General features: G+C 74.2%; 55 protein-coding genes and 1 pseudogene (2 of these 56 running past the window's edge). 30 read left to right on the top strand and 26 right to left on the bottom strand.

Annotated elements, in window-relative coordinates:
- The 5 genes from H505_RS0107600 to H505_RS0107580 all read right to left on the bottom strand — a co-directional run.
- On the bottom strand, positions 1-481 hold the 5' portion of the coding sequence (locus H505_RS0107600) for a transketolase (protein ID WP_026401515.1). The gene continues 374 nt to the left of window position 1, outside the view; the window shows 481 of its 855 coding nt (coding positions 1-481); it begins with the start codon at positions 479-481; the stop codon falls past the left edge of the window.
- Positions 481-1,320, bottom strand: a complete 840-nt coding sequence (locus tag H505_RS0107595) for a family 3 encapsulin nanocompartment shell protein (protein ID WP_026401514.1) — start codon at positions 1,318-1,320, stop codon at positions 481-483. Before H505_RS0107595 ends, H505_RS0107600 begins: the two co-directional genes overlap by 1 nt.
- 3 nt (positions 1,321-1,323) lie before the next feature.
- Positions 1,324-2,097 (bottom strand): SDR family oxidoreductase, encoded by a 774-nt coding sequence (locus H505_RS0107590; RefSeq protein ID WP_026401513.1) that lies wholly within the window; start codon positions 2,095-2,097, stop codon positions 1,324-1,326.
- A complete protein-coding gene (locus H505_RS40365) occupies positions 2,082-2,789 on the bottom strand; it encodes a hypothetical protein (RefSeq protein ID WP_211238416.1) in 708 nt (235 codons plus the stop codon). The genes H505_RS0107590 and H505_RS40365 overlap by 16 nt, the downstream gene beginning before the upstream one ends.
- 348 nt (positions 2,790-3,137) lie before the next feature.
- The gene (locus H505_RS0107580) at positions 3,138-4,178 is read right to left on the bottom strand and encodes a ketoacyl-ACP synthase III family protein (protein ID WP_026401512.1); all 1,041 of its coding nucleotides are present in this window, start codon (positions 4,176-4,178) and stop codon (positions 3,138-3,140) included.
- A 309-nt stretch (positions 4,179-4,487) separates the two neighbouring features.
- Between H505_RS0107580 and H505_RS40360 the strand changes: the two genes are divergently transcribed.
- Positions 4,488-6,122 carry an AMP-binding protein gene (locus H505_RS40360; RefSeq protein ID WP_034517022.1) on the top strand — a complete coding sequence of 545 codons (1,635 nt, stop codon included), beginning with the start codon at positions 4,488-4,490 and terminating at the stop codon, positions 6,120-6,122.
- Positions 6,123-6,166: 44 nt separating this feature from the next.
- Here H505_RS40360 and asnB read toward each other — a convergent pair whose 3' ends face one another.
- From asnB to H505_RS0107555, 4 genes are read right to left on the bottom strand one after another with little or no spacing between them, the layout of a single operon-like run.
- Positions 6,167-8,005 carry an asparagine synthase (glutamine-hydrolyzing) gene (gene asnB / locus H505_RS0107570; protein ID WP_026401511.1) on the bottom strand — a complete coding sequence of 613 codons (1,839 nt, stop codon included), beginning with the start codon at positions 8,003-8,005 and terminating at the stop codon, positions 6,167-6,169.
- Between the two features lie 39 nt (positions 8,006-8,044).
- A complete protein-coding gene (locus tag H505_RS0107565; RefSeq protein WP_026401510.1) occupies positions 8,045-8,842 on the bottom strand; it encodes an alpha/beta hydrolase in 798 nt (265 codons plus the stop codon).
- Entirely contained in the window at positions 8,839-10,401 is a 1,563-nt protein-coding gene (locus H505_RS0107560) for an amino acid adenylation domain-containing protein (RefSeq protein WP_026401509.1), read from the bottom strand. The genes H505_RS0107565 and H505_RS0107560 overlap by 4 nt, the downstream gene beginning before the upstream one ends.
- Positions 10,398-11,576, bottom strand: coding sequence for an acyl-CoA dehydrogenase family protein (locus tag H505_RS0107555; protein WP_026401508.1), 1,179 nt, complete (start codon positions 11,574-11,576; stop codon positions 10,398-10,400). Before H505_RS0107555 ends, H505_RS0107560 begins: the two co-directional genes overlap by 4 nt.
- A gap of 378 nt (positions 11,577-11,954) precedes the next feature.
- On the opposite strand from H505_RS0107555, the gene H505_RS40355 reads away from it, so the two are divergent.
- Together H505_RS40355 and H505_RS0107545 are read left to right on the top strand one after the other, a co-directional pair.
- Entirely contained in the window at positions 11,955-12,245 is a 291-nt protein-coding gene (locus H505_RS40355; protein ID WP_051300390.1) for an acyl carrier protein, read from the top strand.
- Position 12,246: 1 nt separating this feature from the next.
- Positions 12,247-13,596, top strand: coding sequence for a TrpB-like pyridoxal phosphate-dependent enzyme (locus H505_RS0107545; protein WP_026401507.1), 1,350 nt, complete (start codon positions 12,247-12,249; stop codon positions 13,594-13,596).
- Positions 13,597-13,632: 36 nt separating this feature from the next.
- Here H505_RS0107545 and H505_RS40350 read toward each other — a convergent pair whose 3' ends face one another.
- From H505_RS40350 to H505_RS0107530, 3 genes are all read right to left on the bottom strand, one after another.
- Positions 13,633-15,087 (bottom strand): MFS transporter, encoded by a 1,455-nt coding sequence (locus tag H505_RS40350; protein WP_051300389.1) that lies wholly within the window; start codon positions 15,085-15,087, stop codon positions 13,633-13,635.
- Positions 15,088-15,362: 275 nt separating this feature from the next.
- Complete coding sequence (locus tag H505_RS0107535) at positions 15,363-16,205, bottom strand: NAD(P)H-binding protein (RefSeq protein WP_026401506.1); 843 nt, start codon at positions 16,203-16,205, stop codon at positions 15,363-15,365.
- 69 nt (positions 16,206-16,274) lie between these two features.
- Entirely contained in the window at positions 16,275-17,459 is a 1,185-nt protein-coding gene (locus H505_RS0107530) for an epoxide hydrolase family protein (protein WP_026401505.1), read from the bottom strand.
- Positions 17,460-17,521: 62 nt separating this feature from the next.
- Here H505_RS0107530 and H505_RS0107525 point away from each other — a divergent pair, with 62 nt between their 5' ends.
- On the top strand, positions 17,522-18,496 hold the full coding sequence (locus H505_RS0107525; protein ID WP_026401504.1) for a helix-turn-helix transcriptional regulator: 975 nt from the start codon (positions 17,522-17,524) through the stop codon (positions 18,494-18,496).
- Here the strand turns inward: H505_RS0107525 and H505_RS0107520 are convergent.
- The 5 genes from H505_RS0107520 to H505_RS0107500 form a co-directional block, all read right to left on the bottom strand.
- Positions 18,493-19,101 (bottom strand): carboxymuconolactone decarboxylase family protein, encoded by a 609-nt coding sequence (locus H505_RS0107520; protein WP_026401503.1) that lies wholly within the window; start codon positions 19,099-19,101, stop codon positions 18,493-18,495. The two genes, H505_RS0107525 and H505_RS0107520, sit on opposite strands and share 4 nt — an antisense overlap.
- Complete coding sequence (locus H505_RS0107515) at positions 19,094-19,948, bottom strand: SDR family oxidoreductase (protein WP_026401502.1); 855 nt, start codon at positions 19,946-19,948, stop codon at positions 19,094-19,096. The genes H505_RS0107520 and H505_RS0107515 overlap by 8 nt, the downstream gene beginning before the upstream one ends.
- A gap of 33 nt (positions 19,949-19,981) precedes the next feature.
- Positions 19,982-20,623 carry a TetR/AcrR family transcriptional regulator gene (locus tag H505_RS0107510; RefSeq protein WP_026401501.1) on the bottom strand — a complete coding sequence of 214 codons (642 nt, stop codon included), beginning with the start codon at positions 20,621-20,623 and terminating at the stop codon, positions 19,982-19,984.
- Between the two features lie 96 nt (positions 20,624-20,719).
- Positions 20,720-21,976, bottom strand: a complete 1,257-nt coding sequence (locus H505_RS0107505) for a hypothetical protein (RefSeq protein ID WP_026401500.1) — start codon at positions 21,974-21,976, stop codon at positions 20,720-20,722.
- A 19-nt stretch (positions 21,977-21,995) separates the two neighbouring features.
- Positions 21,996-22,847, bottom strand: a complete 852-nt coding sequence (locus tag H505_RS0107500; protein WP_026401499.1) for an LLM class F420-dependent oxidoreductase — start codon at positions 22,845-22,847, stop codon at positions 21,996-21,998.
- An 80-nt stretch (positions 22,848-22,927) separates the two neighbouring features.
- Between H505_RS0107500 and fadD1 the strand changes: the two genes are divergently transcribed.
- From fadD1 to H505_RS0107430, 14 genes are all read left to right on the top strand, one after another.
- The gene (gene fadD1 / locus H505_RS0107495) at positions 22,928-24,505 is read left to right on the top strand and encodes a fatty-acid--CoA ligase FadD1 (RefSeq protein ID WP_034517020.1); all 1,578 of its coding nucleotides are present in this window, start codon (positions 22,928-22,930) and stop codon (positions 24,503-24,505) included.
- A gap of 76 nt (positions 24,506-24,581) precedes the next feature.
- On the top strand, positions 24,582-25,181 hold the full coding sequence (locus tag H505_RS0107490; RefSeq protein WP_026401497.1) for a TetR/AcrR family transcriptional regulator: 600 nt from the start codon (positions 24,582-24,584) through the stop codon (positions 25,179-25,181).
- The gene (locus H505_RS0107485) at positions 25,178-26,434 is read left to right on the top strand and encodes a cytochrome P450 (protein WP_026401496.1); all 1,257 of its coding nucleotides are present in this window, start codon (positions 25,178-25,180) and stop codon (positions 26,432-26,434) included. The genes H505_RS0107490 and H505_RS0107485 overlap by 4 nt, the downstream gene beginning before the upstream one ends.
- A 16-nt stretch (positions 26,435-26,450) precedes the next feature.
- Complete coding sequence (locus H505_RS0107480; protein WP_026401495.1) at positions 26,451-27,233, top strand: SDR family oxidoreductase; 783 nt, start codon at positions 26,451-26,453, stop codon at positions 27,231-27,233.
- The gene (locus H505_RS0107475; RefSeq protein WP_125611836.1) at positions 27,230-28,615 is read left to right on the top strand and encodes a cytochrome P450; all 1,386 of its coding nucleotides are present in this window, start codon (positions 27,230-27,232) and stop codon (positions 28,613-28,615) included. Before H505_RS0107480 ends, H505_RS0107475 begins: the two co-directional genes overlap by 4 nt.
- Before the next feature lie 5 nt (positions 28,616-28,620).
- Complete coding sequence (locus tag H505_RS0107470; RefSeq protein ID WP_026401493.1) at positions 28,621-28,818, top strand: ferredoxin; 198 nt, start codon at positions 28,621-28,623, stop codon at positions 28,816-28,818.
- Positions 28,819-28,827: 9 nt separating this feature from the next.
- Positions 28,828-29,487: a hypothetical protein gene (locus H505_RS40345; protein ID WP_051300386.1), complete on the top strand. Its 660-nt coding sequence runs from the start codon at positions 28,828-28,830 to the stop codon at positions 29,485-29,487.
- A complete protein-coding gene (locus H505_RS0107460; RefSeq protein ID WP_026401492.1) occupies positions 29,484-30,989 on the top strand; it encodes an aldehyde dehydrogenase in 1,506 nt (501 codons plus the stop codon). The genes H505_RS40345 and H505_RS0107460 overlap by 4 nt, the downstream gene beginning before the upstream one ends.
- Positions 30,986-31,735 (top strand): SDR family oxidoreductase, encoded by a 750-nt coding sequence (locus H505_RS0107455; protein WP_026401491.1) that lies wholly within the window; start codon positions 30,986-30,988, stop codon positions 31,733-31,735. Before H505_RS0107460 ends, H505_RS0107455 begins: the two co-directional genes overlap by 4 nt.
- Before the next feature lie 23 nt (positions 31,736-31,758).
- Positions 31,759-32,631, top strand: a complete 873-nt coding sequence (locus H505_RS0107450; protein ID WP_211238415.1) for an NAD(P)-dependent oxidoreductase — start codon at positions 31,759-31,761, stop codon at positions 32,629-32,631.
- Entirely contained in the window at positions 32,628-33,089 is a 462-nt protein-coding gene (locus H505_RS40340; protein WP_051300385.1) for a carboxymuconolactone decarboxylase family protein, read from the top strand. The genes H505_RS0107450 and H505_RS40340 overlap by 4 nt, the downstream gene beginning before the upstream one ends.
- 12 nt (positions 33,090-33,101) lie before the next feature.
- On the top strand, positions 33,102-33,611 hold the full coding sequence (locus tag H505_RS40335; protein WP_157432937.1) for a hypothetical protein: 510 nt from the start codon (positions 33,102-33,104) through the stop codon (positions 33,609-33,611).
- 37 nt (positions 33,612-33,648) lie between these two features.
- Positions 33,649-33,888: an SDR family NAD(P)-dependent oxidoreductase gene (locus H505_RS0107435; protein ID WP_026401488.1), complete on the top strand. Its 240-nt coding sequence runs from the start codon at positions 33,649-33,651 to the stop codon at positions 33,886-33,888.
- A 29-nt stretch (positions 33,889-33,917) separates the two neighbouring features.
- The gene (locus H505_RS0107430) at positions 33,918-35,417 is read left to right on the top strand and encodes an FAD-binding protein (protein WP_084549958.1); all 1,500 of its coding nucleotides are present in this window, start codon (positions 33,918-33,920) and stop codon (positions 35,415-35,417) included.
- A gap of 37 nt (positions 35,418-35,454) precedes the next feature.
- Here the strand turns inward: H505_RS0107430 and H505_RS0107425 are convergent, their stop codons facing one another.
- A complete protein-coding gene (locus tag H505_RS0107425; RefSeq protein WP_026401486.1) occupies positions 35,455-36,279 on the bottom strand; it encodes an MOSC domain-containing protein in 825 nt (274 codons plus the stop codon).
- A gap of 7 nt (positions 36,280-36,286) precedes the next feature.
- Positions 36,287-36,964: a peptide deformylase gene (gene def, locus H505_RS0107420; protein WP_026401485.1), complete on the bottom strand. Its 678-nt coding sequence runs from the start codon at positions 36,962-36,964 to the stop codon at positions 36,287-36,289.
- Between the two features lie 95 nt (positions 36,965-37,059).
- Between def and H505_RS0107415 the strand changes: the two genes are divergently transcribed.
- The 4 genes from H505_RS0107415 to H505_RS40330 all read left to right on the top strand — a co-directional run bounded on the left by H505_RS0107415 (position 37,060) and on the right by H505_RS40330 (position 41,341).
- Positions 37,060-37,635 carry a helix-turn-helix domain-containing protein gene (locus H505_RS0107415; protein WP_026401484.1) on the top strand — a complete coding sequence of 192 codons (576 nt, stop codon included), beginning with the start codon at positions 37,060-37,062 and terminating at the stop codon, positions 37,633-37,635.
- A 135-nt stretch (positions 37,636-37,770) separates the two neighbouring features.
- Positions 37,771-39,402, top strand: coding sequence for a phytoene desaturase family protein (locus tag H505_RS0107410; RefSeq protein WP_084549956.1), 1,632 nt, complete (start codon positions 37,771-37,773; stop codon positions 39,400-39,402).
- The gene (locus tag H505_RS0107405; protein ID WP_034517017.1) at positions 39,399-40,367 is read left to right on the top strand and encodes a phytoene/squalene synthase family protein; all 969 of its coding nucleotides are present in this window, start codon (positions 39,399-39,401) and stop codon (positions 40,365-40,367) included. The genes H505_RS0107410 and H505_RS0107405 overlap by 4 nt, the downstream gene beginning before the upstream one ends.
- Positions 40,364-41,341: a phosphate acyltransferase gene (locus tag H505_RS40330; RefSeq protein WP_064743523.1), complete on the top strand. Its 978-nt coding sequence runs from the start codon at positions 40,364-40,366 to the stop codon at positions 41,339-41,341. The genes H505_RS0107405 and H505_RS40330 overlap by 4 nt, the downstream gene beginning before the upstream one ends.
- A gap of 35 nt (positions 41,342-41,376) precedes the next feature.
- Here H505_RS40330 and H505_RS0107395 read toward each other — a convergent pair whose 3' ends face one another.
- Complete coding sequence (locus H505_RS0107395; protein ID WP_245592460.1) at positions 41,377-42,096, bottom strand: spheroidene monooxygenase; 720 nt, start codon at positions 42,094-42,096, stop codon at positions 41,377-41,379.
- Here H505_RS0107395 and H505_RS51475 point away from each other — a divergent pair.
- Positions 42,077-42,616, top strand: a pseudogene (locus H505_RS51475) (glycerol-3-phosphate acyltransferase); the annotation flags it as partial. The gene H505_RS0107395 and the pseudogene H505_RS51475 sit on opposite strands and share 20 nt — an antisense overlap.
- Positions 42,617-42,653: 37 nt before the next feature.
- On the opposite strand, the gene H505_RS40320 reads toward H505_RS51475, so the two are convergent.
- The 3 genes from H505_RS40320 to H505_RS40310 are packed head-to-tail and all read right to left on the bottom strand — an operon-like array spanning position 42,654 to position 46,011.
- Positions 42,654-43,823, bottom strand: a complete 1,170-nt coding sequence (locus H505_RS40320) for a glycosyltransferase family 2 protein (RefSeq protein ID WP_051300384.1) — start codon at positions 43,821-43,823, stop codon at positions 42,654-42,656.
- Complete coding sequence (locus tag H505_RS40315; RefSeq protein WP_034517016.1) at positions 43,820-45,280, bottom strand: phytoene desaturase family protein; 1,461 nt, start codon at positions 45,278-45,280, stop codon at positions 43,820-43,822. Before H505_RS40315 ends, H505_RS40320 begins: the two co-directional genes overlap by 4 nt.
- Positions 45,268-46,011: a carotenoid biosynthesis protein gene (locus H505_RS40310; RefSeq protein WP_064743521.1), complete on the bottom strand. Its 744-nt coding sequence runs from the start codon at positions 46,009-46,011 to the stop codon at positions 45,268-45,270. Before H505_RS40310 ends, H505_RS40315 begins: the two co-directional genes overlap by 13 nt.
- A 619-nt stretch (positions 46,012-46,630) precedes the next feature.
- On the opposite strand from H505_RS40310, the gene H505_RS0107370 reads away from it, so the two are divergent.
- The 3 genes from H505_RS0107370 (at position 46,631) to H505_RS0107355 (ending at position 48,097) form a co-directional block, all read left to right on the top strand.
- Positions 46,631-46,993: an RNHCP domain-containing protein gene (locus tag H505_RS0107370; protein WP_026401480.1), complete on the top strand. Its 363-nt coding sequence runs from the start codon at positions 46,631-46,633 to the stop codon at positions 46,991-46,993.
- Between the two features lie 22 nt (positions 46,994-47,015).
- Entirely contained in the window at positions 47,016-47,456 is a 441-nt protein-coding gene (locus H505_RS0107365) for an RNHCP domain-containing protein (RefSeq protein ID WP_026401479.1), read from the top strand.
- Between the two features lie 215 nt (positions 47,457-47,671).
- Positions 47,672-48,097, top strand: coding sequence for a hypothetical protein (locus H505_RS0107355; protein ID WP_157432936.1), 426 nt, complete (start codon positions 47,672-47,674; stop codon positions 48,095-48,097).
- 43 nt (positions 48,098-48,140) lie between these two features.
- Here the strand turns inward: H505_RS0107355 and H505_RS0107350 are convergent, their stop codons facing one another.
- The 3 genes from H505_RS0107350 to H505_RS0107340 all read right to left on the bottom strand — a co-directional run bounded on the left by H505_RS0107350 (position 48,141) and on the right by H505_RS0107340 (position 52,466).
- A complete protein-coding gene (locus tag H505_RS0107350) occupies positions 48,141-48,875 on the bottom strand; it encodes a VOC family protein (RefSeq protein ID WP_034517114.1) in 735 nt (244 codons plus the stop codon).
- A gap of 231 nt (positions 48,876-49,106) precedes the next feature.
- Positions 49,107-51,131 (bottom strand): CocE/NonD family hydrolase, encoded by a 2,025-nt coding sequence (locus tag H505_RS0107345; protein WP_026401475.1) that lies wholly within the window; start codon positions 51,129-51,131, stop codon positions 49,107-49,109.
- Positions 51,132-51,173: 42 nt separating this feature from the next.
- Positions 51,174-52,466 carry an ATP-grasp domain-containing protein gene (locus H505_RS0107340; RefSeq protein ID WP_034517015.1) on the bottom strand — a complete coding sequence of 431 codons (1,293 nt, stop codon included), beginning with the start codon at positions 52,464-52,466 and terminating at the stop codon, positions 51,174-51,176.
- Between the two features lie 194 nt (positions 52,467-52,660).
- Between H505_RS0107340 and H505_RS0107335 the strand changes: the two genes are divergently transcribed.
- The 4 genes from H505_RS0107335 to H505_RS49725 all read left to right on the top strand — a co-directional run.
- Complete coding sequence (locus H505_RS0107335; protein ID WP_034517014.1) at positions 52,661-53,104, top strand: hypothetical protein; 444 nt, start codon at positions 52,661-52,663, stop codon at positions 53,102-53,104.
- 77 nt (positions 53,105-53,181) lie between these two features.
- The gene (locus tag H505_RS0107330; protein ID WP_026401472.1) at positions 53,182-53,976 is read left to right on the top strand and encodes an SDR family NAD(P)-dependent oxidoreductase; all 795 of its coding nucleotides are present in this window, start codon (positions 53,182-53,184) and stop codon (positions 53,974-53,976) included.
- Between the two features lie 45 nt (positions 53,977-54,021).
- Complete coding sequence (locus H505_RS40305) at positions 54,022-54,495, top strand: hypothetical protein (RefSeq protein WP_026401471.1); 474 nt, start codon at positions 54,022-54,024, stop codon at positions 54,493-54,495.
- 34 nt (positions 54,496-54,529) lie between these two features.
- Positions 54,530-55,104, top strand: the 5' portion of a protein-coding gene (locus H505_RS49725; RefSeq protein ID WP_157432935.1) for a hypothetical protein. The gene runs 25 nt beyond the window's last position; 575 of the gene's 600 nt are visible here — the first part of the coding sequence; its start codon is at positions 54,530-54,532; its stop codon lies beyond the right edge, outside the window.

Here is a 55,104-nt window from a genome sequence, read left to right as displayed (position 1 = left end):
CGGCGGAGGCCATGGCCGCCTCCCACACCGAGCCCTCCTGCAGCTCGCCGTCGCCGAGGACGGCGAAGCAGCGGCGGTCCCGGTCGGCGAGCGCGAATCCGTTGGCGAGCGCGAGCCCGTGGCCGAGGGAGCCGGTGGGCATCTCCACCCCCGGGACGGCGCGGACCGGATGGCCCATGAGCCTGCTGCCCGGCCGGGCGTACTCCGCCAGCTCCCCGACCGGGAAGAAGCCGCGCTCGGCCAGCACGCCGTACAGGCAGATGGCGCCGTGCCCCTTGCCGAGGACGAGGATGTCGCGGTCCGCGGCGGCGGGGCGGCGCGGGTCGATCCGCATGACGTCGAAGTAGAGGACGGTGAGGATCTCCACCAGCGACATCGACCCGCCGAGGTGGCCGCCCTCCGGCCCGCCGCACATGCCCACGATGTGCTCGCGGACCCGGTGGGCCGTCGCCGCGAGGTCCGCCCGCGCCGGCGCGCCCATCAGGCCCGGCCCGGCAGCGCGGCCAGCACGAAGTGCCCCGGCAGGTGCACGGCGAGTCCCTCGCGGATCTCGGCGACCAGCGCGCCGCCGTCCAGCCGGATCACCGACGAGCGGCGGTCCAGCAGCGTCGCGGCGGCGGTGAAGTCGCCGACGAGCGCCGTCCCCGGGGGCACCATGCGGGTGCGGCTGACCTTGACGCCCTGGGCGGCCAGCCGTTCGAGGAACGCGCCGTCCTCGACCAGCGGCCACCAGTCGTCCGGGTGCAGGACGATCCCGTCGGCGGACCCGCCGTACCACTCGCACAGCGCCGCCGTCGCCAGCAGCGCGCGGGCGGCCGACCCGCGGTCCTCCGGCGCGGACGGGCGGTGCCGCAGCCCCGGCGTCCGCAGCAGGCCGCGGATCGGGCCGGTCCCGTTGAGCAGCACGTCGTTCTCCGCCGTGCCGAGCCGCACGAGCAGGCGGTAGTCGACGAACGCGGCCAGCGCCGCCGGGTCGGCGAGGATCTCCGCCGGCACCGGGACGGACGCGCTGACCGTCTGCGTCCGCACCGTCGCCGCGCCCACCTCGAACTCCCACTCGGGGGCGGCGTCGTCCGGCTTGGTGTTCTCGGCCCGCTCGGTGAAGACGACGGTCTCGTCGGCGTCCACGACGGCCTTGCGGAGCAGGTGCCGGACGGTGAAGCGGGGCCGGCGCTTCGCGGGCGGGAACAGGTCGCTGATGGACGCGCGCAGCTCGACCCGCGCGCCGGGCCCGTGCCGGGCGTGGGCGAGGGCGAACTCCTCCCCCGGGCTGCGCCGCGTCAGTGCGGGATCGTCCAGCAGCATGTGCACGTCCGACATGGATCACATCCCCAGGGAGCGGCCGCCGTCGACGACCTGGACGGTTCCGGTGACGAAGCTCGCGCGGGCGCTCAGCAGGAACGTTCCCACGGCCGCGACCTCCTCGGGCCGGGCCACCCGGCCGAGCGGGATGCCCGCCTCCGCGGCGACGCGGGCGGTCTCCGCCTCGGCGTCGCCGGTCAGGTCGGCGAGCAGGGCGTCCGTCGCGGTGTAGCCGGGGGCGAGCACGTTCACGGTGACGTCCCCGGGGCCCAGCTCGTGGACCAGCGTCTTGGCGTAGCCGATCAGTCCCGGCCGGACGATGCCCGACAGCGCGAACTTCGGGATGATCTCGCGGACCGTCTCGCTGGTGATCATCAGGATCCGCCCCCAGCCGGCCCGGCGCAGGTGCGGCAGCGCGGCCTGGACGAACGCGATGTGCCCGACCATGCCCAGTTCGAGCGCCGAGCGGTAGTCGTCGGGGCCGAACGCGCCCGTCGGCCCGGCGGGCGGCCCGCCGGCGTTGGCGACCGCGATGTGCACCGCGCCGTGCTCGGCGGCGGTGTCGTCGATCCAGGCGCGCGTCGCGTCGGTGTCGCGCACGTCCAGCGCGCGGGTGCCGACCTCGGCGCCCAGCTCGGCGCGGATCTCGTCGCGGGCCTTGGCCAGCCGGCCCGGGTCGCGGCCCGCGATCGACACCGCGGCGCCTTCGCGGACCAGGTCGCGGGCGAGCGCGAGGCCGATGCCCGCGGACCCGCCGGCGACCAGGGCCACCTTTCCGTTCAGTCCCAGGTCCACGTCGTCCCCTTCGGGTAGCCGTACCGGTGGAGCAGCGGAAGCGCGAGGAGGGTGGTGGCGGCGCGCCGCGGGCCGGGCATCGCGGTCCGCCACCGGCGGTCCTCCTCGATGGCGGTCCGGCCCCGCCCGAAGCGGTTCGGGTTGCCGGTGACCGTGTGGTTGCCGCCGAGTTCGACGGTCCCGTCGGCGCCGACGGGGTTGGGGCCGCCGTGCCCGAGCAGGTCCAGGACGGCGTCCACCGCGGCGCGCGGGCTCCCGGCCACGGCCTCGTACAGCATGTGCAGCGAGTCCTCCCGGTGCGCCCGGCCGACGGCCTCGGCGGCGAGGTTGAATCCGGTCCAGTGCAGCGTGCTGTCCAGCAGGGAGCGCTGCCCGGTGTAGTCCTTGTTCCGCGCCCATGACCAGGCGGCGGCGCGCGGATCGCGGATGAGGTGGACGTAGCGGCCCTCGATGCCCGGCATCCGGGACAGCAGCGCGGCGTCGGAGGCGTATTTTGATCCGTCGACGATCACTTCCGCGCCGGAGACGCGCGCGATGGCGCGGTAGGTCGCGGCGAGCGTCTCGGGCCAGCCGTTGCGGGGCGGGGCCCGCAGCACGCGCCAGGTGTGCCGGGTGCGGCACTGCTCCTGCCAGGCGACCACTTCGGCCGCGTGCCTTTCGAGGGAGAGTCCGGCCGGCCTGACTTCTTCCAAAACCTCGGACCAGAAGGGGCACTTGCGGTGATTCTCGCCGCAGCCGCACCGCGCGTTACTACCGGTACCGAGCACTCCATTACGCCAGAGGAATCGCAACTCGCCCACATGGACGATACCTGGAACCTCGGCCAGAACATTACCCAGCATGGTGCTGCCGTTACGGCACCAACCGGTGATGTAAAGCACTTTCACTGACGATCACAACCCTCCGAGCGGGACGGGTCCGCGTCGACCTCGAACATGGAAACATGATCTTGCACGAAGGGGAATTATCAAGATAGGAGCATGATTGGCTCCGTTTGTTGTGATGTTGTGCCATAAAGGGGCGGGCGGGCGGCCGCGGTGTCAGGCGCTCCAGGAGGGGCGGGCGACGATCTCGACGGCGGCGCACGACCAGGCGAATCCGGCGCCGATGCCGACCAGAAGGACCCGGTCCCCCGGCGCCGCGCGCCCGGTCTCCACCAGGTGCGTCAGGCCGGTGAGCTGGTCCGCGGCCCCGACGTGCCCGGTGCGGCGGCCCCAGTCCCACGCGGTGCGGTCGAGGTCCAGCCCGAGCGGTTCCGCGTACTTCGTCCGGAGGACGTGCTCGCCGACGTTGGGGAAGACGTACCGGTCGATGTCGCCGGGCTTCAGACCGGCCTCGTCCAGCGTTCCGCCGACGGCGTCGGCGAGGCCGGACGCGATCCGCTCCCCCACCGAGCCGCCGGGACGGTCCGCGGCGCCCCCGGCGAACGCCGCCCGGCGGTCCCGCACGTCCACCGGGCGGCCCGGCGCCGCGGCGAACGGCTCGGCGCCCCGGTACATGCCCTCCAGCCCGGTGTCCACCACGGTCGAGACGGCCAGCAGCCGCGCGAACCCGGTCCGGCCGATGACCGCCGCGGCCGCGCCGTCGCCGTACACGATGCCGCGCACGTCGCCGCGCCAGCGGTCGAAGCCGGGGTCGGCGTAGCGGTCGGCGGTCGTGACCAGGGCGGCGCCGCGGGAGGCGTCGGCGGCGAGGTAGGAGGCGGCCAGTTCCACCGCGCCCAGCGCGCCCGCGCACATCTGCTGGACGTCCAGCGCGGGCGCCCGGCGGCCCGCGTCGCCCAGGACCTCGCGGTGCACGTACGCGGCGGCGGGCCAGTAGTCGATCCCCTGGAACCACGCCGAGGCGTGCAGGAGGAGGGACACGCCGGACGCCGGCGTCCCGGACCGGGCGAGCGCCAGCCGCCCCGCTGCGGCGGCCATCTCGGGCGGGGCCTCCCCGTCGGCGACCGTGACGGAGGCGTACCCGTCCGCCCGCCGGTCCTCCGGGTCGTACCGGCCCTCGCCGACCGCCGTGTCGACGTCCACGGCGGGCGGCAGCCGGTACGCGAGCCCGGAAAGGAACAGATCACCGCAACGCATTCGAACCTCCGAGGGTGGTGACGGTAGAAGATTTAGACGTTATGTTGATCTCCGGCGCCGCATTAACCGTTTCCCGCATCGGCAGGAGGCCGCGGTGGGCGACAGCACTCTCCCGAGTTATCGTGACCCGATCCGCAACGGCCGGTCCGGGAGACGCGCCCCTCCGGCGGATCCAATTCCATGCGGCCCGGACCGCAGTTATCGAAGCGCACGAAACCGATCGCGAAACGTTTCCGGAAGGACGAACGGGCGGCGGCCGTTTCCGGCTTCGGCCGCACGCGCCCGCCGGAGCAGAACGGGAGTGCAGACATGACCACGACCTCCGCGAGCCACCGCGAGCGCGGCTGGTGGCGGGACGAGACGTTCCTCGACGACCTCCGGCGGCACGCGCGCGACACCCCCCGCAAGACGGCGGTGATCGCCCGGCGGCAGTCCGACGGGCGGACGCACCGGCTCGACTACGAGCGGCTCGCCGCGATGGCCGACCGGTGCGCGAGCGCGCTGGTGGAGCTCGGGCTGCGGCCCGGGGACGTGTTCGCCGCCCAGCTCACCGACAGGTGGGAGCTCGCCGCGCTCACGCTCGGGTGCATCCGGGCCGGGGTCGTGTACTGCCCGCTGATGAAGACGTACCGGCGCCGCGAGCTCGACGTCATGCTGCGCGTCACCGAGGCGCGGGTCCTCGTCACCATGGCCGAGGACAACGGCGACCGGCTGGGCGAGCTGGGCGCCGAGTTCGCCGCGGAGCTGCCGTCCCTGGAGCGCGTGTTCGTCGCGGACGGCCCCGGACCGGAGGGCACCGGCGAGTTCGAGTCGTTCTTCTTCGGCACCGCCTGGGAGGAGCGGCACGGCCACCTGCTCGACGAGCGGGAGCTCGGCCCCGACGACCCGTACCTCGTCCTGTTCACCTCCGGCACGACCAGCGACCCCAAGGGCGTCCTGCACAGCCAGAACACCCTGTACGCCGCCGTCCGCGGCGAGGCGGAGACGTTCGGGCTCGACGAGACGCTCGTCATGTACACCACCGCGCTGTACACGCACTACACCGGCGTCGTGCAGGGCATGCTGATGCCGCTGGCGCTCGGCGGCACCATGGCGTTCCAGGACGCCAAGGACCCCGCCGACGCCCTCGACTTCATGGCCGCCCACGGGGTCGCGTTCTTCTACTGCGCGCCCTTCTACCTGCTGAGCCTGATCAAGGAGCAGCGGGCCGCGCCGCGCGCGCTGCCGGCGCTGACCTGGCTGGTGAGCGGGTCGGCGCCGATCCCGCCGTACTTCATCGACGAGACCAGGAGCGTCTTCGGGCTCCGGCTGTACTCGCTGTGGGGGATGACGGAGAACGGGCCCGTGACGATCACCCGCCCGGACGACCCGGAGGACTGGGCCGCGCACAGCGACGGCAGCCCCATCGCGGACATGCGGCTGCGCATCGACCCGGTGTCGGACCGGAGCGGGGGCGAGGGCGTGCTGTGGGTGAAGGGGCCGACGCAGTGCCTCGGCTACTACCGGCGGGACGAGCTGTACGCGGCCGACCTCGACGAGGACGGCTGGTTCGACACCGGCGACCTGGCGCGGCCCGACGGCCGCGGCGGCATCCGGATCACCGGCCGCGCGAAGGACATGATCCTGCGCAACGCGAACATCGCGCCGGTCACCGACCTGGAGTCGATCATCGGCCGGCATCCCGGCGTGCGGGACGTCGCGGTCATCGGCCTGCCCGACGAGCACGAGGACGAGACGATCTGCGCGGTGGTGGCGCCCGCGCCGGCGGCCCCGCCGGTGACGCTCGACGAGCTGCACCGCGCGCTGGACGGGGCCGGCATGACCAAGGCGTACTGGCCGCGCCGGCTGGAGCTCGTCGAGAGCTTCCCGACGACCGCGACGGGCAAGATCCGCAAGGAGGAGCTGCGGCGGCGCTACGGGCGGGCGGAGCACCGCCCCGGCTGACGGGCGCCGGGGCCCGCGCCCCGCCCGGCGGCGGCCGGGCCCCGTCACGCCACGACCCGGACCCGGGAGAGCCACCGGTCGAGTTCGAGCAGGTACGACAGCCCGATGGCGGACGTCCGCGCGGTGATCGGGCCGGGCAGCGCGTCCAGCCCGGAGGTGACCGCCGCGCGGACCTTCTCCCGGTCCAACACGTCGAACAGGGGCGCGTTCGGGTCGCCGGCCCGCTCCAGGACGAGGCCCTTCAGCGTCTCGACGTACCCGGGGTCCCGGCTGGCCGGGTAGGCGCTCTTGGGGCGGTCGACGATCTCTTCCGGCAGGAGGTCCGCGCACGCCCGGCGCAGCAGCGCCTTCTCCATCCCCCCGCCCTGCGCGCCCCGGCCGGTCCTGAGGTCCGCGGGGACGTTGAACAGGTACTCGGCGAGCCGGTGGTCGGCGAACGGCACCCGCACCTCGAGCCCGACGGCCATGCTCATCCGGTCCTTGCGGTCGAGCAGCGCGCCCAGCCACCGGGTGAGGCCGAGGTGGAAGACCTCCCGCCGCCGACGCGCGCCGGGGTCCTCGCCCGCGAGGCGCGGCACCTCCGCCAGCGCGTCCCGGTAGCGGTCGGCCTCGTACTCCTCCGGCCGGATCGCGCGCCGCACCTCCTCGCGGAGGAGCACCTCCGGCTGGCGGCGCCCGTACATCCAGGGGAACGACGTGTGCCCGACGTACCGCTCGTCCGTCTGCCAGGTGTAGCCCCCGAACATCTCGTCGGCGGACTCCCCCGACAGCGCCACCGTGCAGTCCTCCCGGACCCCGCGGAACAGGTGGTGCATGGAGATGTCGAGGTCCCCCCAGCCGGGGAGGTCGCGGGCGCGCAGGCCGAGTTCGATGTCCTCGACGAGGCCGTCCGTGCCGACCTGGACGACCGAGTGCTTGATGCCGAGCCGCTCGGCGACCAGCTGCGCGTACGGCTCGTCCGGGCTCGGCCGCCACAGGTCGCCGCCCGGCCGGGCGGGCGCCGGGACGCTCACGGAGTAGCTGGTGAGCTCCCCCGCGAACCGCCCCGCGGCCAGGGCGGTGATGGCGCTGGAGTCGATCCCTCCGGACAGCAGCGTGCCGACCGGCACGTCCGCGACGATCTGGCGTTCGACGATGTCCTCCAGCAGGGAGCGGACCTCCTCCGTCGTCGCGCGGAAGTCCCCGGTGTGGGGCCGAACCTCCACCTGCCAGTACCGGCGCTCGCGGACCCCGGACGCGTCGGCGACGACGAGGCGGCCCGGCTTCACTTCCCGCATCCCGCGGTAGACGGCGTGCCCGGGCGTCCTCGCGCGCGGGACGGCGAGCAGCTCGGCGAGGCCCTCGAGGTCCACCTCGGCGTTCATCTCCGGATGGGCGAGCAGCGCCTTGGGCTCGGAGCCGAAGACGATCCCGTCGCCGAGCCGGGCGTAGTAGAGCGGCTTGATGCCGAGCCGGTCCCGCACCAGGAGGAGCCGCTGCTCCCGCTCGTCCCAGATGGCGAACGCGTACATCCCGTTGAGCCGCGCGACGAGGTCCTCGCCCCACTCCAGGTAGGCCGCCAGCAGCACCTCCGTGTCCGAGCGCGTGCCGAACGACCGGCCCGCCGCGCGCAGCTCCGCGCGCAGCTCAGCGAAGTTGTAGATCTCGCCGCTGAAGGTGATGACGACCGGGCGGCCGTCCGGCCCGGGCCGCAGCATCGGCTGCCGCCCGCCCTCGATGTCGATCACGGCGAGCCGCCGGTGCCCCAGCGCGGCGTGCCGCGACAGCCACGTGCCCTCGTCGTCCGGCCCCCGCGGCGCCTGCGTCCGCGTCATCGCGGTGATGACGGGGCCGCGGCCCCGCAGGTCCAGCGTCCAGTCGACCCATCCGGTGATGCCGCACACGAGCGCTCCCTCGGTCGTCTTCTTTGTGGTGCACGCAGGTCAGGCGGACAGAAGGCGGCCGCGCGCGAACGCGAAGAGGTCGGCGAGGCCCGCGTTCACGAACGCCCAGTCGTGGCCCCCGGGCCGCTCCCGGTAGCGGTGGGGCACGGAGTGCTCGGCGAGCGCGTCCCGCATCCGCCGGTTCATGGCGATCATCCGGGGGTAGTCGTCCAGGCCGACGTCGAGATGCATTTCGATCGGGTACTTCTCGTCCCGGTCGCGGAGCGCGCGGTACGGGTCGTACTCGCGCCGGACCGCGCTGCCGACCGGGCCCCAGACGCGCTCGTGGTCCCGCGTGGTGGGGATCGCCAGCCGCCGCTCCTCCCGCAGCCGGCGGTACGGGTCGCCCTCCCGCAAGGGGGCCTCGAAGGCGCCGGCGCTGCTGCACACGACCGAGAACACGTCGCCGTGCCGGAGCGCCTGGAAGAGGGCCGCGGCCCCGCCCATGGAGAACCCCCCGATGCCCCTCCCCTCGCGGGACGCCGCCGTGTTGTACCCGCCGTCGACGCGGCCGACGACCTCGCGGACGAGGTGGTCCTCGTAGCGCCTGCCGCGCGCGTCGTTGATGAACCAGGAGCGGCCGGACTCCGGCAGCACCACGATCAGCCCGGTCGCCTCCACGACCGCCGGCAGGTCCGCGCACCGCAGCCAGGTGCCGCGGTTGCCGCCGAACCCGTGCAGCAGGTACAGCACCGGAAAGGCGGGGCCGACCGGCGAGTACGTCGACGGCAGGACGACGTTCACCGACTTCTCCCGGCCGATCGACGCGCTCCGCCAGGTCTCCGTCACGACCTTCATCGCACGTCCGCCCGCGAGGCCAGCCGCCTCCGGTCGATCTTCCCCGTGCCGGTGACCGGGAGCTCCGCCGCGGCGTGGAAACGCTCCGGGACCATGTAGCGCGGGATCTCGGCCAGGCAGTGCCGGCGCAGGCCGGGGACGTCGAGGGGCCGCCCGTCCGGCACGACGTGCGCTTCGAGGACCCGCTCCCCGGAGCCGTCGTCGACGGCGACGCACGCCGCCTCCCGGACGTTGTCGGCGGCCGCCAGGACCGCCTCGACCTCGCCGATCTCGACACGGTGCCCGCGGATCTTCACCATGTCGTCCTCGCGACCGCAGAACTCGTAGTTCAGCTCGTCGTCGACCCGCACCAGGTCGCCGGTCCGGTAGGCGGCCGGCGGCGCGGCGCCGTCCCGCGGCGGCCGCAGCGTCTTCGCCGCGGTGAGGTCGTCGTCCCGCCAGTAGCCGAGCATCACCGAGTCCCCGGCGACGCAGAGTTCGCCGAACGCTCCCGGCTCGTGCTCCAGCGGGCGCCCGTCCCCGTCGACCACGAACGTCGTCGCGTACGGGCAGGCCCGTCCGATGGGCACGGGCCGGACGCGTCCTTCCGCGACGTCCCGCTCGCGGACGCGGTGGTAGACGCAGACGTTCGTCTCGGTCGGGCCGTAGAGGTTGCAGAGGTCGGCGCCGGGGAGGAGCGCGCGCAGCTCCCGGAGCCGGGCGACCGGGAACGCCTCCCCCGCGAACAGGACGGTCCGCAGGGACGACCCGGCCAGCAGCCCGCGGTTCTTCGCGGCCAGCATCCGGGTGAGCGCGCCCGGCACGGAGTACCACACGGTGACGCGCCGCTCGGCGACGAGCCGGTTGAGGGCGCCGCCGAGGCCGGCGTGGCTCTCCGGCACCAGGATCGTGCAGCCGCCGGCCAGGCACGTCGCGAACAGGTCGAGGACCGACAGGTCGAAGTGGAAGGGCGCGTGGCCGGCGACGCGGTCGTCCGGTCCCAGCCCGAACTCGCCGACCGCCCACTCCACGAACGCCCCGGCGTTGCCGTGGGAGAGCACGACGCCCTTGGGGACGCCCTTCGACCCCGACGTGTGCAGGATGAAGGCCGGGCTGCCGGGACCGGTGCCCGGCCCGTCCGCGTCGTCCGCCGGAGCCGCGGCGAGCGCCCGCTCCCAGGAGATCACGGACGCGTCCGGCGCCGCGCCCACGCAGACGATCGGGCAGGACGAGTTCTCGAGCAGCCACCCGACGCGGTCGTCCTGGGCGATCACGCACGCGACCTCGCAGTGCGCCAGGATGCGGCCCGCCCTCTTGTAGGGCGCGCTCGGGTCGATCGGGACGTACGCGGCACCGGCCTTCAGGACGCCGTGCACGGCGACGACCGCCTCGATCGACTTGTTGAGCCACAGGCCGACCCGGTCGCCGGCGGCGACGCCGCCGTCGCGCAGGGTGCGGGCCAGCGCCGCGCTGCGCCGGTCCAGCTCGCCGTAGGTCAGCGTCTCGCCCCGGAACTCGACCGCGGGCGCGTCCGGCCGCTCCGCGGCCCACCGGCGCAGGGGGTCGCCGAGACCGTTCACCCTTCCTCCCCGTCTCCCCCGGTGTCCGGCCAGGTGATGCCGAGCTTCCCGGAGATGATGACTCGCTGCATGTCCGACGTCCCGGATGAGATCGTCATGCCGAGGGCGTCCCGGAGGTTCCGCTCGGCGCGTCCGTCGGAGGTGTAGCCGAGCGCCCCGTACACCTGCATCGCGCTCGTGAAGACCTCCGCCGCGGCCTCGCTCGCGTACAGCTTGCCGACCTCGGGGAAGATGCCCGCGTCGGGCCCGTCCAGCTCCGCCGCGGCGCGGTACAGGAGCATGCGGGCGACCTCCCAGCGGATGCGCATGTCGACGATGCGGTTGGAGACCGACTGGAAGTGCCCGATGTGCTTGCCGAACTGGCGGCGCCGCCGGCAGAAGAGCGTGCACGCGTCGATCTCGCGCCGCATCACGCCGAGCCACGGCGCCAGGAGGAGGGCCCGCTCCCAGGCCATCGACCGCGCGAAGACCGCGGCGCCCTGCCGCTCGGCGCCGAGCCTCCGGGAGGCGGGGATGCGGACGCCGTCCAGCTCGACCTCCCCCCAGCGGGCGGTGCGCAGGCCCATCTTCTCCGGCCGCTCACGGACCGAGACGCCCTCGTCGTCACGTTCCACCAGGAAGGCGGTGACGCCGGTGAAGCCGAGTTCGGTGTCCACCGTCGCGTACACGACGAACACGTCCGCCACGGGCGCGTTGGTGACGTAGCGCTTGCGCCCGGTCAGCCGGTAGGAGCCGCCGTCGCGCTCGGCCTCGGTCGCGAGGGACATCGCGTCCGATCCGCTCTTCGGCTCGGTCATCGCGTTGGCGCCGATGAGCCGGCCGGCGGCGAGTCCGGGCAGGTACCTGCGGCGCTGGTCCTCGTCGCCGAACGTCCGGAGCGGCAGCTCCACGGCCAGGACGTGGGCGCCGATCGCCATCAGCAGCCCGTTGTCGAGGCAGCCGTGGCCGAGCCCTTCCATCGCGCTCACGTAGTCGCCGAGATCGCGTCCGGCTCCCCCGTATTCGGGGGGCAGGACCAGGCCCAGCACCCCGCGTTCGGCACATCGCGCCCAATCGTCGCGGCCGAACATTCCGGCCCGATCGCGTTCGGCCGCGTCCCCGCTCAGCTCTTCTTCGGCGAACCTGCGGAAATCGCGGTAGAGCTCCTCCCGGCCATCGTCCCTTTCGAACCGCAAGGCACTCCAATCCCCCGAGCGGGATGTCATCCGGCCGCACCGAACGCTGCCCATTGTGCATGCGCCTAGCGATCTTGAGAAGCACAACATCTGCCAAATGGGTTCGGCGCGCCACTTCGCGCCGCCTCTTGCGCGCCCCGGACGCCTGTCGTACGGTACGGACCGTCAACCGATCGACGCGGTAAACGACCCGGTCATGGGCCGCCGCCGGTTCTCCGGAGAGGACCCGGCGGGTCGGACCGGCCGAACCGGCGACTCCACCGCCGGCCCGTGACGCGCCGTTCCCCGACTGCTGGCGCACGCATATCCCCGGCGCCGATTCGCCCCCCGCCGACTCCCGTTCGCTTCTCCTTCCGGCCGACGCCGCAGACGAGGTGCATGCCCATGGATCGTGCCAACAGAACGGACCTCGCGGCGCAGATCAAAAGCATTATGATCCGCGTTCTCGATCTGAACATCGACCCTGCGCGACTCGACGAGAAGGTCTCGCTCTACTCGCCGACCGTGGGCATGGACTCGCTCAGCCTGCTGCACACCCTCGTGGAGGTCGAGAAGGAGTTCGGCATCGAGATCGACGACGAGGACGTCATGCTCGCGGAGCTTCGCGACGTGGGCAGCCTGGTGGACATGATCAGTGGAATCGTCGACGCGGAGGGCGGCGGAGCCTGAGATGCGGGAGAATTTCGAACTCGACCGGGACCGGATTCCGACGCATTGGTACAACGTCCTCGCCGATCTCCCGTTCGACGTTCCAGCGGCGCGGCCGGCGCGACCGAGAAACGACCTGGAAACACCCCTGCAGCCGCAACTCCCGCTGTCGATGTACCGCCAGAGCATCAGCCGCGAGCGCTTCATAGAAATACCCGAACCCGTTCGGGCGGAGTACCGGCGCTGGCGCCCGACTCCGTTGTTCCGCGCGGTCAGACTCGAAAAGGAACTCGACACCCCGGCGCGTATCTATGTCAAATACGAGGGCACCAGCCCTTCCGGCAGCCACAAGATAAACACCGCGCTGGCGCAGGCGTATTACTACGGCAGGTCGGGCGTCCGGGAGATGGTCACGGGAACGGGCGCGGGCCAGTGGGGCACCGCGCTCGCGATGGCCTGCCACCCGTACGGCATGGCGTGCACCGTCTTCATGGTCCGGTCCAGCTACGAGCAGAAGCCCTACCGGGGCACGCTGATGCGGCTGAACGGGGCCGAGGTCGTCCCGAGCCCCAGCACGAGGACGGAGGTCGGCAGGGCCGCCCTGCGCGCCGACCCCGACTCGCCGGGCACCCTCGGGATAGCGAACGCCGAGGCGATCGAGTACGCGAACGGCCGCAAGGAGGCGCGGTTCTCGATCGGCAGCGGCGAGAACCACGTCCTCATGCACCAGACGGTCATCGGCGAGGAGGCCCTGCTCCAGATGCGGCTGGCGGGCGAGTTCCCCGACGTCGTCATCGGGGCGATGGGAGCGGGCAGCAACTTCGCCGGGCTGACCTTCCCCTTCTACCGGGCGTCGCGGACCGAGAACCCCGGCACCCGGTTCCTCGCGGTCGAGCCCGAAGCCTGCCCCAAGATGACCCGCGGCAGCTACATGATGGACTACACCGACTACTCCGGCGTCACCCCCGCCGTGAAGATGTACACCCTCGGGCATACGTTCACGGCCTACCACATCCACGCCGGGGGGCTGCGGTACCACGGCGCCGCCCCGATCGTCAGCGCGATGTACCACGACGGCCTGGTGGAGGCGACCGCCTACCCGCAGACCCGGGTGTTCGAGAGCGGCGCCGTGTTCGCGAAGGCCGAGGGGCTCGTGCCCGCCCCCGAATCGGCCCACGCCGTCGCCGCCGCGATCGACGAGGCGGCGCGCGCCCGCGAGGAGCGGGCCGAACGCGTCATCCTCATCGGGCTGAGCGGCCACGGGCTGCTGGACCTCGGGGCCTACGAGAGCCACCTGTCCGGGGAGACCGCCGACGTCGCCCCCACCGACGAGGAGATCAAGGCGTCCCTGCGCCTCATCGAGTCGCTGTGAACCGCCCCCCGCCGAGCGATGGCGCGCGGAGCGCCTTCAGGCGCTCTCCCGACCGGCGGGGCGCCGCCGGAAGCCGACCAGCGCCGTCACGAGCATCCCCGCGGTGAAGACCGCGCCCGCGGTGAACGCGCCGCGCATGCCGGCCAGCTCGGACGTCCCGCGCGCGGCGGCGTCGTGCGTGCTGACCAGCACGGCCAGGCCCAGCGAGCCGCCGGTCTGCTGCATGCTCTGCAGCAGCGCCGACGTGGCGCCGGTCTCGCCCGGCGGCACCGACGCCAGCGCCACGAACGTCGCCGCCACCGACACCAGCCCGGTGCCGGCACCGAACAGCAGCACCGGGCCGAGGATCATCGTGAGGTAGCCGCTCGTCTGCCCCGCCTGCGTCAGCCACACCATCCCCGCCAGGCACAGCACGGCGCCCGCCGCCATGATCGGCCGCGGGCCGTACCGGGAAAGCAGCCGGGGCACCGCCCTGCTGGCGGCGATCAGCGCGATCGTCGTCGGAAGGAACCCGAACCCGGTCTCCAGCGGCCCGTACCCGAGCACCCCCTGGACGTACAGGGTGAGGAAGAACAGCATGCCGCTCATGGCGGCGGTCAGCAGCAGCCGCATGATGAGCGCGCCCACCCGGTCCCGGTCGCGGAACAGCCGCAGCGGCATGATCGGCTGCCGGGCGCGGGCCTCGATCACCGGGAACAGCGCGAGCAGCAGCACGGCGACGCCGAAGGCGCCCGGCGTCCAGCCCGCGGACCAGCCGCCCTCGGCGGCGCGGATGAAGCCGTACACCAGGAGCGTCGACCCGGCGGTGCAGGCGAACGCGCCGGCCAGGTCGAAGCGGCCCTCCCGGCGCGGGGACTCGCGGATGGCGCGCGGTGTGAGCAGCACGATGGCGGCCCCGACCGGGACGTTGACGAACAGGACCGCCCGCCACGACGCCCAGGCCGTCAGCACCCCGCCGAGGACGAGCCCGACCACCATGCCCGCGCTCCCGACGATCGCGGACACGGCCAGCGCCCGGCTCCTGCGCGGCCCGTCCTCGAACGTCGTGGCGATGAGCGCGAGCGCCCCGGGCCCGGCGAGGGCGGCGCCGACGCCCTGCGCCGCCCGCGCGGCCAGCAGCCACCCCGGCGCGGCGGCGAGCCCGCCGACCAGGGACGCGACCGTGAACAGGCCGACGCCCGCCATGAACACCCGGCGGTGGCCGAGCAGGTCGCCCGCCCGTCCCCCGAGCAGCAGCAGCCCGCCGAACGCGAGGGTGTAGGCGTTCACCACCCAGGACAGCCCCGCGTCGCCGAACCCCAGGCCGCTCCGGATGCTCGGCAGCGCCACGTTCACAATCGAGGCGTCCACCACGAGCGTGAGCTGGCAGGTGGCCAGGATCGCGAGCGCGAGGCGCCCGCCGGCCGGGCCGCCGCCGCGCCCCTCAGCGGCGGGCGCGGGGCGTCCGCGCCCCTGCTTCCACGTCCGGGCGCGCGGGACGAGACGCGTCATCGCGGGTGCCCGCCGATCGGGCGTGCGGCGGGGGACGCGACAGGACTGTCAGGGAGCATGGGTCCTCACGGCGAAGCTGGCGGGGCCGCCACAGGCGGTTCTAGGCGGAAGCTAACCGACTCGGGAGCCACCGGCAATGCCCACAGCCCCACCGGTCCCTCCGGTCTATCGGCGGCGCGCCGCGTCCGCCTCGCGAACGCGGCGCGCCCCGCCCCCCGTACCGGGGGCCGTCCCGGCACCGGGCGGAGGGGCGGCGGGCGCCGCTCCCTCCCCGGTCAGCCGCCGAAGTCGGACCGGTGATCCGCGACCCACCGGGCGTAGGGACGCGCGGGGTGCCCGGTGATCTGTTCGACGACGTCGTTGACCGGTGCGGGCTCGCCGACCGCGCGCGCCATGAGACCGAACAGCGCCGCCAGGAACTCGGGGTCCATGAACCGGCCCATCTCCCGCAGGACGGGTTCCGGGTCGACGTCCTCGACGGTGAGCGGGCGCTCCAGCACCTCGCCGAGGATGCGCACCTGCGCCGCCTGGGTCAGCAACTCGGGCCCGGTCAGGTCGTAGGCCCGCCCCGCGTGCCCGCCGCCGACGAGGATTCGTGCGGCCACCTCGGCGACGTCCCGTTCGTGCACGGCACTGAAAGCGGCCTTCGTGTAGGGCGCACGAACGACGTCACCGCCCTGGAGTTGCATCGCGAACGTCAGCGAGTTGATGGCGGGGAACAGCAGCCGGAGGAACGTCCACTCCATCCCGGACGCCTCGACGGCCCGCTCCACGTCGCGGTGGTACCGGGCGATCGCGTCGGGCTGCCGCTCGGCGCCCGGGACGACCGCCCCGGAGGACAGCAGCACGAGCCGCCGTACCCCGGCCCGCTCCGCGGCCGCCACCAGCGGAGCGAGGTCCAGGCCGTACTGCGGAACCAGGAAGACGGCCTCGACTCCGGCCAGCACCGCCGGCAGTGTCTCGGGCTTGGTCAGGTCGCCCTGGACCACGTCGGCCTGCGCCGGCAGGCCGGCCCGCTCCGGCGCGCGGGTCAGCGCCCGGACGGGCGCGCCCGCGGCGACCAGCTCCTCCACGGTCTGGCGTCCGAAATGGGCGGTGGCACCGATGACGAGATACACGAGGGTTCCTTTTCGTTGCGGTGAAACGGGAGGGATGAGGAAACGGGGACGCGAACGGGCGGCGGCAGGTCAGCGGACCTTGCGGAAGAACTCCCGGAGGTCCTGGACGAGCAGGTCCGGCGCGTCGTGCGCGGCGAAGTGGCCGCCCCGGTCGTAGGCGTTCCAGGAGACGATGTTCGCGTGGTCGCGCTCGGCGAACGTCCGGATCGACTGGTAGTCCCAGGCGAAGTTCGCCAGCCCGAGGGGCACGGTGGTCGGCTCCGGCACCGCGGTGCCCCGGCCGTTCGACTTCTGCCGGGCGGGGGCGGTCGTCGCGTCCTCGTAGTAGAACCGCGCGGCCGAGGCGGCGGTGTTGGTCAGCCAGTAGAGCATGACGTTGGTGAGCACGTAGTCCGGGTCGAGCGAGGGGCCGAGAAGTTGGGCGTGCCAGCCCAGCAGGCCGGCGGGCGAGTCCGCCAGGGCGTGCGCGAGGTTCTGCGGCTCGGTGGACTGAAGCTTGTCGTACGCGCCCCGGTTCTCGGTGAACCACTCGGCGAAGGCGAGCTTGCCGCGCTCCTCCTCGCCGAGCCCGTCCAGCTCGGCGGGGTCGCCCGAGGGGAACGAGAAGACCTGCGTGACGTGGACGCCGCAGACGTGCTCGGGATCGGCCCGGCCCACCTCGGGGGAGATCAGCGATCCGCCGTCGTTGCCGGCCGCGCCGTACCGGTCGTACCCGAGCCGGCGCATCAGCTCGGCCCAGGCGCGCGCCACCCGGTACCGGTCCCAGCCGCGCTCCCGGGTCGGCCCGGAGAGCGGGAAGCCCGGCACCGACGGGACGACCAGGTGGAACGCGTCCGCCGGGTCGCCGCCGTGGGCCCGCGGGTCGGTGAGCGGGCCGATCACGTCGAGCCATTCGACGACCGACGTCGGCCAGCCGTGGGTCAGGATCAGCGGCGTGGCGTCCGGCTCCGGCGAGCGCACGTGCAGGAAGTGGACGTTCTGGCCGTCGATCTCAGTGGTGAACTGCGGGTGCGCGTTCAGCTTCGCCTCCCAGGCGCGCCAGTCGTATCCGGTGCGCCACCGCTCGACGAGCTCCCTGACGTAGCCCACCGGGACGCCGTACTCCCAGCCGGGCGGTACCGGGCCGGACGCCGCGGCCTCGCCGGCGGGCGGCTCCCCGGCCCACCGGGTCCGGGCCAGCCGCTGCCGGAGGTCGTCGAGCTCGGCCTCGGGGATCTCGATTCGGAAGGGGGCGATCGCGCCTTCGTTCGTCATGCCCCTAACGTAGGGAGCAATTAGGCAAAGTCCGTTCCTAATGGCGAGGCAGGCTCCGAAGAATGTTGGAAACCTCGGCGCGGCTGCTGCGCCTGCTCTCCCTCCTGCAGACCCCCCGCGACTGGACCGGCGCCGAATTGGCCGAGCGGCTGTCGGTCAGCACCCGGACCGTCCGCAACGACGTGGAACGGCTGCGGAACCTCGGCTACCCGGTGCACGGCACTCGCGGCTCGGTGGGCGGGTACCGGCTCGGCGCCGGTGCCGCGCTGCCGCCGCTCCTCCTCGACGACGACGAGGCGGTCGCGGTGGCGATCGGGCTCCGCACCGCCGCCGGCGGCACGATCACCGGGGTCGAGGAGACCTCGCTGCGCGCGCTGGCGAAGCTGGAGCAGGTCCTGCCGTCCCGGCTCCGGCGCCGCGTCGGCGCCCTCCAGCGCTATGCCGTCGCGGTACCCCGGGACGACCCGGGCCCGCGGGTGGACGCGGACACGCTGAGCACCCTCGCCGCCGCCTGCCGCGACCACGAGCGTCTGCGGTTCGACTACCGGGGCCACGACGGCTCCGCGACCCGGCGCGAGGCGGAGCCGTACCGGCTCGTCAACTGGGGGCGCCGGTGGTACCTCGTCGCGTTCGACGTCGACCGGTCCGGCTGGCGGACGTTCCGGGTGGACAGGCTCCGCCCGCGCACCCCGGCGGGCCCCCGGTTCGCTCCCCGCGAGCTCCCCGAGGAGGCCGTCGACCAGGTGCGCCGGGGCGTGTCCTCGGCCTCCTGGCGGTACCGGGCGCGGGTCGTCGTGCACGCGCCGGCCGAACGGGTCGCCGAGCGGATCAACGCCGCCGTCGGGGCGGTCACTCCGGTCGACGACACCCGCTGCCTGCTGGACACCGGCGCGGACGGCGTCGAGGCGCTCGCCGTCCACCTCGGCCTGCTCGGCTTCGACTTCACCGTGACGGAACCCGCTGAGCTCGTCGAACACGTGCGCGCACTCGCCGATCGCTACCGCCGCGCCGTCGAGCCCGGGCGGGAGGAGAGTTAACGGGCACTCTTGCGGGCCGGCGCCTCCGTGTCCGTCGACGAGCCGCGTCGCCGCGGCCGGTCGGGCTGGATGCGCAGGGCGGTGATCACGGTGGCGAGCATGTCGTAGTGGCCGGCGAGCATGCACAGCTCGACGCACTCCGGCTCGGTCAGGTGCTCGCGCAGCCGGGCCCAGGCGTCGTCGTCGATGTCGCGGTCCCGCTGCAGGCGGTCCACGGCGGTCAGGATCGCCAGGTCGCGGCCCGTCCAGCCGCCGTCGCGGGGACCGGCCGTGATCCGTTCGAGGTCGCCGGCCGTGAGGCCGGCGCGGCGGGCGAGCCGGGAGTGGTGCCGGAACTCGTAGTCGCAGCCGCGGAGGTGCGCCACGCGCAGGATCACCATCTCGCCCTCCCGCCGCGGCAGGCCGCCGGCCGGCATCAGCCGGGCGGCGAAGTGCAGCCAGCCCCGGAACAGCTTCCGGCGGCGCCCCAGCGTGAGGAAGAGGTTCGGCGGCGTCGTGCCCGCGACCCGCGCCGTGCCGCGGCTCACGAGCCAGGCCAGCGGCCCGACCTGCCGCAGGCCGCCGGGCGCGACGCGCGGCCGCCCGGCGGGCGACGGCTCAGCCACGGCGCGCCGCCCGCCGCACGGCCCGGACGAACGCCCGGTTCATCGCGTGCATGGCCGCCTCGTACAGCGGCGGGCACAGGCGCTGGGCCAGGTGCCCGATCCGCACGTCGGCCGAGGTGTAGACCATGTACCGGTCGCGTTCGACGCCGCGCAGGACGGCCCGCGCCGCACGGTCCGGGGACACCGCGTGCCGGGCGAACAGGCGGGTCATCCGGCGCGCCGTCGGCGTCTCGCGGTCGATGCCGACCAGCTCGACGCTCCGGACGAGCGGGGTGGCGACCGCGCCGGGGCAGACGAGGCTCACGCCGATGCGGTGGCGGCGCAGGTCGAAGCGGAGCACCTCGCTGACGCCGCGCAGCCCGAACTTGCTCGCGCTGTAGGCGGCGTGCCAGGGCAGGCCGAACAGTCCCGCGGCCGAGGACACGTTGACGAGGTGCCCGCCGCGTCCCGCCGCGATCATCGGCGGCACGAACGCCTCGATGACGTGGATCGGCCCCATCAGGTTGATGTCGACGGTGCGGCGCCAGTGCCGGTGGTCGAGCCGGTCGACGGCCCCCCAGACCGAGACGCCCGCGACGTTCATCACCACGTCGACGCCGCCGGTGGCGGCGAGCGCCCGCTCGGCCAGCCGTCCTACCGCGTCCCGGTCCGCCACGTCGGCGGCCTCACTGAACCGGACGGTGCCGCCCGCGTCCCGCACCTCGTCGGCCGTGCGCCGCAGGCCGGCGTCGTCCAGGTCGGTCAGCACCAGCTCGGCGCCGCGGGCCGCGGCGGCCAGCGCCATGCTCCGGCCGAGGCCGCCGGCGGCACCGGTGATGAGGCACGTCCGGCCCTCCAGATTCGTCATGGCCGGGACGGTAACATTTATAAACAGTGATGGCTATATATCGGGGTCCTCGTCGAGCGACCGCGCCAGCCCGCGCAGGAGGGCGCCGAGCGGAGCGCGGAGCCCGGGCAGGGCCGCGAAGTCGTCCCGGATGATCCGGGCGGTGGCCATCGAGACGACGGCTCCGAGCAGCGCCTCGCAGGTCAGCCGCCCCTGCGGCGAGCGGGCGCCCACGTGGTCGGCCAGTGCGTCGACGACCGAGCGCTGCCGGTCGATCCGGCGGCGCAGGAACTCCGGCCCCGCGGCGTACGCCTCGACGAGGAAGAGCCGGGCCAGGACGGGCTCGGCGGCGAGCGCGTCCAGGTAGGCGCCGACGGCCCGTTCGATCGACTCCCAGCGCCCGCCCCCCTCCTTCAGGGCGCCCGTCAGCACGTCCATCAGCGCGTCGGTGGCGGCCGCGTAGGCGGCCGCGAAGCACTCCTCCTTGCCGGAGAAGTGCTGGTAGAAGGTCAGGCGCGACACCTTGGCGCGCTTGAGCACGTCCGCGACGGTGACCGCCGCGTAGCCCTTCTCGGCGGCCGCCTCGGCCATCGCGGCGAGCAGCCGCGCGCGCTGCGAGGCGGTGACCTCCTCCCGGCTCAGGCCGTGCCGTCCCGGCGAGAGCCGCTTGGGTTCGGTGTCGGGAGAGTCCTCCATCGGACCGATGCTAGTGCCGGGCGCCCGCCGCCACCGGCGGTCGCGGACCGTCCGGCGGCGGGCGGACGACGCCGTCGCGGGCATGCGGACCGGACGTCAGACGGGGGTGATCGGCAGGGACCGGCGGGGCTCGAAGGCGAAGTCGGCGCCGGTGCTGAAGCGGACGACGGCGACCTCGTCGGGTTCGGGAACCGGCCGTTCCCGCCGCACGACGGCGAGCCGCCACTCCGCTTCGGTGCCGGTCGCCTCGACGTCCAGACGCGGGTCGACGGCCCGGACGACGGCCCGCAGCGCGGTCGTCCACCCGGGGCCGCACAGGGAGATCCAGGCGCCGTCCTCGTGGGCCGGGGACGGGCGCACCGCGATGCTCCCCGCGGCGTCGAAGTCGGCGGTGACGTAGGCCGCGGGGTTGAAGAGGGGGTGCACCGCGAGGAGGCGGGCCGCCCCCCGCGGGCCGTCCGGCAGGTCCAGCGCGCGCGCCAGGCGTTCCGCGGCGATGCCCGCGATGCCCGTGAGCTGCTTGCGGCGGATCCGCAGGAGCCCGTCGGCGTCGGCGGCATGCTCGGCCACGGCGAGCGCGAAGGCCCGGTCGAGCAGGTGCATCTGCAGGCACACCTCGTCCGCGATCCGGGCCAGCGCCGACCGGGAGAAGGCGGCGAAGTCGAGGTCGGACAGCAGCGGGCCGGAGTAGTCGGCGCGGCCCTCGTCGGCCGGGTCGATCGGGGCCAGCTCGAGGTTCGCGGCGCGGGAGCGCTCGTTGACGGCGAGCAGCGGGATGCCCCGGGCCTCCGGGTGGGACTCGTCGATGGTGACGGTCCAGGCGCAGTGGGGGTGCCGGTCGGCGGGGCTGCGCGGCGGGCGGTGGACGGGCCGCACCTGCGCCTTCGGATTGGTCGCGACCGCGGTCGCGTCGAACGTCGGGTCCTCGATGTCGTGGCACATCGAGCGGACGTAGGCGTCCCCCATCGGCTCGACGTCCATGAGGGCGCCGCAGTGGTCGAGGTGGAACTCGCCGTGCCACCGGTCGTGGACGGTGTAGCGGAAGTCCATGAACTGCGGCGGCGCGCCGATGTCGAGCTGCAGGCCCTTGAAGATCGTCGGGATGTCGCCCTTCCCGGGCACCTCGGGCGCGTAGCCGAGCGCCCGCTGCATCCGCCTGGTGTAGATCGGGCTGGAGGCCGCCCATTCCTGGATCGCGATCCGCGCCATCGCCTCCCGCCCGAAGGCGCTGATGCACCACGCCATGCCGGAGCGGTCGATAAGCTGCCCGATCAGGAGCAGCTCGGGGACGACGGCCGCGAGCTCCTCCCGGGAGAGGTCGGCGTAGCGGCTCGGAGGGGTCGCTCGGTTCATCTGCCGGTCTCCTCGATCGTCAGCGCGGGGCCAGGCCCAGGCGGGCGGCCGTCTTGTCCAGGTACTCGAGCACCGCGGCCTCGTCGGCGTCCGGCACGCCCCAGATCAGCTCGGACGCGCCCGCGGCGGACCACTCGGCCATGTCCTCGGGGCTTGGCTTCTTCGCGACCAGGATCCGCACGTCGGGCTCGCCCTCGCGGCCCGCTTCGGCCCACTCCTCGCGCAGCAGCCCGGCCTTGGCGGCGATGCCGCTCTCGATCGGGGTGGTCATCCACCCGTCGGCGTTGCGGGCGATCCACTTCATGGTCTTGGGCCCGCCGCCCGCGCCGATGACGACCGGGATGCGGCCCTGCGGCGGCTTGGGGTAGGCCCAGCTCGGCCCGAACGAGACGAACTCGCCGTCGTAGGACGCCTCGTCCCGCGTCCACAGCGCGCGCATCGCCTCGAGGTACTCCTTGAGGACGGTGCGCCGCCTGTCCGCGGGGACGTGGTGGTCGGCCAGCTCGTCGGTGTTCCAGCCGAAGCCGGCGCCGAGCGTGACGCGGCCGCCGGACAGGTGGTCGAGGGTCGCGAGCGTCTTGGCGAGGGTGATCGGGTCGGACTCCACCGGCAGCGCGACCGCGGTCGCCAGGCCGATCCGCTCGGTGACCGCGGCGGCGGTGGCCAGCGAGACCCACGGGTCGAGGGTGCGCGTGTACCGGTCGTCCGGCAGGTCCTGGCCGCCGGTGGGGTGCGGCGCGTCGCGGCGCACGGGGATGTGGGTGTGCTCGGGCACGTAGAAGGTGTCGAAGCCGCGCTCCTCGGCGGCCTTCGCGAGCACGGACGGCGCGATGCCGCGGTCCGAGGTGAAGAGCACTATTCCGTTGCGCATGGCGCCATGCTAGAACGTGTTCTACATACTTTGGAATGGTGACTGGACAGCTGTCTTGCCGAAGGACGGAGAACAGCCCCATGGAAACCGTCCAGCAGTGCCTCCGGTCGCTCGCCGACAGCGACGCGACGGCGATCAAGTTCGGTGACCTCACCTGGACGTGGCGCGAGTACGTCGCCGGCGCCGGTGCCCGCGCCGGCGCCATCGGGCCGATGCTCGCGCCGGACCGGCCTCCGCACGTCGGCGTGCTCCTCGCGGGCACCCCCGAGAACGCGTTCGCTCTCGCGGCGTCCGCCCTGGCCGGGTACGTCGCCGTCGGCATCAACGTCACCCGGCGGGGCCGGGCCCTGGCCGACGACATCCTGCGGGCGGACTGCCAGGTCCTGCTGACGGACTCCGAGCACCTCCCGCTCCTCGACGGGCTTTCGCTTCCGGGCGTCCGGACGATCGACACGGACGGCGCCGAATGGCGGCGCGCGGTCGCCGAGCGGCCGGCCCGGCTCGAGCACCCGCGCGAGGTGGCGGCGGCGGACCCGTTCATGCTGATCTTCACGTCCGGCACGAGCGGGACGCCCAAGGCCGTCCAGGTCAGCAACCTCATGGTCGTCTTCTCGGGCGCCGCCCTGTGCGACCGGTTCGCCGTCACGGCGGCGGACACCTGCTACCTGTCGATGCCGATGTTCCACAGCAACGCGATCCTCGGCGGCTACGCCGTGGCGCTCTGCTCCGGCGCGGCGATGGCGCTCGCGCCCCGGTTCTCGGCCGGCGGCTTCCTCGCCGACGTCCGCCGGTACGGCGCCACCTACATGAACTACGTCGGGAAGCCGCTCGCCTACATCCTCCGCACGCCGGAGCGGCCGGACGACGCCGACAACCCGCTGCGGGTCGCCTTCGGCAACGAGGCGTCCGACCGCGACATCGACGCGTTCGCGCGCCGTTTCGGCACGACGGTCTGGGACGGGTTCGGCTCGACGGAGGCCGCCGTCATCATCACCCGCGAGAGCGGCACGCCGCCCGGGTCCATCGGGGTGCCGTGGGACGGGGTCGCGGTCTACGACCGCGCGACGCGCACGGAATGCCCGCGCGCCGAGTTCGACGAGCACGGGCGCGTCACGAACCTCGACGAGGCCGTCGGCGAACTGGTCAACACGCTGGGCGCCGGCCACTTCGGCGGCTACTACAACGACCCCGCCGCCACCCGCGAGCGCCTCGACGGGGGCATGTACTGGTCGGGCGACCTCGCCTACCGCGACCGGGACGGCTACGTCTACCTCGCCGGACGGACGAGCGACTGGCTCCGCGTGGACGGCGAGAACCTCGCCGCGGGGGTGGTCGAGAACGTCCTGGTCCGGCACCCCGCCGTCAGCCAGGCGGCGGTCTACGGCGTGCCCGCCCCGGACGTCGGGGACGACCTGGTCGCGGCGCTCGTCCTGCACGACGGCGGCTCCCTGACCCCGGCCTCGTTCGAGGAGTTCCTGGCGGCGCAGGCGGACCTGTCGCCGAAGGCGTGGCCGCGCTACGTGCGCATCGCCGGGGAGCTGCCGACGACCGCGACGAACAAGGTGCTCAAGCGCGAGCTGGTGCGCGAGGGGACGGACTTCGCCGATCCGTGCTGGATCCGCGAAGAGCGGGGCCGGCGGTACGGAGTGCGGACGTGACCGCGGGCGCGGGCCCGTCCGATCCGGTGCCCGCGCGGCTCTTGCGGCGGCCCGCCGGCCCACCTAAGGTGGACACATGTCCAGTCAGGTGACCAGTCCCACGCCGCGGCAGGGCCTCAACCCCCGGCAGGCCGAGACGGTGCGGAAACTGATGGCCGCCGGACTCGAGGAGTTGCGCGCCGTCGGGCACGAGGCGCTGACGGTGCGGACGGTGGCCCAGCGCGCGGGCGTCTCCCCCGCGACCGCCTACACCTACCTCTCGTCCAAGAACCACCTGTTCGCGGAGCTGTTCTGGCGGCATCTCACCGAAGGCGGCGCCCACGCGACGGCCGAAGGCGGGGCGACCGAGCGCCTGCAGGCGGCCGTCCGGGCGCTGACCGCCCGGATCGTCGCCGAACCGGAACTGGCGGCCGCGGTGACCCCCGCGCTGCTCGGCGGCGACCCGGACGTCGCCCGGCTGCGGCTGCGGATCGGCGGCGAGTTCTACGCGCGGTTCGAGACCGCCCTCACGGGGCCCGGACCGTCCGGCGAGCCGGCCGACGCCGCCGTGCTGGAGGTGCTGGTGCTCACCTTCACCGGGGCGCTGCTGCAGGCGGGCATGGGCCTGCTGACCTACGACCAGATCACCGACCGGCTCGTCACCTCCGTCGAAGTGATCATGAGAGGCAACGCATGACCGCCCCGAGCGGCGCACCGGCCGAACCCCTGGCCTTCGATCCCTACGACTACGACTTCCACGAGGACCCCTATCCGCTCTACCGGCGGCTGCGCGACGAGGCGCCGGTCTTCCACGCCGAGCGGGACGACCTGTGGGTGGTCTCGCGGCACGCGGACGTCTTCGACGTGCTCCGCGACGACGCGGCGTTCTCCAACCGGATGGGCGTCTCCCTCGACGCGAGCGCGTGGAACCCCGAGGCGCACCGGGTGATGAGCTTCCTGGCCCTGGACGGGCAGCGGCAGACCCGGCTGCGCAGGCTCGTCTCGGCCGCGTTCACGCCGCGGCGGGTCCGGGAGCTCCAGCCGCAGATCCAGCGGCTGACCGAGCACTACCTGCGGCGCACCTTCGCCGCCTGCGCCGAGCACGGCGAGGCGGACTGGATCGCCGACTTCGCCGGCAAGCTCCCCATGGACGTCATCTCGGAGATGATGGGGGTGCCGGAGTCCGACCGGAACGAGATCCGGCGCCTCGCCGACCTCGTCGTGCACCGCGAGGACGGCGTCCGCGACGTGCCCCCGGCCGGCATGGAGGCGGCCGTCGAGCTGATCACCTACTACGGCGGGATGGTCGCCGAGCGCCGGGCCGCGGCCGACCCCGCGGAGGACCTCACCGCCGCGCTCACCGTCGCCGAGATCGACGGCGACCGGCTCGCCGACGGCGAGATCATCGCGTTCCTGTTCCTCATGGTGGTCGCCGGCAACGAGACCACCACCAAGCTGCTCGGCAACGCCCTCTTCCACCTGTCCGCGCACCCCGCGCAGAAGGCGGAGGTGCTCGCCCGCCCGGACGACCCCGAACCGCTGGTGACGGCGTGGATCGAGGAGACCCTGCGCCACGACACCTCCAGCCAGATGCTCGCGCGCTACGTCGTCGACGACGTCGAGATGCACGGCGTGACGATCCCCGCCGGCGCCAAGGCGCTCGTCCTGCTCGGCTCGGCCAACCGGGACGAGCGGGTCTTCACCGAACCGACCGCCTTCGACCTCCACCGGTCCAAGGACGAGCTCGGCCGGATCCTCAGCTTCGGCTCCGGCAAGCACTTCTGCCTGGGCGCCAACCTGGCCCGGCTGGAGGCGCGCGTCGTCCTCAACGAGCTGGTCCGGCAGGTGGGCGACTTCCATGTGCACGCCGACCGCGCCGTCCGCGTGCACTCCACCAGCGTCCGGGGCTTCGCCGCGCTGCCGACCGGCTTCACCCTGCGGAAGAGCTGAGGCGGAAGGGTTCGACGTGTCCAAGAAGTACCAGCACCCCGACCGGCGTCCGGCGGTGATCACCGGCGCGTCCTCCGGCATCGGCGCCGAGACCGCCCGGGTCCTCGCCGCGGCGGGGCACCCGGTCGCGCTCGGCGCGCGCCGCGTCGACGCCCTCGAGGAGCTCGCCGCGGCCATCCGCGCCGGCGGCGGCGAGGCGGTCGCGCACGCGCTCGACGTCACCGACGACGACGCGGTGGACGAGTTCGCCGCGAAGGCGACCGCCGACCTCGGCGACATCGAGGTCGTGGTCAGCAACGCCGGCCTGGTGGCGCCCGGCGCGACCATCGAGGTCACCTCCGCGCGCTTCGCCCGGGAGATCGACCTCAACCTCGTCGGCGCCCACCGGATCGTGCGGACGTTCGTGCCCGCCATGGTCGAGCGCCGGCGGGGCGACATCGTCTTCGTCTCCTCCGACGTGGCGGTGCGCCCCCGCCCGTTCATGTCGGCCTACTCGGCCGGCAAGTGGGGCCTGGAGGGGATGGCGAACGCGCTGCAGATGGAGCTCGAGGGCACCGGCGTGCGGGCCTCGATCGTCCGGCCGGGGCCGACGTGGAGCGGCATGGGCACCGACTGGGACGACGGCGACGCCGCGTTCGTGCTCGACCAGTGGGTCCGCTTCGGGCTGGCCCGGCATCCCCACTTCCTCAAGGCGAGGGCGCACGCGGACGCGATCGCCACGATCGTCGGCGCACCGCGCGGCGTGCATCTGAGCCTGCTCGACGTCAATCCCGAAGCACCCGTGGAGGAGAGATCATGACTGCCCCCGGGCTCGACCGGCTCGCCGGGATCCCCGAGGTGAGCACGGTCCTGGACGACCGGAGCCCCGAGGTCCCCGAGATCATCCGCGGCACCGGGCATCTCCCGGAGATGCGGGTCGATCCGATCGGCCTGTTCCACCGCGTCCGCGCGGAGTGCGGCGACGTCGGACGCTTCCGGCTCGCCGACAAGGACGTCGTGCTGGTCAGCGGCGCCGAGGCGAACGAGGTGTTCTTCCGGGCGCCCGACGAGCTGCTCGACCAGGCGGCCGCGTACCCGTTCATGACGCCGATCTTCGGCAAGGGCGTCGTCTTCGACGCCTCCCCGGAGGAGCGGCAGCAGATGCTGAAGAACCAGGCGCTGCGCGGCGACATGATGCGCGGGCACGCCCGGACCATCGAGGCGGAGATCCGCCGGATGGTCGCGGACTGGGGCGACGAAGGCGAGATCGACCTCCTCGACTTCTTCGCCGAGCTGACCATCTACACGACGTCCGCGTGCCTGATCGGCAAGCCGTTCCGCGAGGAGCTCGACGCGTCCTTCGCGCAGCACTACCACGAGCTGGAGCGGGGCACCGACGCCATCGCCTACGTCGACGCGCACGCCGACATCGACAGCTTCCGGCTGCGCGACGCGGCCCGGGAGAAGCTGGTCGCGCTGGTGCAGGGGATCATCGACCGCCGCAAGGAGCGGGGCAAGGTCCCCCGCGAGGAGCGCGACCTGCTCGACGTCCTCATCTCCCTGGACATGAGCGCCGAGCACATCACCGGCATCTTCATCTCGATGATGTTCGCCGGCCACCACACCTCCAGCGGCACCGCGTCCTGGGCCATGATCGAGCTGCTGCGCCACCCGGACGTCCTCGCCGATGTGGTCGCCGAGCTGGACGCGCTGTACGCCGACGGGTCCGAGGTCTCGTTCCAGGCGCTGCGCTCGATCCCCCTGCTGGAGTCGGCGCTGAAGGAGACCCTCCGCCTGCACCCGCCGCTCATCATCCTGATGCGCCTGGTCCGGGAGGACTTCGAGCTGCTCGGCACCACCGTCCCCGCCGGGACGCTGCTCGCCGCGTCGCCCCGGGTCTCCAACCGGATCGAGGACGACTTCCCCGACGCCGAGCGGTTCGAGCCGGGCCGCTACATCGACCCCCGCCAGGAGGACCTGCAGAACCGCTGGACCTGGATCCCGTTCGGCGCCGGCAAGCACCGCTGCGTCGGCAACGCGTTCGCGATGATGCAGATGAAGGCCATCTTCTCCGTCGTCCTGCGCGACTTCGCCTTCGAGCCCGCCCAGCCTCTCGACTCCTACGGGGACGACTTCTCGAAGATGGTGATCCAGCTCAAGCAGCCCTGCCGCGTGAAGTACCGGCGCCGGGCGGGGCGGTGAGCGGGATGCGGGTCGTCGCCGACACGGGCATCTGCCAGGGGCACCGGCTCTGCCAGGGGGACGCGCCCGACGTGTTCGGGTTCGACGAGGAGAACGACGTGGTCGTGGTCCTCGACGAGCGTCCGGACGAGTCGCGCCGCGCGGACGTGGCCACGGCCGTGAAGTACTGCCCGGCCTTCGCACTCTCGATCGACGAGGACTGAGGAGACGCAGTGAGTGAGCACAGTGGGCTGACCCGGGCCGAGATCGAGGAGTTCTGGGACTCCTGGCTCGCCGGCAACCGGGAGGCCGAGCGGACCGGCGACTGGCGGATGCTGGCCGACTGGTACGCCGAGGACGCGTCCTACGGCTGGATGTACAGCCACGACGAGCACTTCATGGCGGTCGGCCGCGACCAGATCCGCGACTGGGCGATCGGCATCGAGATGGACGGCTTCGACGGCTGGCACTACGACTACCAGGTCACCGTCATCGACGAGCGGAAGTCGATGATCGTCGGCTTCTGGAAGCAGAGGTCCGGCATCGTCGACGACGAGACCGGCGGGGAGTACGAGATCCTCGGCATCGGCGGCTCCTGGTTCGGCGTCGAGCGGCAGACCTCCGGACCGGACGAGGGCCAGGTCAAGATCGCCTGGCAGCGGGACTGGTTCGACCTGCCGTCGACCGCCCACACGTTCATGGAGATCGTCAAGTCCGGCAAGGCCCCCGAGTCGCTGCTGAAGCGGATGAAGGTCGCCGGCCACGGCGTCCCGGGCCACTACCGCTACAAGGACCTGACCTCGTCCCTCTGGCCCCCGCCGGTCGAACGCGGCGACTACATCACGCAGGCGCCCGGGCAGGCGCCGGGCGGCGCCGCGGAGGAAGCGCGGTGACCGGCCGCGTCCCGGGCAACCCGCCGGCCCGGCAGTACATCGACGGCAAGCTCCGCGGTTCGGGCGGCGGGGCGTCCTTCCCGATTCTCAACCCGGCCACCGGGCAGGAGATCGGCCGCGCGCCCGACGGCACCGCCGCGGACGTCGACGCGGCGGTCGCCGCCGCCCGGCGCGCGTTCGACGAGACGGCCTGGTCGTCCGACCGCGCGCTGCGCATCCGGGTGCTGCGCCAGTTCCACCGGGCGCTGCTCGACGACGCCGACCGGCTCCGGGCCCTCACGACCGCCGAGGCCGGGGCGCCGGCGTTCTTCGTCACCGGGCCGCAGTTCGACACCCCGGTCGAGAGCCTGAAGTGGACGATCGACCTCGCCGAAGGCTACGCGTGGGAGACCGACCTCGGCGTCGGCACCACGATGGGCATCCGCTCCCGCCGCACCGTGCGGCGCGAGCCGGTGGGCGTGGTCGCCGCGATCACCCCGTGGAACTTCCCCAACCAGATCAACCTCGCCAAGATCGGCCCGGCGCTCGCCGCCGGGAACACCGTGGTGCTCAAGCCGGCCCCCGACACCCCGTGGCTGGCGAGCGAGCTGGGCCGGCTGTTCGCCGAGCACACCGACGTCCCGCCCGGGGTGTTCAACGTCGTGACGCCCCGCGACAACGACACGGCGGCACTGCTGACCACCGACCCGCGGGTGGACCTCGTCTCGTTCACCGGCTCCACCGCCACGGGACGGGCGATCGCGGCGGCCGCGGCGCCCACCCTGAAGAGGGTCTTCCTCGAGCTCGGCGGCAAGTCCGCGGCGATCGTGCTCGACGACGCCGACCTGGCGTCCGCCGTCGGCACCACCGCCTTCGCGGCGTCGGTGCACGCCGGCCAGGGCTGCGCCATCACCACCCGGCTGCTGGTGCCGCGGGACCGCTACGACGAGGCGGTGGAGATCGCCGCCGCGACGATGGGCTCGCTCGGCGCGAAGGACCCGCTCGACCCCGGCACGATCTGCGGCCCGGTGATCTCGGCGGCGCAGCGGGACCGGGTGAAGGGCTACCTCGACCTGGCGGCCCGGGAGGGCGGGCGGTTCGCCACCGGCGGCGGGATCGCCGAGCAGGAAGGCGAGCTGGCCGGCGGGTTCTGGATCGAGCCGACCGTGGTCGCCGGCCTCGACAACACCGCCCGGGTCGCCCAAGAGGAGATCTTCGGCCCGGTGCTGACCGTCATCGCGCACGACGGCGACGACGACGCCGTGCGGATCGCCAACGAGTCCCCGTACGGCCTCTCCGGCTCGGTCGACTCCGGAGACCTGGCGCGGGCCAAGGCCGTCGCCGACCGCGTCCGCACGGGGACGATCGGCGTCAACGGCGGCATGTGGTTCGGCGCGGACGCGCCGTTCGGCGGCTACAAGCAGTCCGGCATCGGCCGCGAGATGGGCGTGGCCGGGTTCGAGGAGTACCTCGAGACCAAGACCGTGGCCGAGCCGGCCCGACCCCAGGGAGACCAGCGGTGAGCAGATTCCAGGACAAGGTCGTCATCGTCACCGGCGCGGCGCAGGGCATCGGCGAGGTCTACGCCCGGGGGCTGGCCGCCGAGGGCGCCTCGGTGGTGGTCGCCGACATCAACGAGGACGCCGGCGCCCGGGTCGCCAAGGAGATCCGGGCGGACGGCGGCGCGGCGGTCTTCGCCCGCGCCGACGTGGCGTCGCCCGAGTCGGCGCAGGCCGTCGCGGACACGGCCGTCGCCGAGTACGGCGGCATCGACGCGCTGGTCAACAACGCCGCCATCTACGGCGACATGAAGTTCGACCTGCTCATCAGCGTCGACTGGGACTACTACCGGAGGTTCCTCGACGTGAACCTCAACGGCGCGCTCGTCATGACGCGCGCGGTGTACCGGGAGATGCGCAAGCGCGGCGGCGGCTCGATCGTCAACCAGTCCAGCACCGCGGCCTACCTCTACTCCGGCTTCTACGGGCTGGCGAAGGTGGGCGTGAACGGGCTGACCCAGCAGCTCGCGCACGAGCTCGGCGGGATGAACATCCGGGTCAACGCGGTCGCGCCCGGCCCCACCGACACCGAGGCCACGCGGGTGCAGGCGGGCGACGCGGCCAAGGAGCTCGTCGGCGCCATGGCGCTCAAGCGGTTCGGCCGCCCCGAGGACATGCTCGGCGCGGTGAAGTTCCTGCTGTCCGACGACGCCGCGTGGGTGACGGGCCAGATCATCGCCGTCGACGGCGGCCAGACCTTCCGGCTGTAGGCGCGGACGAAATGGGGACCGACATGAGCGACGCCGTCCGCGTCGGGTTCGTGGGCCTCGGCGACATCGGGAAGCCGATGGCGGCGCGGCTGGCCCGGCGGCAGGCCGAGGCGGGCCTCGCCCTGAGCGTGTTCGACATCGCCGAGGCACCGGTCGCGGAGCTGGTCGAGGCGGGCGCGAAGGCGGCCGACGGCGTCGGCTCGCTCGCCGCCGGCAGCGACGTGCTGTGCGTGATGGTCAACAACGACGACCAGGTGCGCTCGGTGCTCGGCGAGGTGCTGGCCGCCGAAGGGGCCGGCGCGGGCCTCACCGTGGCCGTCCACTCGACCGTGGCGCCCGCGACGCCCGCCGAACTCGAGGCGCTCGCCGCGCGGCGGGGCGTCCGGCTGGTCGACGCGCCCGTCTCCGGCGGCGCGATGGGCGCGGGCACCGGCGAGCTGGCCGTCATGGTCGGCGGGTCCGCGGACGCCTTCGCCGCCGTCCGCCCGGTGCTGGACGTCCTGGCGAAGAAGGTCGTGCACGCCGGGGCGATCGGCGCGGGCACCCGGTTCAAGCTCGCCCGCAACCTGATGCACTACGCCGCGTTCACCGCCGCGACGGAGGCGCAGCGGCTGGCCGAGGCGGCCGGGCTGGACATCGCCGCCCTGGGCGACGTGGTCCGGCACACCGACGCGCTCACCGGCGGGCCGGGCGCGATCATGCACCGCGACACCACCGCCGCCCTGGAGCCGGGTTCGTTCTGGTTCACCACCTTCGACCACGTCAGGCGGCTCGCGGAGAAGGATCTCGACTTCGCCATCGCGCTGGCCGAGGAACTCGGCGTGGACGTGCCGATGGCCAGGATCGCCCGGGACGGGCTCGCGTCCGGGCTGGGTTTCCGCGAGGAGCGGTCATGAGCGACGAGAAGAACGGCAAGTTCGACGGACTCCCCGAAGCGCGGGCCCGGGGCCTCCGCAAGATGGAGCAGGTCTACGGCTTCGACATGAACGACGGCCCCGGCGACTTCTTCCGCTACACCGCCGACCACCTCTTCGGCGACATCTGGCACCGGCCGGGCCTCTCCGACCGGGACCGGCGCCTGCTCCTCATCGGCATGCTCGCCGGCCAGGGCGCCGCCGACGTGCTCGGCGTCCAGATCCCCGCCGCCCGCGCCGCCGGCGAACTCGACGACGCCGCGCTGCGCGAGATCGTCGTGTTCCTCAGCCACTACGCGGGCTGGCCGAACGGCGCGCGGCTCAACTCGGTCGTCGAGGAGACGATCGGCAAGGCGGCCCGGGCGGCCGCCAAGGCCGCCGAGGCGGCCGAGGCGGCCGAGGCCGCCGAGGCGGCCGAGGCCGCCCAGGACCAGGACTGACCCGGGAGCATCATGGCCATCCGCGTCCTTCATGTGGCGACCGGCAACGTCGGCCGCATCGCCCTCGCGCACCTCATCGAGGACCCCCGGTTCGAGCTGGCCGGGCTGGTGGTGTCGAACCCCGCGAAAGTCGGCCGGGACGCCGGCGAACTCGCCGGCCTGGACGCGGTCACGGGCGTCGCGGCCACCGGCGACCTGGACGCCGCGCTGGCCGCCGCGCGGCCGGAGTGCACGGTCTACTGCGCGCTCGGGGAGAACCGGCTCGGCGCGGCGCTCGGCGACGTCGCGAGAATCCTCGCGTCCGGCAGCGACGTCGTCGCCACCGCGCCGGTCCCGCTGGTCCACCCGTGGGGCGTGCTGCCCGAGCGGATGATCCACAACCACGCGGCGATCGCGGTCGGCGCCGGACGCGCCGTCAACGCGATCCCCGACGTCGTGGCGGCCCCGCCGGGCCTCCGGACCCCGCTCGACCTGCCTTTCAACACCGCCCGTGGCGTCTTCGCGACGACACTGGCCCGCTGACCCGCACGAGCTGACCCCGCACGAAAGGACATCGGCGATGGGACGTCTGGCCCCGCACGGCATCCGCGTCAACTCCCTGCACCCGGGCCTGATCCGGACGCCGATCACCGAGGGGTTCCCCGACGACCAGATCCCGATCCCCCTCGGCCGCCCCGGCCGCCCCGAGGACGTCGCGTCCTTCGTCGTCTTCCTCGCGAGCGAAGAGTCGTCCTACGCCACCGGGACCGAGTTCGTCGTCGACGGGGGGACCGTCAACCAGATCCCGCACAAGGGCTGACCGCCACCACCTACGCGAGGCAAGGATCGATGAACGCACACTCCTCCCCCGGACTGGCCGTGCCCCGGGCGCTCCCGGCCGCGGACCTCCCCCACGACGCCGAGCGGTTCGACGTCGTGGTGGTGGGCTTCGGCATCGCCGGCGGCTGCGCCGCGCTGGAGGCCGCGCGCTCGGGAGCCCGGGTGCTGCTGCTGGAGCGCGCCGCCGTCCACGGCGGGACGTCCAGCATGTCGGGCGGCCACTTCTACCTCGGCGGGGGCACCGCCGTCCAGAAGGCCACCGGCCACGAGGACACGGTCGAGGCGATGGCGCGGTACCTGACGGCGAGCACCAAGGACCCGGACGAGGAGAAGATCCGGGCGTACTGCGAGGGGTCGGTCGCGCACTTCGACTGGCTGGAGGCGCTGGGGTTCGAGTTCGAGCGGTCCTACTTCCCGGGGAAGGCGGTGATCCAGCCGGGCACCGAGGGGCTGATGTTCACCGGGAACGAGAAGGTGTGGCCGTTCCGCGACGAGGTCCGCCCGGCGCCGCGGGGGCACAAGGTGCCGGTGCCGGGCGACACCGAGGGCACCAAGCTGGTGATGGACCTGCTGCGGGACCGGGTCGAGGAGGCCGGCGTCGAGGTCCGGTACGAGACCGGCGCCACCAACCTGGTGGTCGCCGGGGACGGCGCGGTCACCGGGGTCGCGTGGCGGAACTTCGACCGGACCGGGGTGGTCGCCGCCGCCGGGGTCGTGATCGCGGCCGGCGGGTTCGTGATGAACCCGGACATGGTCGCGGCCTACACCCCGGCCCTCGGCGGGAAGCTGTTCACCCTGGGCGGCAGCTACGACGACGGCCTCGGCATCCGGCTGGGCCAGTCGGCGGGCGCCGCTCTCGAGCACATGGACGAGCCCTTCATCACCGCGCCGTTCTACCCGCCGTCGTCCCTGGTGAAGGGGCTGATCGTCAACAACCGCGGCGAGCGGTTCGTGGCCGAGGACGGCTACCACGCGCGGACGTCCGCCTTCGTGCTGAAGCAGCCGGGCGCGGCGGCGTACCTGATCGCCGACAGCGAGCACATGGAGGAGCAGCGGATGCCGCTGGTCCCGCTGAAGGACGGCTACGAGACGATCGAGGAGATGGAGGCCGGTCTGGGCCTGCCGCCGGGCTCGCTCGCGGCGACGATGGCGCGGTACAACGAGCACGCCGCGCGGGGCGAGGACCCCGACTTCCACAAGCATCCCGACTGGCTGGCACCGCAGGTCAAGGGTCCCTGGGGCGTCTACGACCTCACCCTCGGCACCGCCCTCTACGCGGGCTTCACACTCGGCGGCATGGCCACCACCGTCGACGGCGAGGTGCGGCGCGCGGACGGCTCGGTCATCGGCGGGCTCTACGCGGCCGGGGCCTGCGCGTCCAACATCGCCCAGGACGGCGCCGGCTACTGCTCGGGCACCCAGCTCGGCGAGGGGTCCTTCTTCGGCCGCCGCGCCGGCCTCGCCGCCGCGGCCCGGGCGCGCGAGACGTCCCGTCGGCCCGTCCCCTGACGGACCCGCCGCGGCGGCCCGCTCCGGGGCCGGCCGCTCACAGGAGGCGGAAGGCGTCCCCCGCGTTCACCCGTCCGGGCGTCACGACCTGCGCGTAGACGCCCGCGCACGGGCGCGGCCCGAGTCCGGGCACCGGCTCGACGAGGTTGAGCCGGGCGGGGGCGCGGAGCGCCGCGGTGTCGCGGGGCAGCGCGCCGTGCTCCAGCGTCGGCACGGAGCAGCGCGGCGTCGGCGCCATGACGCGCAGGACGGCCTCGCCGATCTCCAGGTCGCGGCCGACCCAGGCGTTCTCGCCGAAGCCGGGGCCGCCGGTGTCGAGCACGATGTTGGGCCGGTACCGCGCGGCCTCCATGACGCCGCGCTCCCCCGCCTCCGCGATCGCGTCCAGCGTCGCGGTGCCGACCAGGTGGACGGGCGCGAAGTCGACGAACGTGCCGGGCGGGGACCCCTGCCCGAGGACGACCTCCTCGTCCTCCACCTCGGCGGTGACCCCGGCCGCGAGGACCTGGTCGGGGACGGCGCGCGCCAGCGTGGCGCCGTCGGGACGGGTGCCGGTGAGGACGACGCGGCGCCCGAGCGCCTCCGACAGGGCCGCGTCGGCGCCGGCGTCGCCGCTGCGCACCGTCCGGCCGTCCGGCAGGACGATCCGCACCCCGGTGCCGTCGGTCACCGCCGACATGGTCAGCAGGGCGCGCCAGAGCCGGGGGCTCTTGGCGCTCGCGATCCGCCCGCTCTCGGCGTCGAGCAGCGCCCATCCCCGGTCGCCGGCGACGCCCGTCGCGACCAGTTCGGCCGAGGGCAGCTCCTCGCCCAGCATCGACTTGACCGGATAGCGCCACAACTCCGCGGCCGTTCCCGCCATGGCCCCCTCACTTCCTTCCGTGGTCGCGGTCCAGGTCGGCCGCCTTGGCGGCGCGTTGGGCGAAGACGTCCTCGCGGCGCTCCTCCATCTGCCGCAGCGCCTCCTTCCGGCCGCGTTTGGAGAGCCGGTCGATGTACGTGCGGCCGAACAGGTGGTCGGTCTCGTGCTGCAGGCAGCGGGCGAAGTAGCCCGTCCCCTCGATGACGAGCGGGCGTCCGTCCTTGTCGGACCCCCGCGCCACGGCACGGTCGGTGCGGGGGACCTCCATCGAGGCGCCGGGCACCGACAGGCACCCCTCGACGTCGTTGAGGAGCCTGCGGTCGCCCGCTTCGGGCAGTTCCAGGACGGGGTTGACGAGGTGGCCGACGTGCCGGACCCCGTGGTCGTCCGGGCAGTCGTACACGAACAGCCGGAGGTCGACGCCGACCTGGTTGGCCGCCAGCCCCGCGCCGTCCGCGGCGTACATCGTCGCGAACATGTCGTCGATCAGGGCCGACAGCTCCGACGAGCCGAAGTCGGACACCTCGCGGCACGGGCGCGCCAGGACCTCCTCGCCGACGACGGTGATCCGGCGCACCGAACCGCGCCGCGCCTCCGGCGGCAGGTCCGGGTAGGAGTCGACGGGACTCCCCTGCACGCGGACCCGCCGGTCGACGGGTTCGGAATGCTCGTGACCAGCGGCCATGCTGCCCCTCCTTGTCCGCACGCCGCGAACGTCCCCGCGACGCGACGCTCCGGCGGGACTTGCCGTGATCTTTGCAAAGTAGCAGACTTTGCAAAGTGACTGAGGACGACCTCGACGCCCTGCGCGACCCCCCTCGCGGCACCGGCGGCGGGCTGCGCGAACACGAGGTCCGCACGGCGCTCCTGGACCTGCTGGCCCGGGTGGGCACCGCCACCGCGACCGAGGCCGCCGCCCGCCTGGGCTACAGCTCCGGCCTCTGCTCGTTCCACCTGAGGCAACTCGCACGGCACGGGTTCATCGAGGAGGCGCCGCGCGGCGGGGGCCGCGCCCGCCCCTGGCGGCTGCGGCGCGGCGACCGGGCCGCGGACGCCTCGGGCGAGGCGTTCGGCGACCTGGCCCGCGGGCTGGAGGACGAGAGCTGGCACCGGTGGCTCACCCACCGCGACCAGGCGCCGCCCGAGTTCCGCCGCGACGAGGCGTTCAGCGCCGTCGCGTACCTGACCCCGGAGGAGATGAGCCGGGTCGCGGACGCCGTCCGGCGGGCGCTCGCCCCCTACCGGGATCGCGAGCTGCGCCCCCTGTCCCGTCCGGAAGGCGCCCTGCCCGTGGCCCTCATCGCCCGGTTGTTCCCCCTGCTCCCCCACACCCCCGACGACCCCGGCCGCAGCTGACGAGCCGTCCCTCCGCTGAGCCGGTCCGTCCGGGCGGCGCGGCAAAGGTTTCTTTGGACGGCGCTTGCGCCGGTGGTCGGCGGGTACGGGGCGACCATTTCGACAGGGGGAAACCATGAGCAGAACTCTCGGCCCATGCACCCGGCCTTCCTCGGCGCACCGTTCGCGGATCCGGCCGCGGGGAAGCGCCGGACGCCTCGGCGGCGGGGCGCCGGCCTGCGCGGCGGCGGCACCGGACGACCGCTCCCGGTGACGGGGACCGGGGGCCGCACCGGTGGACGCCCGGTGCCCGGCCCGGCGCGTCCGCCCGGTCCGGTGGTGGTGGTCGGCGCGGGACTGGCCGGGCTGTCGGCGGCGATCCATCTCGCGGCCCGCGGGCGCGAGGTCGTGGTCGTCGAAGCGGAGCGGGGACCGGGAGGCTGCTGCGGGTCGGCGGAGCTGGGCCCCTACCGGTTCGACACCGGCCCGTCGGTGCTGACGATGCCGGGCGTGCTGGCGGCGACCTTCGGCGCGGCCGGCGAGGACCTCGACGGACGGCTGCCGCTGCGGCGCCTGGACCCCTACTACCGGCTGGCCTTCCCCGACGGCTCGCGGCTCGACGTCGTGGCGGGCGCGGAGGAGATGGCCGGCAACGTCCGCGACCTGTGCGGACCGGACGAGGCCGCGCGGTACCTGCGGTTCCGCCGCCGGCTCCGCGCGATGTTCGAGGCGGAATGGCCGGCCTTCATCGACGCCGACATGACCCGGCTGCGCGACATGGCGCGTCCGTACGCCCTGCTGAGGCTGGCCGCGGCGGGCGGGTTCCGGCGGCTGGACCGGTTCGTCGCCGGGCAGTTGCGCGACGAGCGGCTCATCAGGGCGCACACCTTCCAGTCGCTGTACGTCGGGCTCCCCCCGCACCGGGCGCTCGCCGTCTACGCGGTGGTGGCGCACATGGACACCGTCGGCGGCGTCTACTTCCCCCGCCGCGGCGGCATGCGCGCCGTCCCGCGGGCGCTGGCGGACGTCGCCGAGAAGGCGGGCGCGCAGTTGCGGTACGGCGTGCGGGCCGAGCGGGTCGAGACCGGCGCCCGCGGGGTGCGGGCGGTGCGGCTGGACACCGGCGAGCGGATCGCCGCGAGCCACGCGGTGATCGCCTGCGACCGGGTGCGCGCCCAGGCGGAGCTGCTGCCGGGCCTCGCGGACGACTGGCGGCTGCGGCGGCCCCGCTACTCGCCGTCCTGCCTGGTCGTGCATGTCGGCCTGGACCGGCGGACGCCCGGCCGGGCGCACCACACGGTGCGTTTCGGGCGGACGTGGAAGGAGACGTTCGCCGCGCTGGCGGCCGGGCGCCCGCAGCCCGACCCCAGCCTGCTGATCACCTACATCGACACCGACGACACGGCCGCGCCGCCCGGGCACGCCGCTCTCAGCGTGCTGGAGCCCGCGCCGAACCTGGCGTCCGGCGCCGACTGGGAGCGGCTCGCGCCCCGGCTCGAGGAGCGGCTGCTGGCGCGGCTCGCCGACCTCGGCTACGGCGACCTGTCGGTGCGGCCGCGGCTGATGTTCGATCCGCCGGCGTGGGCGCGGCTGGGGCACTCGGCGGGGACGCCGTTCGCGCTGGACCACCGCTTCGCCCAGACCGCCTGGCTGCGCCCGTCCGGCCGCGCCCGGCGCGTCCCCGGCCTGCACTTCGCCGGCATGTACACCGCCCCGGGCGTCGGTGTCCCGCCCGCGCTGATCTCGGGTCGGCTGGCCGCCGCCCGGATCCTGGAGGGCGACCGATGACGGCGGGCACGAGCACGGTGACGTTGACGGCCAGCTACGAGCAGTGCCGCCGCATCAACGCCCGCCACGGCCGCTCCTTCTATCTGGCCACGCTGCTGCTGCCCGCGTGGAAACGCAGGCACGTCCACGCCCTCTACGGATTCGCGCGGCACGTGGACGACATCGTCGACGCGTCCGGCGGCGCCCGCGGCGCCACGAACGAACGGGACGGGGACGGGCGGGACGGGGACGGGCGGGCCGCGGCGCTCGACGGCGTCGCGGCCCGCCTGGAGGCGAGCCTGGCCGGGGAGCCGGTCCCGGACCCCGTGCTCCCCGCGTTCGTCCACACGGTGCGGTCCTTCGGCATCGAGCACGACGACATCCGGGCGTTCATGTCGTCGATGCGCGCCGACCTGACCGTCACCCGCTACGACACCTACCAGGACCTGCTGGTCTACATGGAGGGGTCGGCGGCGGCGATCGGGCTGATGATGCTCCCGGTTCTGGAGACGCTGCCCGGCACCGGGCGGAGCGCGCGCGAACCCGCCCGCGAACTGGGGCGGGCCTTCCAGCTCACCAACTTCCTGCGGGACGTGGCCGAGGACCGGGCGCGCAGCCGCATCTACCTGCCCCTGGAGGACATGGAGCGGTTCGGGGTCGGCGAGGCCGACCTCGCCGGGAACGGGTGCGGCCGGAGGCTGCGCGAGCTGGTGGCGTTCGAGGCCGCGCGGGCCCGCGCCCACTACCGGCGCGCGCAGGAGGGCATCGACATGCTGGTGCCGTCGTCGCGTCCCTGCATCCGCGCCGCGGCGGCGCTGTACGGCGGCATCCTGGACCGGATCGCCGCGGCCGACCACGACGTGCTCGCGGGGAGGGCGTGCGTCCCGCGGCGGCACCGCGCCGTGATCTTCACGCGGCACCTCGTGGCCGCGTCCGCCGCGGCCCGCGCCGAGCGGCGCCCGCTCCTCGCGGGAGAGCCGCGATGACCGCGCTCGGCGACGTCCCGCCGCGGCGCCCGGTGGTGCTGGACGCGATGGGCGGCGACCACGGGCCCCGCGAGACGGTGCCGGGCGCCCTGGCCGCGCACCGCGAGCACGGTGTGCGGGTGACGCTGGTCGGCCGCCGGGAGAGGATCGACCGGGAACTGCGCCGGCACGGCGGCGCCGGCGAACTCGAAATCGTGCACGCCGACGACGTCGTCCCCATGGCGGGCGCGGCGGCGTCGGCGGCCGCGCGCCCCGCCACCAGCCTGCGGGTCGGCTGCGAAGTCGCGCGCCGCGACCGGGCCGCGTTCGTGTCGGCCGGGTCCACGGGGGCCGTGGTGGCCTGCGCCGTCCGCACCCTGGGACGGGCGGACGGCGTGCTGCGCCCCGCGCTGGCCGTCGCCCTCCCCACGGCGGCCGGCGCCACCGTGCTGGTCGACGCGGGCGGGACCGCCGACCCGACGGCGCCGATGCTCGCGCAGTTCGCCGTCCTGGGCAGCCGGTACGCGCGGACGGCGCTGGGCGTGCCCGAGCCCCGCGTGGGACTGCTGTCGATCGGTTCCGAGCCGGGCAAGGGCAACCGGCTCGTCCGCGACGCCGCCCTGCTGCTGCCGGACCTGCCGGTCCGGTTCCACGGCAACGTCGAAGGCCATGACGTGCTGGCCGGAACCGTGGACGTGGTGGCCACCGACGGGTTCACCGGCAACGTGGTCCTGAAGAACATCGAAGGCTGCGTCCGCACGGTGCTGGGCATGGCCGCCGACCGCGGGGCCGCGCCCCCGGAGGCCCTGGCGAAGGTCGCCCGGCTGTACAGCGCCGACACCCACGGCGGCGCCGCGCTGCTGGGCCTGAACGGAACGGTGCTCGTCGCGCACGGGTCGTCCGGGTCCGCGGCCGTCGCGCGGGCCTGCACGGCCGCCTCCGCCTCGGCCCCGGCCGGCGACGCCGCGGACGCGGCCGCCGGAGGCCGCGCATGAGCCGGTCGGTTCTCGGTGCGCCGCCCGTCGGCGCGTCACTCCCCGGTGCGGGTGCGCAGCGGGTCGCGGCCGTCCCAGCTTCCGTGGTGCGCATAGGGGACGAACCGCGCGAACAGCTCCTCGGAGTACCAGTCGTGCGCGCGCACCCGCCCGATGACCTCGCGGTGGGCTCCGGCCCGGAAGGCGAACCGGTCGATCGCCGCCGCGTCCCGCCACAGCGAGAACGTCGCCTGCCTCGCCAGCGGCCACTCCCCCACGCCGACCGACGCCAGGCAGCCCTCCTGCTCCCGCAGGGCCCGGTCCACCTCGGGGACCGCGCGGTAGAACGCCGCGAGCCGGCGCGGGCGGATCGACGCGCGGGTCAGCACGGCGACGGGCGCGCCCGGCGCTTCCGGGACGCGGCGGGGGGCGAGCCCGCCGAACGGGTCCCGGCCGCCCCACCGCCCGCGCGAGGACAGCGGCCGCAGCCGCACGTGCCAGGACTCCGCGGTCTCCTCGCGCCACCGCCGCGCCACCGCGGAGCGCTCCAGGAACTCCTCCAGCGCGGCCTCGCCGTCCCAGACCGCGAACAGCGCCCAGCGGCGCAGGTCGGCGCCCAGGCTCATGGACCGGCCGCGCCCGGTCCCCAGCAGGCGCCAGAACGACAGCCCCGCGGCCGCGCGGAGCCGCGGGCGGTCCAGCGCCATGTAGCGCATCGCGTCCGCGGTCGCGTACCTGAGCAGATGGAAGGAAGCGATGACGCCCGAACCCGTCACACCCGTTCCCGCCGCGTCCGTGCTCGTCCCGGTCATCGGCGGCTACCTGCTCGGCTCGGTGCCGACGGCGGTCCTGGTCGGCCGCGCCCACGGTTTCGACCCGCGGTCGGTGGGCGACCGCAATCCCGGCTTCTGGAACGTCATGGGGCGCCTGGACGCCCGCTCGGCCGCGCCCGTGTTCGCCGGCGACCTCCTCAAGGGCACCGCGGCGGGCCTGCTCGCCCTGGCGGTGAGCGGCCGGCGGACGGGCCCGCTCGGGCAGGTCCGCGGGCGGAGCGTCGTCCCGGTGTACGCGGCGGTGGGCGCGGCGATGGCCGGGCACGCCTGGCCGCTGTTCGCCGGGCGCCGCGGCGGACGCTGCGTGCTGACCTTCGCGGGCGGCATGGCGGTCGTCTGCCCGCCGGCGTTCGGCCTCGGCCTCGGGCTGCTGGGCGCCACCGGCCTGGCCGCGCACTCCTTCGCCACGGGCGCGCGGGTCGCGGTGTTCGCGCTGCCCGCGCTGCAACTGCCGTTCGCGCCCGCCGCGCAGGTGGCGGGCACCGGGGCGCTGATGGCCTTCATCGGTGCCCGCTTCGGGCAGGCGGCCCTGGCCGAGCGCGCACGGCGGCGCCGTCCGCCCGCCGCCGCGGCGCCCTCCGGCCGGGCGGACCGGTCGCGTCCCGGGCGTAGACGCGGCCGCGCCACGTCCGCGCGGGACGCAGCACGGACAGCGTGAGCCGGACGGCGCCGACCGGGTCCAGCAGCGGCGACAGCAGCAGCCCGGGCCCCGGAGCGGCGTAGCTGCCGCGCAGCGCGGCCGTCAGCAGGAACCGCTGCCCGAGCAGCGCCAGGTCCAGCGGCGCGGGACGCCCGGACAGCAGGCGCAGCACCGGCAGCGCCATGGTCAGCCACACCACCGCCAGATCGCCGGCGAGCCCGGCCGGCGGCGTCACGTCCCGCAACGCGATCGAGCGCCCCCATTCCCGCCACACGTCCGCGACGCCGCCGTGCATGTCGACCTCCAGCAGCGCGCCCGCGTCGACGAACGCGACCCGCCACCCGTCGCGCGCCAGCAGCCGCCCCAGCGCGACGTCGTCGGTGAGGTGGCCGCGCACCCGGGCGAACGCGTCGGCCCGGACCATCGCGTCCTTGCGGAAGGCCAGGCACTGGCCGTTGACGAGCAGCCGTCCGGGACCGCGGGCGTCCGGGCCGACCGGCCCGAACCGGTAGACCAGGGTGGCCAGGAGCGAGGCGTGCAACGCCTGCTCCACCGCGCTCCCGGTGAGGAAACGGGGACCCGCGCTGACCAGGTCGCACTCTTCCAGCAGGCCGGCAAGCGCCGTGCACAGCCCTTCCTTCGGGCGGGTGTCGGCGTCCAGGAGCACCACGAGGGGCCCCCTCGCGCGGCGCAGCCCCTGCCGCAGCGCCCACTGCTTGCCCACCCAGCCCGCGGGCGGCTCGGTGCCCGCGACGACGGTCGCGCCGAGGGCCGCGGCCGTGCGCGCGGTGCCGTCGCGCGACCGGTCGTCGACGACGATCACCTCCCGCACGGCCGGGTCCGCCAGCAGCGGCACCGCGCACGCCCGGATCCGGTGCTCCTCGTCGCGCGCGGGGATCACCACCGAGACCGGCTCCGCCGGCCGGTTGCGGGGAGGCGCCGTCAGGGCGGGCGGACGGTCCCGCCCCCGCGCCAGCCGCGCCGCCACCGCGGCCGCCGCGACCGCCGCCGCCGCGGTCGGCGCCCTCACGGCCGCGCCCCCGCCGGCCGCGACCGGACGAGCGGGAAGTCGTCCTCGACCAGGGACGCCGCGATGCGTCCGCTCATCGCCACCAGCGGAAGCCCGCCGCCGGGATGCGCGGACCCGCCCGCCAGGTACAGGCCGCGGCGCGGCCCGCGGTTCCCCGGGCGGCGCAGCGGCGCCGTCCGCCCCCGGTAGGCCGTCCCGTAGATCGCTCCGCCCCACGCGCCGTACCGGTCGCGCAGGTCCGCGGGCGTGAACAGCTCCACGAACCGCAGCCGTCCCGACAGGTCGTGCCCGCGCCGCGCCAGCCGCTCCAGCACCAGGTCGCGGTACGCCTCCGGCGTCACCGGCCACCGCTCCGGATCGCGCGCGGGGACGTTGACCAGCATCGTCCAGTTCTCCGCCCCGGGCGGCGCCTGCGACGGGTCGTCCACCGCCGAGCATCCGATGTAGACCGTCGGGTCCCGGGGCGGCACGCGCCGCCGGAACACGTCCGCGAACTCCCGCCGGTAGTCGTCCGAGAAGACCACCGAATGGTGCGGCAGCCCGTCGGTCCGGCCGTCGACGCCCGCGAGCATCAGGAACGCCGAGGACGACGGGCCGAGCCCGGCGATCCGGCGCAGCCGCCGCCGGTCGGGCAGCAGCCGGCCGTACAGCGCCGCCGCGTCGGCGTTGACCACCACCGCGTCCGCGCTCTCGCGCTCCCCGGACGCCAGCGCCACGCCCTTCACCGACTCGCCGTCGGCCAGGACCCGCCGGACCGTGCTGCCGGTGCGGATCTCCACGCCCGCGTCGTCCAGCAGGCCCGCCAGCTCGTCCGCCAGCCGGGCCATCCCGCCCGGCACGTACCAGCCGCCGTCGCCGTGCTCGATCGCCGGGACGCACCCCAGCGCGGCCGGCGCCCGGTAAGGGCTGGACCCGGCGTACGTGGCGTACCGCCCGACGTACTGCCGCAGCCTGCCGTCGTCGAAGAACCGGCGCGCCAGGCCGTGCAGCGTCCGTCCCGGCGCGACCGCCAGGAGGTCGGCGGGCCGCGCCTCCCGCGGCGGGCGGCCGAGCGGCCCCGCGAAGAACGTCCGCTGCGACGCCTCGAGGCACCGGCGCGCCCACGCGTGGAACGCCCGCCACGCCGCGCCCTGCCCCGGCGCGAGGCGGTCCACCTCGGCGGCCATGCGGGCCGGGTCGCGGTAGGCCCGCAGGACCGATCCGTCCGCGAACCGGTACCGGCACAGCTCGTCCAGGGCGACGGCCTCCCGCGCGGCGCCCAACTCGCGGAACACGTCCGGGAGGGTGAGCAGCGACGGCCCGAGCGAGAAGGCGAACCCGTCCCGCGTGCGTTCGGCGAGCTTGCCGCCCAGCCGGTCCAGCCGCTCGTGCAGCCGCACCCCGTGGCCGGCCCGCGCCAGCAGCAGCGCGGCGACCATGCCGCCGACGCCGCCGCCGACCACGATCACCTCGGCCATCGGCCGTCCCCTCCGCCCGCCCGCGCCGCCGCCGTCCGCCGCCGCGCCGCCAGCACCGCCGCGGGGACCGCGAAGGCCCCCATCGCCGTCCCGCCGGCCGCCGCCACGAGCGGATCGCGCGGCCGGAACACCGCCGCGAACGCCACCGTCTCCATCACCGCCATGACCGCGTAGGTCGCCACCAGCCCCTCCGCGACGTCCCGTCCCGGCCCGACGAGCGCGTCGACCGCCCCCGTCAGCAGCGCCGACGCCGCCAGCCAGCCGGCGAAGTTGCTCGCGGGCACGCCCCGGTACGCCCCGCGCCGCGCCCATCTCCACAGGTCCAGCCGCGTCATCTGCGGATCGAGGAACAGGTCCCAGGCCGTGAGCGCCGAAGCGCCCACCGCGACCCGCGTCCACCGCCGTCCGTCCGGGACGAGCGTGGCCGCGACCGCGTGCGACGCCAGCCCCATGCCCGCCCACGCCGCCGCGACCGCCGCGGGGACGCCGCCCACCTGCGGCCGCAGAACCCCCGTGTAGGAGTACCGGCCGAACGGCACGCCCGTCCGCACCCCCACCCATTCGGCCGCGTAGCCCAGCGCCGCCGCCGCGCCCACGGCCCCCGCCGCGCGCCCGGCGCCCAGGCGGGACGCGGCGAAGCATCCCGCGCCCGCCGTCAGCAGGCCCACCACCGGTCCCGTCCAGCGCACCGGATCCGGCCGCACCCCCGACGCGACCTGCGCCGCCACCATCGACGCCAGGCAACCGGCGCCCGCCGCCGCGAAGCGGCGCCCCCCTCCCCCGGGACCTGCGGCCCGAGCACGACGCCGCGCCACCACCTCCGCGCCTCCCCTCCGGAGCGAACCGCCGCGGCGCCGCCCGTCCCGCCGCGGGCTCGGCGCCGGCGCGCGTTCGCGTTGGCCCAGGCGAACGGTCCGCACGATCGTCGCGCTACCCACAGCGACGCATCCCACACGGAGGGCGCCGGGCGTGCCGGGCCGAGCAGGCCGATCGCGCTTCGACCGATCGCGCGGACCGGACGTTCTCGCTGCTCACGGCGTTGGAGCGGGGCCCGATAAATCGCTGGCACCCGCCGGGAGGCCGTTGGTACCTGGCGGCCGTTCGTCCGATCCGCCACCGGGCCCGCCGGCCCTAGAAAAGAGACTTTGTGTCCCGGCCAGCGCCGAGCGCGCTTCGCTGCACCGCCTGACCAGGCGTCCGTCCCGTCCCGCCGTCCGTCCCGGACGGTGACCGGACCCGGACCTCAGGCGCTCTGACCCGGCCCGCACATGAACGGGGCCGGGTGCCCTGTCGAGGCCGCTCGGCCTGCTCTTGCTGTCGTTCCAGACTTCTCAGCAAGGGATATCCCGGGTGTCCAGAACCACTTCGCACAACAACCTGCTCGGCACTTTCACCTGCGTGCGGTGCGGCCTGACCGTGTCCTCCGCCGCCGCCGACGGCACGCGCCGCAACCACTGCCCGTCGTGCCTGCACTCACAGCACGTTCACGACCACGTCGAAGGCGGCCCCAGCGACTGCCGGGGCAGGATGTCGCCGATCGCCATCGCCGTGCTCCGCACCGGCGACTGGACGGTCATCCACCGGTGCGTGCTCTGCGACGAGCTGACCTCCACCCCCGTCTGCGCCGACGACAACCAGCTCATCCTGATGCGCATGGCCGTGCGGCCGCTGGCGCAGCCGCCGTTCCCCCTCGAAGTCTTCGCCGACCTGTGAAGCGGAGAGGAGCGGATCGACCATGCCGAGACGAGTACGCGACCACGGCGAGCGCGGCGAGCGCGCGGGGACCGCACGGCGTCCGCAGCGGCGCAAGGACGTCCTGCACCGCCGGGGCGGGCACCGGGCGAACGCCTTCCGGTGCGCGGGCTGCCGGCTGGAGGTGCCGCCGGACGCGCCCGGCACCACGCACCGCAACCACTGCCCGAACTGCCTCGCCAGCCTGCACGTCGACCGGCGGGTCCCCGGCGACCGGGGCGCGGACTGCCGCGGCCGGATGGACGCGCTGGGCGTGTCGGTGCGGCCGGACGGCGAATGGATGATCATCCACCAGTGCGCGTCCTGCGGGGAGCTGAGCGCCAACCGGATCGCCGGCGACGACAACGCCCTGGCCCTGGTGCGCCTGGCCCTCAGGCCGCTGCGGGACACCGGCATCGCCCACCGCGCGCTGCTCGCGCTGTGAGCCGGCGACCGCCGGGGGCGCCGCGGGCCGTGAGCGGCCCGCCCTAGCGGGAAGGCCGGCGGGCCGGACTCCACGAACCCGGGGTCCGGCCCGCCGCGTCCTCACCCACGACGACTTCCACCCCATCGATCTCCTCCATGCGAGGCAGGCTGATCCGGACCGGTAGACCGCCCTCAACACGCGTGGCCGCCGCTCCGGCTGGGAAGGTGATCGTTATGACCTCCGGAGATGCGCCCGACGGGAAAGCCGCCAAGAAATTCGCCCGGATGCTCCTGCGCGCCTGCCACGACGCCAGGATGGCCGACCCCACCGCCGAGGTGGCCGCTCAGATGCTCGGGGTCAACGGCTGGACGAACCTGGTGATCCGCCCCGCGACCTCGGAGTTCACCCGATGGCTGACGGCCCAGGGGCTGGCCGGCGACGGCCCGAACGGCACGGTGGTCATGCCCTTCAACGGCAGCCGGGCCCAGGCGGCCGCCCTCGCCCGCACTCTCACCGGCCGGATGCCCGGCGTGACCAACGTGCGCGTCACCGACGGCACCCCGCCCTGGCCGTCCTCCTACCACGCCCGCCTCGCGCAACTCCAGGACGCGAACGGCACCCAGCACGAGACCGGCGACCCGATCAACAATCACGGGTGATCGAGCGGGACGCACGGGGTCCGCCGGCGCGGAGTTCCGCGCGTCAGCCCCGGCCGAGGACGCAGAACTCGTTGCCCTCCGGGTCGGCCAGCACCGTCCACGGGACCTCGCCCTGACCGAGGTCGACGTCGCTCGCGCCGAGGGTCCGCAGCCGGTCCACCTCCGCCGCCTTGCCGTCGATCGGGTCCGGCAGGAGGTCCACGTGGATGCGGGACCGCGCGGACGGGCCGCCGTCCGTGCGGCGGAACTCCAGGTACGGCCCGCCCCCTTCGGCGGAACGCAGTACCGCGCGGTCGTCGGTCACCTCGTGCGGCGTCCAGTCGAGCGCCCGGTTCCAGAACTCGGACACGGCCCGCGGGTCGGCGCAGTCGACGACCACCGCGGCGACCGGGCCGGTGTCCCGGTAGGTCTCCCGGGGCTCCGCCACGGTGAACACGTTGCCCTCCGGGTCGGCCAGCACCGTCCACGGGACGTCGCCCTGACCGAGGTCGACGTCGGTCGCGCCGAGCTCCCGGAAGCGCGCGACCAGCTCCTCCTGGTGGGCGGCGGAGGCGGTGGCGAATTCCAGGTGCACGCGGTACTTCACCGCTTCGGGGTCGGGCACTTTGACGAAGTCGATGTAGAAGGCCGCGGGGTCCGGCCACTCGAAGCCCTCGGGCTCGAGATTGGTCACGCCGGGGCCCTCGCTGGAGACCTTCCAGCCGAGGGCCTCCGCCCAGAACCCGCCGAGGGCCGAGTCGTCTCCTGCCTTGAAGTTCACCTGAACGAGTCGCAGCATGCCGATGATCATAAGCCCAGGTAGGAGGGCTCCGGGCACGGCGCGATAGGGCCGGGAGCCCGGACCGGGACCGATGCACGTGGTGGCCGCGCCCATAAGGAGCAGGATCGGGACGAGCATGCCCTTGCGACTCAGCCGGTCCCCGAAGCGCGCCGCGTGGCGCGCACGAGGCCGCGCGGGCCCGCCCGTCCAGAGGACGGGCGGGCCCGCGGTGAGCTCCGGCGGCCTCCCCTACAGGTGGTCGCGCGGGATGCGGAGGTTCCAGTCGTCCGAGTGGATCCGGCGGTCGTTCTCGTAGCCGTCGAGCTGCGCGTGGACGTGGAACTCGTCCTCGGTGCAGGTCAGGACCGTGCGGGTGACCGTCCGCGTGTCCCAGTCCCCGCGGCGGAACGTCATGGTGGAGACGACTTCGCCCTCGGCGGACGTGAAGTCGTCGGCCACCCAGCCGTACCGCTGGTCGACGCGCCGGCCGACCTCCAGGTCGATGGAGTCGAACCGCTGGACGCCGCCGTCCTTGACGACCTCCAGCGCCGACTCGTAGCCCACCAGGTCACGCGAGACCCGCCACTGCTGGTCGCCCGGGCTCACCTGCGCGGTGCGCAGCGGCGGCGCGCCTTCCGGCTCGTCGAACGGCCGCATCGACACCTCGTCGGACTCGGCGACCGGCCGCACCGGCAGGATCAGCCGGCTGCCGCCGGTGAACACCGAGAGCCTGGCCTGGCGCGGCGGCGGCCACGCCAGCGGCCAGTACGAGGTGGACAGCGACAGCCGGACGCGGTGGCCCGGCGGGAACACCTGGGCGACGCCGTTGAGCCGGACGCGCACCCGGTAGCGGCGGCCCGGTTCCACGGGCTCGGGGTCGTCGTCGCCGTCCCGGTGCGTGAGGTTGAGCAGCCCGTAGGTGACGCGGGTGGCGCGGCCGTCCGGCGCCACGTCGGAGAGCCGCGCGGCGATCATGGCGACCGGTTCCGAGGCGGCCACGTCGAGTTCGACGACGGGCCCGCCGAGGATCTCGCAGCGCTCGGTCAGCACGTCGCTGTCGAAGACGAGCGAGCCGCCGTCCTCCTCACGCTGGTCGTAGGGCAGGTCGGGCGGCGCGCTGTAGGAGCACCACTTGCCGGCGAACTGCCCCACCGACAGCGGCGACTGGATCGTCAGCTCCTCCACGGGCGCCTCCTCCCCCGGACGGACGATCCGGTGCGGGGCCAGCGGCAGCGCGTCCCGCCGGACGTGCGGCGACGGCCACGACGGCTCCCCGACCCAGCGGCCGGGGCGCTCCTCGTAGGAGGTGGACGGCGGCACGCTGTCCTGCATCCAGGTGCGCAGCATCGGCTCGTCCATCACGTCGTTGTCCTCGTCCTTCAGCCACCGGTCCCACCAGCGCACGACCTCCTGGAGGAAGCCGATGGCCGGGCCCGGCTCGCCCAGGTGCGGGTACCGGTGCGACCACGGGCCGATCAGCCCCTTGCGGGGGACGTCGAGGTGCTCCATCAGCCGGAACACCGCGTTCGAGTACCCGTCGGCCCAGCCGCAGACCGCGAACACCGGGCACCGGACGGCCGAGTAGTCCTCGCAGACCGACGCGCGGCGCCAGTAGCCGTCGCGGCGCTGGTGGCCGAGCCAGTTCTCCAGCCACAGGCCGCTTCCCTCCAGGCGTTCCTTCCACATGTCCCGCCAGCGGTCGCCGACCAGCGCGGGGTCGGGCGGGCAGGTGGTGTAGGCGAACATCGTGGACGCCTCGGCCAGGTTGTCCGACAGCAGGCAGCCGCCCATGTAGTGCATGTCGTCGGCGTACCGGTCGTCGGTGAAGGAGGCGATCACGATGGCCCGCAGGCTCGGCGGCCTGCGGGCCGCCACCTGGAGTGAGTTGAACCCGCCCCAGGAGATGCCCATCATCCCGGTGCGCCCGTCGCACCAGGGCCGGTCGGCGAGCCAGGCCAGCACCTCCTCGGCGTCGCGGTGCTCCTGGTCGAGGTACTCGTCGGTGAGCACCCCCTCCGACTCCCCCGTGCCGCGGATGTCGACGCGCACGCAGGCGTAGCCGTGCCCCGCCATGTACGGATGGTGGATCGAGTCCCGCACCGCCGTGAGGTCGCGCTTGCGGTACGGAATGTACTCCAGGACCGCCGGCACCGGTTCGTCGTCGGAGGCCACGGGACGCCAGAGCCGGGCCGCCAGGCGGGTCCCGTCCGACATCGGGATCCACAGGTGCTCCTCTTCCTTCACCGCCCACGGCAGTGCGGTGACCTCACGCATCGCTCCCCCCAGGTCGCTTCGTTCCCTCGGTCGTGCCTTGTCTCATCCGTCGTCCGGACCGCCGTCGTCGAAGACGAACCCCAGCGCCTTGACGCACCGGTCGTACTTGTCCTGGAGCTCCTCCTCGTCGGCCGCGGCCACGCTGATGTGCGCGAGCTCGTGGCTGTAGCTGTCCTCCGCCTGCGGCGCGTCCGACAGCCGCTGCCCCACGTCCACCAGGGGGTGGATGCTCACCCCCGCGATCTCCCGCTCGGCCCGCGCGATCTCCTCCGCGCCCGCCCGGTCGCGGACCACGCCGTCGGAGAAGCGCCGCAGGTACCACTTGGCGGCCAGCGCGTAGGGGCCCTTCCGGTCCGGCAGGCTCGGATCCCTTCCCAGCGCGAGGCTGAGCATGCAGTGGTGGTTGGGCATCCCGTCGACCTCCTCGAACAGCCGGGCGTGCGACTGGGAGTGGCGCGGGTTGATCTCCAGCAGGCCGACCTCGCCCGTCTCCGGGTCGCAGAAGTACTCGATGCTGAACGTGGAGTTGTCCAGCCCGACCTGCGCGATCACCCGCGTGGAGACGTCCTCCAGCTTGCGCTGCATCTCGGCCGGCAGCCGGGACGGGTACTGGTGGCGCAGGAAGCTGGACCTGCCGGGGTAGGTGATGGAGTCGAGCAGGCCGTAGACCTCGATCTCCCCGTCGCGGACGTACCCCTCGACGGCGGCGCGGGCGCCCGACATCGCCTCCTCCGCGAGGCACGCCTCCCCGCCGGCCTCCGCGATCTCCGGCGGCAGGTCGAGCAGGCGCAGCACGTGGTCGAAGGGCCTGCCCAGCCGGCCGATGCCCTCGCGGATCCGCGCGACCGCGTCCCGGAACTGGGCGTCGTCCGCCACGTGGAAGGCCAGTTCCGAGGACACCGACTTCACCGGCTTCAGCCACATCGGGTACCGCATGCCCTCCGGCGGCCGCTCGGCGTCCTCGAGGTCCAGCAGCGAGAACCGCGGGTACGCGTCGGTCACCTTCCGCTGCTCGAGACGGCTCCAGTACTTGTGCTCGCACTTGACCACCGCCTCCAGGTCCGGCCCGCGCAGCCCGAACCGGCGGGTCAGGATCGGCACCATGGTGCTGACAGGGAAGTCCCAGTAGCCCACGATCGCGTCGACGCTCCCGTCGAACTCCTCCAGCCGCCGCTGCGCCTTGTCGAGCAGAGCGGCGATGTCGATGTCGCCGTGCAGCAGCTCCTCCGGGCCGAGCAGGGGGTGGAACCGGTACTGCTCGGCGTCCGGGACGTCGAGCAGGGTGTCGAAGTTGTCCTCTTCCAGGCCGAGCACAAAGACGTTGACGGCTTCCATCCAGGGGGACCTCCTCGCTTTCGTCATGGCGAAGTTGCCTCCAGGCAAAGACCCAAACGTGGGCGGCGCCACCCACCGCCGTCCGAGCCCGGCGCACGGAGCGCTCGGCCGCGACGCGCGCACCCGGCAAGTCCGATCCCCCGGACGGACGCGAAAGATCGAAATCGGCGCCCCTTTCCCGATATCGTCGGGCGATGCAGCGGGCCGGGGGGATCGAATTGGTGGCGGCCGGAACGCTCGTGGGGGCGATCGGCCTCGGCCTGGTCGCCGCGGGGACGGGGACCTTCCTGGAGACCCGGACGTTCACCCGGATCGAGTGCGGTTCCGTCTCGGTGGAGAGCGGTACCGTCCGGCACTGCACGGGCGAGAGCCCCGCTCAGGCGACCGCGAACGACGCGGCCCGGCGGGACGCCGCGACGGCCGCGCTGCGCGCCCAGCGGGACGGAGAACCGCGGCGGCGCACCCGGTTGGCGTTCGTCGACCGGGACGGGCGGCGCGACCCGCAACAGGTCACCGCGTCGCGGGTGGGCGGCCAGTGGATCGCCCACTCCGACGGCCTGGTCCGCACGGGCACGGTGGTGGCGATCGCCGGAAGCCTCGTCCTCCTCGTGGGCCTCTACCGCGTGCGCCGAGGCTGACCGGCGCGTCCGCCCCGCCGGGGAACGGACCCCGGTCCGCACGCCTGACCTGCGCCGCAACGGGAACGGTCACCGGCATGGACATCGACCTCAGCGGACGGACCGCGTTCGTCAGCGGCTCGACCAAGGGCATCGGCCGCGCCATCGCCGCGGGGCTGGCACGGGCCGGAGCAACCACCGTCGTCAACGGACGATCGGAGCGGAGCATCACCGAGGCCCTCGACGCGCTGCGCTCGGAACTGCCGGGCGCCGACCTGCGCGGCGCGGCGGCCGACGTCGCGACGGCCGAGGGCGCCCAGGCGGTGCGCGACCAGGTGCCCGACGTCGACATCCTGGTGAACAACCTCGGAATCTTCGGCGCGCGTCCCGTCCTCGAGATCGACGACGACGAGGGGCGGCGCTACTTCGAGACCAACGTGCTGTCGGGGGTGCGCCTCGCCCGCCTCTACCTCCCCGGCATGATGTCGCGGGGCTGGGGACGGGTGCAGTTCATCGCGAGCGACTCGGCGGTGGCGATCCCCGAGGAGATGGTGCACTACGGCGTGTCGAAGACGGCGCTGCTCGCCGTGTCGCGCGGTTACGCCAAGGCCGTCGCGGGCACGGGCGTCACGGTCAACACCGTCCTCGCGGGCCCGACCCACACCGAGGGCGTGGAGGACTTCGTCTCGCAGATGGTCGGGGACGACCTGCCCTGGGACGACGCGCAGCGCCGGTTCATGGTCGAGCACCGCCCGAACTCGCTGCTCGAGCGCCTCATCGAGCCCGCGGAGATCGCCAACATGGTCGTCTACCTCGGCTCCGCGCACGCCTCCGCCACCACGGGCGCGGCGGTACGCGTCGACGGCGGCTACGTCGACTCGATCCTGCCCTGAGGCGTCTCCGCCGGAAGGCGGTGCGGTCGGCTCGTCCCCAGCCACATGGCGGCCGGTTTCGTCCTCACCGCCACCGCCCTCGTCTTCGCCGGAACCGCCGCCACGGCGGCGGGCTCGTTCCCCGACCCCGCGCCCGGTGGCCCGATGCGGCCCCACGAGCCGGACGTCACCGGCCCCCGCAACCTGGACGGGATCACGGCCCGGGCCACCCGGAACGCGGGACGCAGCGTCACCGTCGCGTTCGACCGCCGCAGCCGGACGGCCCAGGACACGGTGCCCGCCGCCGCGCGCCGGTTCGTGTTCCTGTTCGACCGCTCGATCACCTTCACCCCCGAAGCGTTACCGACCTGCGCGCGGACGACCATCGACGCCGAGGGCGTCCAGGCGGGCCCGCCGGGCTCCCGGGTCGGCTTCGCCGAGACCACGGCACGCCCCGGCGCACGCCTCCGCTTCGGTCTCTGGAGCGAATTCGTCACGGGCCAGATCGCCCTCCCCACCGACACGGCGACACTTCGCTGAGACTGAGCCACCGCGCCGCAGAAAGGCCGCAGCCTTGGATCTCGACTATGTCCTTGCCGGCTACCGGGTCGCCACGCGCCCCGACCGACGGGACTGGCAGGACCCCGGGCTTCCCGCCGCCGCCCTGGTGTCCCTGAGCGATTGCGTGGCCGACTTGGTGTCAGTGGCTTTCGACGGCCGGGACGGCTGGTTCGAGACGGTCCGCGAGGCCGAGGCGGCGCTGGCCCGGGCGGACGAACCGGGCCACCATGTTCTCGCGGTGGGGTTCGCTGCGGCGGACGTGCCCGAACTGCTGACCGAGATCTCCGACGGCGGTGGCGGTGCGGCAACCGGCGGCGTCTCGGAAGTGCTGGCCCGGAGGGAGCCGTTCCCGCACGACGGCGACCTACGCCTCGGCTTCGAACCGCGAGCCGGTGGACGACCGAGGCCACGGCGCGCGGCTCCTGCGGCTCACCGAATCCAGGACCGCGCCCGCGTCCCCGCGATCCGGGTCCCAGATCTCGGCGCGGAGTTCGGCGGGCCGGTCGGACACGCCGATGATCTGGGCGCGGCGGTCGTCGGTGCTCGGCCTGCGGGTCGCGACCGCGTCGAACAGGGCCTCGGTCTCCG

This window comes from Actinomadura rifamycini DSM 43936 (assembly GCF_000425065.1).
Taxonomy (GTDB): domain Bacteria; phylum Actinomycetota; class Actinomycetes; order Streptosporangiales; family Streptosporangiaceae; genus Spirillospora; species Spirillospora rifamycini.
This window is presented reverse-complemented; position numbering and strand designations above follow the sequence as displayed.

What these genes read in the sequence shown, in the direction of transcription:
- H505_RS0107580 (WP_026401512.1), bottom strand. Translation starts at nt 4,178, where the DNA reads ATGCGTTGCGGTGATCTGTTCCTTTCCGGGCTCGCGTACCGGCTGCCG.
- H505_RS40310 (WP_064743521.1), bottom strand. Translation starts at nt 46,011, where the DNA reads ATGGTGGCGGCGCAGGTCGCGTCGGGGGTGCGGCCGGATCCGGTGCGC.
- H505_RS0107490 (WP_026401497.1), top strand. Translation starts at nt 24,582, where the DNA reads ATGTCCAGTCAGGTGACCAGTCCCACGCCGCGGCAGGGCCTCAACCCC.
- H505_RS40305 (WP_026401471.1), top strand. Translation starts at nt 54,022, where the DNA reads ATGGCGGCCGGTTTCGTCCTCACCGCCACCGCCCTCGTCTTCGCCGGA.
- H505_RS0107485 (WP_026401496.1), top strand. Translation starts at nt 25,178, where the DNA reads ATGACCGCCCCGAGCGGCGCACCGGCCGAACCCCTGGCCTTCGATCCC.
- H505_RS0107475 (WP_125611836.1), top strand. Translation starts at nt 27,230, where the DNA reads ATGACTGCCCCCGGGCTCGACCGGCTCGCCGGGATCCCCGAGGTGAGC.
- H505_RS0107345 (WP_026401475.1), bottom strand. Translation starts at nt 51,131, where the DNA reads ATGCGTGAGGTCACCGCACTGCCGTGGGCGGTGAAGGAAGAGGAGCAC.
- H505_RS0107505 (WP_026401500.1), bottom strand. Translation starts at nt 21,976, where the DNA reads ATGAACCGAGCGACCCCTCCGAGCCGCTACGCCGACCTCTCCCGGGAG.
- H505_RS40315 (WP_034517016.1), bottom strand. Translation starts at nt 45,280, where the DNA reads ATGGCCGAGGTGATCGTGGTCGGCGGCGGCGTCGGCGGCATGGTCGCC.
- H505_RS40330 (WP_064743523.1), top strand. Translation starts at nt 40,364, where the DNA reads ATGACCGCGCTCGGCGACGTCCCGCCGCGGCGCCCGGTGGTGCTGGAC.
- H505_RS0107470 (WP_026401493.1), top strand. Translation starts at nt 28,621, where the DNA reads ATGCGGGTCGTCGCCGACACGGGCATCTGCCAGGGGCACCGGCTCTGC.
- def (WP_026401485.1), bottom strand. Translation starts at nt 36,964, where the DNA reads ATGGCCGCTGGTCACGAGCATTCCGAACCCGTCGACCGGCGGGTCCGC.
- H505_RS0107355 (WP_157432936.1), top strand. Translation starts at nt 47,672, where the DNA reads ATGACCTCCGGAGATGCGCCCGACGGGAAAGCCGCCAAGAAATTCGCC.
- H505_RS0107365 (WP_026401479.1), top strand. Translation starts at nt 47,016, where the DNA reads ATGCCGAGACGAGTACGCGACCACGGCGAGCGCGGCGAGCGCGCGGGG.
- H505_RS0107335 (WP_034517014.1), top strand. Translation starts at nt 52,661, where the DNA reads ATGCAGCGGGCCGGGGGGATCGAATTGGTGGCGGCCGGAACGCTCGTG.
- H505_RS0107350 (WP_034517114.1), bottom strand. Translation starts at nt 48,875, where the DNA reads ATGCTGCGACTCGTTCAGGTGAACTTCAAGGCAGGAGACGACTCGGCC.
- H505_RS40340 (WP_051300385.1), top strand. Translation starts at nt 32,628, where the DNA reads ATGAGCGACGAGAAGAACGGCAAGTTCGACGGACTCCCCGAAGCGCGG.
- fadD1 (WP_034517020.1), top strand. Translation starts at nt 22,928, where the DNA reads ATGGAAACCGTCCAGCAGTGCCTCCGGTCGCTCGCCGACAGCGACGCG.
- H505_RS0107545 (WP_026401507.1), top strand. Translation starts at nt 12,247, where the DNA reads ATGCGGGAGAATTTCGAACTCGACCGGGACCGGATTCCGACGCATTGG.
- H505_RS0107500 (WP_026401499.1), bottom strand. Translation starts at nt 22,847, where the DNA reads ATGCGCAACGGAATAGTGCTCTTCACCTCGGACCGCGGCATCGCGCCG.
- H505_RS0107510 (WP_026401501.1), bottom strand. Translation starts at nt 20,623, where the DNA reads ATGGAGGACTCTCCCGACACCGAACCCAAGCGGCTCTCGCCGGGACGG.
- H505_RS40335 (WP_157432937.1), top strand. Translation starts at nt 33,102, where the DNA reads ATGGCCATCCGCGTCCTTCATGTGGCGACCGGCAACGTCGGCCGCATC.
- H505_RS0107340 (WP_034517015.1), bottom strand. Translation starts at nt 52,466, where the DNA reads ATGGAAGCCGTCAACGTCTTTGTGCTCGGCCTGGAAGAGGACAACTTC.
- H505_RS40360 (WP_034517022.1), top strand. Translation starts at nt 4,488, where the DNA reads ATGACCACGACCTCCGCGAGCCACCGCGAGCGCGGCTGGTGGCGGGAC.
- H505_RS0107515 (WP_026401502.1), bottom strand. Translation starts at nt 19,948, where the DNA reads ATGACGAATCTGGAGGGCCGGACGTGCCTCATCACCGGTGCCGCCGGC.
- H505_RS0107330 (WP_026401472.1), top strand. Translation starts at nt 53,182, where the DNA reads ATGGACATCGACCTCAGCGGACGGACCGCGTTCGTCAGCGGCTCGACC.
- H505_RS0107410 (WP_084549956.1), top strand. Translation starts at nt 37,771, where the DNA reads ATGCACCCGGCCTTCCTCGGCGCACCGTTCGCGGATCCGGCCGCGGGG.
- H505_RS0107425 (WP_026401486.1), bottom strand. Translation starts at nt 36,279, where the DNA reads ATGGCGGGAACGGCCGCGGAGTTGTGGCGCTATCCGGTCAAGTCGATG.
- H505_RS0107595 (WP_026401514.1), bottom strand. Translation starts at nt 1,320, where the DNA reads ATGTCGGACGTGCACATGCTGCTGGACGATCCCGCACTGACGCGGCGC.
- H505_RS0107430 (WP_084549958.1), top strand. Translation starts at nt 33,918, where the DNA reads ATGAACGCACACTCCTCCCCCGGACTGGCCGTGCCCCGGGCGCTCCCG.
- H505_RS0107525 (WP_026401504.1), top strand. Translation starts at nt 17,522, where the DNA reads ATGTTGGAAACCTCGGCGCGGCTGCTGCGCCTGCTCTCCCTCCTGCAG.
- H505_RS0107565 (WP_026401510.1), bottom strand. Translation starts at nt 8,842, where the DNA reads ATGAAGGTCGTGACGGAGACCTGGCGGAGCGCGTCGATCGGCCGGGAG.
- H505_RS0107435 (WP_026401488.1), top strand. Translation starts at nt 33,649, where the DNA reads ATGGGACGTCTGGCCCCGCACGGCATCCGCGTCAACTCCCTGCACCCG.
- H505_RS40355 (WP_051300390.1), top strand. Translation starts at nt 11,955, where the DNA reads ATGCCCATGGATCGTGCCAACAGAACGGACCTCGCGGCGCAGATCAAA.
- H505_RS0107450 (WP_211238415.1), top strand. Translation starts at nt 31,759, where the DNA reads ATGAGCGACGCCGTCCGCGTCGGGTTCGTGGGCCTCGGCGACATCGGG.
- H505_RS40350 (WP_051300389.1), bottom strand. Translation starts at nt 15,087, where the DNA reads ATGACGCGTCTCGTCCCGCGCGCCCGGACGTGGAAGCAGGGGCGCGGA.
- H505_RS0107530 (WP_026401505.1), bottom strand. Translation starts at nt 17,459, where the DNA reads ATGACGAACGAAGGCGCGATCGCCCCCTTCCGAATCGAGATCCCCGAG.
- H505_RS0107405 (WP_034517017.1), top strand. Translation starts at nt 39,399, where the DNA reads ATGACGGCGGGCACGAGCACGGTGACGTTGACGGCCAGCTACGAGCAG.